Source organism: Butyrivibrio sp. AE2015, from assembly GCF_000420825.1.
Classification (GTDB): domain Bacteria; phylum Bacillota; class Clostridia; order Lachnospirales; family Lachnospiraceae; genus Butyrivibrio.
This window is the reverse complement of the sequence record NZ_ATVR01000031.1, coordinates 1-40698: the sequence shown is the minus strand read 5'-3', so window position 1 is coordinate 40698 and position 40698 is coordinate 1. Positions and strand designations below refer to the sequence as shown.

The 40698-nt window shown below is 40.5% G+C and carries 32 protein-coding genes and 1 tRNA gene; all 33 read left to right on the top strand.

Translation table 11 applies throughout. The annotated features are described in order from the left end of the window. Positions 1 to 596 precede the first annotated feature (596 nt). The 33 genes from G585_RS0113045 (at position 597) to G585_RS0112885 (ending at position 39610) form a co-directional block, all read left to right on the top strand. Positions 597 to 932, top strand: coding sequence for a PadR family transcriptional regulator (locus G585_RS0113045; RefSeq protein WP_022775564.1), 336 nt, complete (start codon positions 597 to 599; stop codon positions 930 to 932). A gap of 17 nt (positions 933 to 949) precedes the next feature. Then, positions 950 to 2068: a permease prefix domain 1-containing protein gene (locus tag G585_RS0113040; RefSeq protein WP_022775563.1), complete on the top strand. Its 1119-nt coding sequence runs from the start codon at positions 950 to 952 to the stop codon at positions 2066 to 2068. Positions 2069 to 2169: 101 nt separating this feature from the next. Next, on the top strand, positions 2170 to 3786 hold the full coding sequence (locus G585_RS0113035; protein ID WP_022775561.1) for a DUF5722 domain-containing protein: 1617 nt from the start codon (positions 2170 to 2172) through the stop codon (positions 3784 to 3786). 2 nt (positions 3787 to 3788) lie between these two features. Beyond that, complete coding sequence (locus tag G585_RS0113030; RefSeq protein WP_022775560.1) at positions 3789 to 5531, top strand: ArnT family glycosyltransferase; 1743 nt, start codon at positions 3789 to 3791, stop codon at positions 5529 to 5531. A gap of 151 nt (positions 5532 to 5682) precedes the next feature. Continuing rightward, complete coding sequence (locus tag G585_RS0113025; RefSeq protein ID WP_022775559.1) at positions 5683 to 6363, top strand: hypothetical protein; 681 nt, start codon at positions 5683 to 5685, stop codon at positions 6361 to 6363. 199 nt (positions 6364 to 6562) lie between these two features. Continuing rightward, positions 6563 to 7471, top strand: a complete 909-nt coding sequence (locus tag G585_RS0113020) for a polysaccharide deacetylase family protein (protein WP_051142997.1) — start codon at positions 6563 to 6565, stop codon at positions 7469 to 7471. 31 nt (positions 7472 to 7502) lie between these two features. Further along, a complete protein-coding gene (locus G585_RS0113015) occupies positions 7503 to 8459 on the top strand; it encodes a polymer-forming cytoskeletal protein (protein WP_022775556.1) in 957 nt (318 codons plus the stop codon). Between the two features lie 23 nt (positions 8460 to 8482). Beyond that, positions 8483 to 9178, top strand: a complete 696-nt coding sequence (gene pyrH, locus G585_RS0113010) for a UMP kinase (RefSeq protein ID WP_022775554.1) — start codon at positions 8483 to 8485, stop codon at positions 9176 to 9178. A 25-nt stretch (positions 9179 to 9203) separates the two neighbouring features. After that, positions 9204 to 9755 carry a ribosome recycling factor gene (gene frr / locus G585_RS0113005; protein WP_022775553.1) on the top strand — a complete coding sequence of 184 codons (552 nt, stop codon included), beginning with the start codon at positions 9204 to 9206 and terminating at the stop codon, positions 9753 to 9755. A 4-nt stretch (positions 9756 to 9759) separates the two neighbouring features. Continuing rightward, positions 9760 to 10476 (top strand): isoprenyl transferase, encoded by a 717-nt coding sequence (locus tag G585_RS0113000; protein WP_022775551.1) that lies wholly within the window; start codon positions 9760 to 9762, stop codon positions 10474 to 10476. Between the two features lie 22 nt (positions 10477 to 10498). Continuing rightward, the gene (locus tag G585_RS0112995; protein ID WP_022775550.1) at positions 10499 to 11320 is read left to right on the top strand and encodes a phosphatidate cytidylyltransferase; all 822 of its coding nucleotides are present in this window, start codon (positions 10499 to 10501) and stop codon (positions 11318 to 11320) included. Between the two features lie 97 nt (positions 11321 to 11417). Then, positions 11418 to 12569 carry a 1-deoxy-D-xylulose-5-phosphate reductoisomerase gene (locus G585_RS0112990; protein ID WP_022775548.1) on the top strand — a complete coding sequence of 384 codons (1152 nt, stop codon included), beginning with the start codon at positions 11418 to 11420 and terminating at the stop codon, positions 12567 to 12569. After that, positions 12566 to 13618, top strand: a complete 1053-nt coding sequence (rseP, locus tag G585_RS0112985; protein ID WP_022775547.1) for an RIP metalloprotease RseP — start codon at positions 12566 to 12568, stop codon at positions 13616 to 13618. The genes G585_RS0112990 and rseP overlap by 4 nt, the downstream gene beginning before the upstream one ends. 14 nt (positions 13619 to 13632) lie before the next feature. Next, entirely contained in the window at positions 13633 to 14688 is a 1056-nt protein-coding gene (gene ispG, locus G585_RS0112980; RefSeq protein ID WP_022775546.1) for a flavodoxin-dependent (E)-4-hydroxy-3-methylbut-2-enyl-diphosphate synthase, read from the top strand. A 34-nt stretch (positions 14689 to 14722) separates the two neighbouring features. Beyond that, the gene (locus G585_RS0112975) at positions 14723 to 19267 is read left to right on the top strand and encodes a PolC-type DNA polymerase III (RefSeq protein WP_022775544.1); all 4545 of its coding nucleotides are present in this window, start codon (positions 14723 to 14725) and stop codon (positions 19265 to 19267) included. Between the two features lie 82 nt (positions 19268 to 19349). Continuing rightward, positions 19350 to 20021 (top strand): phosphatase PAP2 family protein, encoded by a 672-nt coding sequence (locus G585_RS0112970; protein WP_022775543.1) that lies wholly within the window; start codon positions 19350 to 19352, stop codon positions 20019 to 20021. Positions 20022 to 20178: 157 nt separating this feature from the next. Then, the gene (locus tag G585_RS0112965; protein ID WP_026663988.1) at positions 20179 to 20889 is read left to right on the top strand and encodes an EAL domain-containing protein; all 711 of its coding nucleotides are present in this window, start codon (positions 20179 to 20181) and stop codon (positions 20887 to 20889) included. A 47-nt stretch (positions 20890 to 20936) separates the two neighbouring features. Next, positions 20937 to 21899 carry a D-2-hydroxyacid dehydrogenase gene (locus G585_RS0112960; RefSeq protein WP_022775540.1) on the top strand — a complete coding sequence of 321 codons (963 nt, stop codon included), beginning with the start codon at positions 20937 to 20939 and terminating at the stop codon, positions 21897 to 21899. Between the two features lie 130 nt (positions 21900 to 22029). Further along, positions 22030 to 22101, top strand: a tRNA-Glu gene (locus tag G585_RS0112955). A gap of 203 nt (positions 22102 to 22304) precedes the next feature. Beyond that, a complete protein-coding gene (gene rimP, locus G585_RS0112950; protein WP_022775539.1) occupies positions 22305 to 22766 on the top strand; it encodes a ribosome maturation factor RimP in 462 nt (153 codons plus the stop codon). A gap of 24 nt (positions 22767 to 22790) precedes the next feature. After that, positions 22791 to 23948, top strand: coding sequence for a transcription termination factor NusA (nusA, locus tag G585_RS0112945; RefSeq protein WP_022775537.1), 1158 nt, complete (start codon positions 22791 to 22793; stop codon positions 23946 to 23948). Position 23949: 1 nt separating this feature from the next. Further along, positions 23950 to 24219: an RNase P modulator RnpM gene (gene rnpM, locus G585_RS0112940; protein WP_022775536.1), complete on the top strand. Its 270-nt coding sequence runs from the start codon at positions 23950 to 23952 to the stop codon at positions 24217 to 24219. Further along, entirely contained in the window at positions 24209 to 24538 is a 330-nt protein-coding gene (locus G585_RS0112935) for a L7Ae/L30e/S12e/Gadd45 family ribosomal protein (protein WP_022775535.1), read from the top strand. The genes rnpM and G585_RS0112935 overlap by 11 nt, the downstream gene beginning before the upstream one ends. Beyond that, a complete protein-coding gene (gene infB, locus G585_RS0112930) occupies positions 24539 to 27469 on the top strand; it encodes a translation initiation factor IF-2 (protein ID WP_022775534.1) in 2931 nt (976 codons plus the stop codon). Then, entirely contained in the window at positions 27466 to 27888 is a 423-nt protein-coding gene (gene rbfA / locus G585_RS0112925; protein ID WP_022775532.1) for a 30S ribosome-binding factor RbfA, read from the top strand. The genes infB and rbfA overlap by 4 nt, the downstream gene beginning before the upstream one ends. Before the next feature lie 19 nt (positions 27889 to 27907). Beyond that, positions 27908 to 28852, top strand: a complete 945-nt coding sequence (locus tag G585_RS0112920; protein ID WP_022775531.1) for a DHH family phosphoesterase — start codon at positions 27908 to 27910, stop codon at positions 28850 to 28852. Positions 28853 to 28915: 63 nt separating this feature from the next. Continuing rightward, positions 28916 to 29872 (top strand): tRNA pseudouridine(55) synthase TruB, encoded by a 957-nt coding sequence (gene truB / locus G585_RS0112915; RefSeq protein ID WP_022775530.1) that lies wholly within the window; start codon positions 28916 to 28918, stop codon positions 29870 to 29872. A 23-nt stretch (positions 29873 to 29895) separates the two neighbouring features. Beyond that, positions 29896 to 30804 (top strand): bifunctional riboflavin kinase/FAD synthetase, encoded by a 909-nt coding sequence (locus G585_RS0112910; RefSeq protein WP_022775528.1) that lies wholly within the window; start codon positions 29896 to 29898, stop codon positions 30802 to 30804. Between the two features lie 43 nt (positions 30805 to 30847). Further along, the gene (locus tag G585_RS0112905; RefSeq protein WP_022775527.1) at positions 30848 to 31786 is read left to right on the top strand and encodes an AEC family transporter; all 939 of its coding nucleotides are present in this window, start codon (positions 30848 to 30850) and stop codon (positions 31784 to 31786) included. 195 nt (positions 31787 to 31981) lie between these two features. Continuing rightward, positions 31982 to 34558, top strand: coding sequence for an alpha-L-rhamnosidase (locus tag G585_RS0112900; protein WP_022775526.1), 2577 nt, complete (start codon positions 31982 to 31984; stop codon positions 34556 to 34558). An 18-nt stretch (positions 34559 to 34576) separates the two neighbouring features. After that, positions 34577 to 36064 carry an MFS transporter gene (locus G585_RS20080; protein ID WP_026663985.1) on the top strand — a complete coding sequence of 496 codons (1488 nt, stop codon included), beginning with the start codon at positions 34577 to 34579 and terminating at the stop codon, positions 36062 to 36064. Positions 36065 to 36075: 11 nt separating this feature from the next. Next, positions 36076 to 39168: a beta-glucosidase gene (locus G585_RS0112890; RefSeq protein ID WP_026663984.1), complete on the top strand. Its 3093-nt coding sequence runs from the start codon at positions 36076 to 36078 to the stop codon at positions 39166 to 39168. Positions 39169 to 39181: 13 nt separating this feature from the next. Next, complete coding sequence (locus G585_RS0112885; protein WP_022775524.1) at positions 39182 to 39610, top strand: hypothetical protein; 429 nt, start codon at positions 39182 to 39184, stop codon at positions 39608 to 39610. Positions 39611 to 40698: the final 1088 nt, after the last annotated feature.

The window sequence follows — 40698 nt, the reverse complement described above, 5'->3', positions numbered from 1 at the left end:
CATAAAATCCAGAAGTACCCATACCTTCGGATAGATCTCGGAGTATTCACAAAGACACAGTAAATATAAAATAATGCGCCCTGTTTTCTTTCATACTTATTCAGAACAGAAAACAGGGCTTTTATTTTATCTTAACTGTCTCTATTGCTCACACTAAATCGCTCTATCCAAAGGTATGGGCACTTATGGATTTATGGTTTACTACACATATAAAGACTACTATTTTTGCAAGAACAGCAGACGAACTGAAAGTGTAGGCATAGTGATGTGAACGATTTATTTTGAAATGATGATAAATGGATATAAATAAACCCACAAAAGACTTGTGTTCTGAATAAGTATGAAACAAGGCTTTTGTGGGTGTTTTATGTCCAATTTATCACATTGAAAAATATCAGAGTGAACATAGCTATACCTACACTTTCAGCTCGGCTGCGTCCATTTACAAGAAAGTATGACAAATGAGATAAAGGCTGTTGACATACTACGATAGACGTTGTATATTTACTATGACAGACATACTACGACAGACATAGCATGACTGACGTAGTACGACTATCGTATAGAATCTGAGTAAGGAGGGAGAGGTAGATGAAATGGTAGAAATCAGTAGTGATGTCATCAGAGGGTACAATGACACGATTATTCTTTTTACTCTGCTGGATGAACCTTCCTACGGATATGAGATATCAAAACGAATAAGGGCTCTTTCAAATGATAAATATATAATTAAAGAGACCACGTTGTACTCTGCTTTTACCAGAATGGAGAAAAACGGCTATATTGAATCCTATATTCAGAACGCTGAGAATGGTAAGAAGCGCACTTATTACAGAATCACAGAAAATGGAAAAAAGTATTATAAGGAAAAATGTGAGGAATGGAATCTCACAAAGGAAGTTGTAGAATTATTTGTTAAGAAAATAGATTAGTATATGGGGAGAAAAGTATGGACACAATAAAAAAATATCTTGAAAGTATGTTTGAGCATCTTCCAAAGACTCTTGAGGTCATGAGGGCCAAGGACGAACTTTATTCAATGATGGAAGATAAGTACAATGAGCTCATAAGCGAGGGCAAAAAGGAAAATGAGGCTATCGGCATTGTTATTTCCGAATTTGGAAATCTTGATGAACTTGCTGAGGGACTTGGCCTTAACAAGGTGCTTGACGATCTTGTTTCATCTGACAGGAGATATGTTTCCAGGCAGGAAGCAGACGATTATGTTGATGCTGCTGTATCCAGAAGATTTCTACTGTCACTGGGTATACTCCTCTGCATCCTGTCACCTGCAGGACCGATTCTTTTAGATTCGATAGCAACAGCTACTCATTTGAACCTTTTCACCGGAGTAGGAGTGGCATTTATGTTCCTTTGCGCGGCAATAGGCGTTGGATTCATTGTTTTTTCAAGTTATGTAACTAAAAGCTGGAGCTTTTTAAACAAACAGCCTTGTTATATCGACGATGATACTATTGATTATCTGAAAGGTGAAAAAGAGGAAAGTCAGACTGTAAAGGGAATGATACTGGCAGTGGGAATTATGCTCTGTATTGTGAGCGTGATACCGGTTATAGTTCTTGATGCTGCGCTCGACATACCGATCATTTCTGATGGAGTTGGACCATCTTTGATGTTCACTTTTGCCGCAGTAGGTGTATTTCTTATAGTTTTTTCAAGTGGCAGAAACAGGGCTTATAAAAAGCTTCTTTCACTGAATAAAAAAGTATTTGCTCAGGCGAGTATGCAGCAATTTGCTGATACATCTGATTACGATTCAGATAAGAGTGTAAAGATAGAAAGAGTTTCAGGGGAAGTTGTTGAAAGTGATAATAAGGGCAGATCATATAATTCTTATGATAAGCCTGAACAATCATCTGATTCCACTGAGAAAAAGGTGAAGAATTTCATTAGAGCTATGGTTAAAGACTACTGGAAATCAGTTCTTTGTATCTATATAATCTGGAGTTTCTTTACTTTCAGTTGGGGATCTTCATGGATCATCTGGCCACTTGCAGGAATTCTTAGAAGACCTATTGAGCAGTACTTTTTAGGAGACAGGAAATAAATTCAATATAAAAAGAAAAGAAATCATTTGCCATAAAGCCAGCTTTCACTTATGATATAAATGCGTTTGACGTAAAATCATAAACTAGTGTGGGGTTATTTATGGCAAAGAAATTCTTATCATCATTTCTTCAGACGCTTTTTGGTGCGGTTATCGCGCTGGGCGTCTTTTCTTTTACCAGTTTTCCTGTTAATGCACAGGGAGTTGGAGCTGTATCTATCGGCTCAGCTACCATAAACGGTGGCAATGTCAATATTAGTGTGTCTGCATCGGATCTGCCGGATTCTGATGATGGCAAATTCTATCTTTTCTCGGAAAAACCATATCAGACAACAGTGGCGGGAGCACCAATTGCTTCGGCAGCCATGGGTGGATCGGTGTCATTCCAGGTTCCTTTAAACAACAAAACGGTGGATTGCAGGCTGTATGACAAGTTTCAGGTTGCTGTACTGCAGGGCGGACAATACGTTGCTGTGGCAGGAGCTAAGTACATCACAAATCCTGAAGCTCTGGCGTCAGCATCACCGGCCAGAAAAAACAATGGCAAAAAAGGCCTTATTCTTGACGGAGCCAAGATAGGCAATGGAAATACGGAGAATTCACAGCTTGGTGTTCAGCAGGCTGCTTATAACATCAACCTGGAAGATGTCATTGGTGGAAATGGCCAGGTTGTATATGAATATAATGGAAAAACCTATAATTTTGATTCATCATATCTAAGTCAGTATGATCATTGCGTCAGAACCTGCACGCAGCAGGGGATGGGGGTTACGATCGTTTTGCTAAACCCAAGGGCAGCAGGTGAGGAATTCATGATCTCACCCTCTTCAAGAGGTGGAAGAGGTCTTTACTATATGATGAACACATCAGAGGATAAGGGCCTTGAATATCTTGAGGCTGTGGTCTCATATCTTGCTTACAGATACAATGGTCAGAATGGCTTTGGACAGGTTGATAACTGGGTTATTGGAAACGAAGTAAACGCCAAAAATGTGTGGAACTATTCCTCTGTAAACGACCTTATGTCTTATGCACAGCTTTATGCTGATGAACTGAGAGTATGCTACAACGCCATTAAGAGCAGAAATGCCAATGCATATGTCTGCATAAGTCTTGATCAGAACTGGACTCAGATCCACAATACAGGTTCCTATTATTCAGCAAGAGCGACTCTTGAAGCGATAAATGCCTGCATAACAGCTCAGGGTAATATCGACTGGGGGCTTGCTGAGCATCCATACAATTATCCAATGACCTGGACAACATTCTGGAGTCCTAAAAGCGAAGCAGCACAGGCAATGATAAGGCATGATATCAACACTCCGTATTTGTCGATGGAGAATATAGAGCAGCTTACTGATTATATGTGTCAGCCTGCAATGAGAAATACAAAAGGCGCGGTGAGACCAATTCTTTTGACAGAGGTCGGATACACTTCAACCCAGGGAGAAGAAGCTCAGGCAGCAGCAATTGTCTATGCTTATCAGAGAGTTGCGACTAATCAGTACATTAAACTTATTGCATTTAACAGGCAGACAGATTATCCTTTAGAGGTATCACAGGGATTGTCTGTAGGGCTTTCAAGGCAGGATGGTACGAGAAAACTGGCTTTTGAGTTCTATCAGCAGATGAATGGACCGAACGCCGGAACTTACATACAAAGAGCGGCTCAGATCATGGGAATATCTGATTGGAACGCTGCTATGAATGCGAGATAAAAATGAGAATAATTGACTATTACAATTATATAATGACAGCTGCATGCGTACTTTCCTGCGCAGCAGCTGTTGTTATTTCTAAAAAGAAAAACACAAACGAAGGCAGGGTGAGCGATCTTTCTGATAAGACAACGCATATTCTTTTGGCTGTCATAATGGGTATTGCCACATTTCTAAGGCTCTTTCTACTGGGAAACATTCCAAACGGACTTCAGCAGGATGAGGCTTCAATAGGATATGAGGCCTTTGCCCTTGCAAAATACGGCGTGGACAGAAATGGCTATGCATATCCTGTTCACCCTCTTGCCTTTGGAAGCGGTGGAAACAGTGAGCTTATGATCTATCTTAATATGATATCTGTAAAGCTCTTTGGAACCGGAATTGTGAAACTAAGACTTCTTCCGGCAATTTTAGGGATTGCGACAGTATTTGTTTTCTTTTTTGTGTTAAAAGAGATCTTTTCAGCTTCCACATTTGCCGGGAAAAAGAATACACTTTCAATTGTCGGAACAGCCTTTCTGGCAGTGTGTCCATGGCATGTGATCCTAAGCAGATGGAGCCTTGACAGTAACATAATGCCGTTTCTTCAGGTAATAGGACTGTACACCTTCCTTGTTGCTTTGAGGAAAAGAACTGCAAAAAGTTTTGCACTTAGTGCGGCTCTTTTGGCTATTGCCATGTACGGATATGGCGCGGGAACAATGATAATTCCTATGTTTATAGTGATCGCCTGTATCTACGCACTCATAAAAGGGATTCTTAACGTAAAAGAGCTTTTAATTTCCGGATTGGTGTTCATGATCATCTTCATGCCGCTGTTTTTGTTTTATGCAGTGAACTATCTGGGACTTCCGGAAATTGTAACTGATCATTTTTGCATAAATAAGCTCACGGCTACAAGAAGCGGAGAGGTCTTTCTTACACTTGATTCTTCGCTTCCGGGCAAGCTTCTTAATAACCTCAAAGTCCTTGGACTTGTTTTGACAGTTGGTAATGACGAAGATATGCTCTGCCATTTTTACCCGGGATATGCAACTTTGTTTGAGTTTACTTTCCCAGTTACTTTTATTGGACTTTTTGTTGTGTTTAGGGATTTTGTAAAAGGTCTGAAAAGAAAAGCACAGGAAGATGCGGAATATCTATGCAAGAACGCTGCTTTTGCAGCATTTCTCATTGCAAATGTGATCTTATCAATAGCGGTAGAAACAGACATAAGCAGAATGGTGACTTTGTTTATTCCGCTTATTTATGCCTTTATAAGAGGCTTTGATTTTATTATTTCAAACAGTAAGAAGCTTGCCATAGCTCTTTTGACAGTGATCATGCTTGCAGATATATCTTTTGTAAAAGATTATTTTACTGACTTTAACAGCAATGTGATCAGTATTTTCATGCCGACTTACGGAGATGCCATAGCAAGGGCTTATGAGATTGCAGGAGATGACAGGCAGATCTATTCCACCTACGAAGGGCTTTCCGCACCGTTTATTGTGGCTCTTTATTATACGGATTATGATCCGGTTGTGTTTAATGAAACGGTTGAATACTATGATGATGAGGCGATGTTTAGGACAGCAAAGAACTTTGGAAACTTTATTTTTGCCGATATTCCTGAGAATTTTGACGCGCCGGAGTACGTAAATACGGTGTTTGTGGTGGCCAGCTCTGAGGTATCACTTTTTGAAAATAAAGGCAATTATATTGTGGAAAATATGGGTGGATATTCTGTGGTCCACAAGGAGTGACATACTACATCTAGCCCGCATAGAATGGCGCTTTATAGATAATTTATAAAGGTTAAAAAAACATTAAAAATGCCTCTGGGTACTCGAAAAAAATCTGCTTTTACATGATAATTAATACTATCAAAAAATAATTTTGATGGAGGAAATGGTCATGAAAAAGCAGATTTTTTCTATTTTATCTACTGTGGGAATGTCTTTACTTATCCTGTTTGGTGTTAATAAGTGCGTATTTCCTTCAAACATTGTATATGCTGCCACGAGTTTAGAAAACGGCATTACAATTGAAGATGAATATATCATTCCGGATAAATTTGACTGGTGTACATATTATGTTCTGGTTGCAACCAACAACACCGGAAAAGATGTGGAGATAAATGCAGATTTTTCTGCGACAGATTCAAAGAAGAGTGTGGTTTCACTTGTTCATGACAGGGCAGATGCAGTAAAGGACGGACAGAAGTTTATACTTTACGGACAGTTTTTGAATGAGAACATTAAGGGCGGAGCAACTTTTTCATATGACCTTAATGTAGCAGAAACTGACAACTGCACATACAACATGGTGGATATAGACACTAGTGCGAAAGAAAAGTGCATAGAAGTCAGTGCAACCAATTATTCGGAAAAAGATATCCAGGGCGTAGGAGTCAGAACTCTTTTCACAAAGAATGGCAGAGCAGTTGCTTTTGATACTGTAAATATCGCCGATGTAGGATATACTTTCCACGGAGGAAGCACTAATTCACAGATGATAGGATTAAATGCATCTGATTATGACAACTATATAATCACATATATATCTGCCGGTTTTGACACTGAGCAGACTTTCTAACCTTTGATCTTAGAGCCTGGTCATTTTGATCAGGCTTTTCTTTATGCCTATTTAATGCCTAAAAACATCTTTTTGACTTTCGGATTCTATGCTATACTATACGTTGGTTATATATAATTACAGAAAGAGATTTTTGTTTGTAATGGGTTTAGACAAACCTAAAAAGGTATATAGTAAAAGAATACGGAATTTACGGCGAATGATACTTATCACTGTCGCTGCGGCATGTCTTGTTCCCACATGTATCTGCGTGATACTGGCGATCAGATATGACAGATTGAAGTCTGCATATGATCAGAATAATGCAGACCTTGAGTGGTACAGAGACAGGTTTGGCGATGAGATGTCTATTTTGGCCGGTGGGAGCGAAGAGGTTAATACCTCCGATAAAGTTGTAAGTGACAGTGAGCCTTTGACGGAAGAATTCGAGACGGATTATTCGGATATATATATAAGCGGAGCGCAGAATCCTGAAGATATCGAGGGGACACGCTATGTGTATCTTACATTTGATGATGGACCAAGCTCTTCTACGGATGAGATACTTGATATACTTGATCAGTACAATGTCAAGGCTACATTTTTTGTCTGTGGAAAGCCTGACACCAGATATACAGAGCTTTATAAGCGCATCGTTGAAGATGGTCATACTTTGGGAATGCATTCCTATAGTCATAAATACAGTCAGATCTACGCATCTCTTGATTCTTTTAAAGAGGATTTTGAGCAGCTTCGAGTCTTTTTGTATCAGACGACGGGCGTCTGGCCTGAGTTTTACAGGTTTCCTGGAGGGAGCTCTAACGGAGTCAGCAAGGTTGATATGAGTGAACTGACAGCTTACCTTGATGAGCAGAAAGTTACTTTTTTTGACTGGAATGTATCAGCCGGTGATGATAAGTCCGGAGCCACTAAGGACACTGTTTACGCCAACATAGTGAACAATATCCCTAAGTTTAAGCACTGCGTGGTTCTTATGCATGACGCAGCTGATAAAAAGCATACAGTTGAAGCTTTGCCTGAGATCATAGAAGCTGTACAGGCAATGGATGACACAGTGATAGTACCGATAACAGAGGATACGTTACCGGTTCAACATATCAAAAAATAATAATAGAAAAGTGCGAATGGAGGATATCAGGATGGGATTTTTTTCTGAGCTTAAGAGCGATCTTTCTCAGGCAGTGAACACACTGATGCCGGAAGATAAGCTTGATGAGACAGCGGGTCTTGATAATGAAAATGGGGCAGAGGAATCAGCCAAGAAGGGGGCTGACCGCGAGAAAGTAGATATCGGAAGTATGCTTGATCGTATTGATGATATCAAACTTGATGAGGCGGCTGAAAAAGAAGAGGTTAAAGAGGAAATCTCAGAGCCTGTTTTTGAAGAAGAGACTGTAGCAGAACCTGTTCAGGAAGAAACTGCAGAGGAAGAGCTTTCTGTAAGTGAGGAAGTGGAGGCTCTCGAAGAAAAGATCGAGGAGCAGACAGCAGCTGAAGTAAAGGAAGAGGCTCCTGTAAGTGCTCTTGAAATGGTAGCGGCAGCAAATGCAAATGAGTATATTGCAGAGACAACAGTTTCTGAAAATAATACAAACAATGGGGGGAATGAAATGATGGACTTTGAACAGCAGACACCAACAGATGAAACAGCAAGCATTACTGAGGGAATGGTCATAACAGGTGACTTGCAGACAACAGGATCTCTTGATCTTATCGGTAAGGTTACAGGTAATATCAAGTGCCTTGGCAAACTTAATGTTACAGGTGAGATCGTAGGTGATTCAGACGCAGCAGAGATTTATGCTGAGTCAGCAAGAATTACAGGTGAAGTTAAGAGTAAAGGCAGTGTAAAGGTTGGCCAGAGCACAGTTATCGTTGGTAACATCTTCGGATCAAGCGCTGTTATCGCAGGTGCTGTAAAGGGCGATATCGATGTACATGGTCCTGTAGTTTTGGATACAACAGCAATCGTTATGGGAAACATCAAGTCTCAGTCAGTACAGATCAACAACGGTGCAGTTATCGAAGGTATGTGCTCACAGGCTTATGCAGATGTTAATCCTTCAGAGTTCTTTGAGGGACTTAAAAACAGATAATCAAATATTAAAATGGAGAAATTATGAGAATACTATTAAAGCTCAGCGGTGAAGCACTTGCTGGGGACAAAAAGACCGGTTTTGATGAGGCTACAGTAAGAAAGGTAGCACTTCAGGTTAAGGAACTTGCTGATAAGGGAGTAGAAGTTGGTATCGTTATTGGTGGTGGCAATTTCTGGAGAGGCAGAAGCAGCGAAAGCATTGACAGAGTTAAGGCTGACCAGATTGGAATGCTTGCTACAATAATGAACTGCATCTATGTTTCTGAGATATTCAGAAGCGAAGGAATGATGACAAATATTCTTACACCTTTTGAGTGTGGTTCATTTACAAAGCTCTTTTCAAAAGACAGAGCAAACAAGTACTTCGCAAAAGGTATGGTTGTATTTTTTGCAGGAGGAACCGGACATCCATATTTCTCAACTGATACAGGCGTTGTACTGCGTGCTATCGAAGTTGAAGCGGATTATATCCTTCTTGCCAAGGCAATTGACGGTGTTTATGACAGCGATCCAGCCAAGAACCCTGATGCAAAGAGATATGATACAGTTACTATCGATGAGGTTATTGCCAAGAACCTTCAGGTTGTCGATATGACTGCTTCAATTCTTGCAAGAGACAACAAGGTTGCTATGAGAGTTTTTGCTCTCCAGGAAGAAAACAGCATTGTTAAGGCTGCTGATGGCAATTTCAACGGAACAACAGTTACTGTTGACTGATATCACATTTTAAGGAGATTAAGGTATGAATGAAAAGTTAAAAGAGTACAATGACAAAATGCAGAAGTCATTCGACTTTTTGAAAGAGGATCTTGCATCTATCCGTGCAGGAAGAGCTAACCCACATGTTCTTGATAAGATCAAGGTTGATTATTACGGAACACCTACACCTATCAATCAGGTAGGTAACATTTCAGTTCCTGAGGCAAGGATCATTCAGATCGCACCATGGGACAAGGCTCTTATTAAGGATATCGAGAAGGCACTTATGACATCAGATCTTGGAATTACTCCAAGCAATGATGGTGCTATTATCCGTCTTGTATTTCCTGAGCTTACTGAAGAGAGAAGAAAACAGCTTGCAAAGGATATCAAGAAAAAAGGTGAAGATGCCAAGGTCGCTGTACGTAACGTAAGACGTGACGGTAACGATGCTCTTAAGAAGCTTAAGGGCTCAGAAGTATCAGAAGATGAGATCAATGATCTTAACGATGAGCTTCAGAAGATCACTGATAAGTTTATCAAGGATATCGACGGAGCAGTTGAAGAAAAGAATAAAGAGATCATGACGGTATAAGGTTATGGAAGAAGAAAAGAAGATTCCCGCCCATGTGGCTATTATCCTCGATGGAAACGGAAGATGGGCCAAGGCAAAGGGAATGCCCAGAAATTATGGGCATATGCAGGGTGCAAAAGCTGTTGAAGATATTCTGGTCGTTGCCAGAGATATGGGTATAAAATACCTGACTGTATATGCGTTTTCAACAGAGAACTGGAGTCGTCCTGAAGCAGAGGTTTCAGCCCTCATGACGATCCTGCGTAATTACCTGAAGACAAGTATTAAAAAATCAATGAAGAATAATGTTCGCTGTCGTGTAATCGGTGAGCGACAGGCTCTTTCTGAGGATATACAGAAAGCGATTCAGGAACTTGAAGAGGCAACAGCAGGAAACACAGGTCTTACATTTACTATTGCCATTAACTATGGCAGCAGGGATGAGATTAGACGAGCTGTTAAGAAGATTGCTCAGAAAGTTAAGAATGGCGAAGTAGATCCTGAGGAAATTACAGAGGATATGATAGGAGCAAACCTTGATACCAATTTCCTCCCAGATCCTGATCTTATGATTAGAACCTGCAATGAGCAGAGAATATCCAATTTCCTGCTTTGGCAGTGCGCTTACACAGAGTTTTATTACACTCCTGTGGCTTGGCCTGATTTTGATAAAAAGCAGCTTGAACTTGCTGTTGAATCATATGGCATGCGCAATCGTAAGTTTGGTGGACTCAAAAACTGATCAATATAGGCTGGTGTAAAAATTGAAAACAAGGGTTTTAAGTGGTGTTGTTATTGGATTAGTACTTGCCGGAGTGCTCATTCCCGGTGGAATCATTCTGGCGGCGGTACTGTTTGCGGTTTCTCTTATCAGCTATTTTGAGCTTACGAGGGCAACCGGAGTACATCAGGAAGATGGCAAATTTAGTATTTTGGAGATCTGTGGATATATTGCGATAGTAGTTCATTATATCCAGATGCTTTTAATAGGAACCCATAAATACTACATTTTTTCAATCATGTTTGCCTTCTTTTTACTTATGGTCTGCTATGTTGTGAACTTTCCAAAGTTCAAGTCAATGCAGGCTATGGCGGCTTTCTTTTGCTTTGTGTACGCTCCGGTGAACATGTCTTTTGTATATTTGCTGAGACTTCGCCCATATGGAAAGTATCTGGCGTGGATTCCTTTTATCGCCTGGGTGTGTGACACCTGTGCGTACTTTGCAGGAAGAGCATTTGGCAAACATAAGATGGCACCGATTCTTTCTCCCAAGAAGACCATTGAGGGAGCTATAGGAGGGATACTGGGATCAGTTGCAGTAGGAGCTGTTTTCGGATACCTCTTATACAGAAATGAAGTTCACAATGTGAATGTGATCTATATGCTTATGCTGATCACATTTATTGGAAGCATAATTGCTCAGCTTGGCGATTTGCTTGCTTCCGGAATAAAAAGAGATCATGATATTAAAGATTATGGCAATCTGATCCCTGGACATGGCGGAATAATGGATCGTTTTGACAGTGTGATTTTTGTGATACCATGTATTTATTTTTTGGCAGTAGTTATGATTTCACATTTTTAATCAATATTCGTATAATAAGCGCTGTATTAGTGAAATATTCTAATACGGCGTATATATTTTTATAAATGTAAATTGCTTCGTTATTTGAGGAGAAAAAATGAGAAAGATAGTTTTACTTGGAAGTACAGGTTCCATTGGAACACAGACTTTGGATGTTGTAAGAAATAACAGCAAAGAACTGGAAGTAGTCGGTCTTGCTGCAAACACCAGAGTCGAGATGGTGGAAAAACAGGTCAGAGAGTTTAAACCCAAATATGTTTGCATGTTTGATGAAAACGCTGCAAAAGATCTGAAGCAGAGACTTTCTGACATTGACATAGAAGTATACAGCGGTATGGAAGGATTACTTGAAATCGTATCCGTACCTGAGGCTGACACAGTTCTTACTGCTGTAGTAGGAATGATTGGAATAAGACCAACTATCAAAGCTATAGAGAGTGGAAAAGATATTGCGCTTGCCAACAAAGAGACTCTTGTTTGCGCAGGACATATCATAATGCCGCTTGCTGCAAAGATGGGAGTAAATATTCTTCCTGTAGATAGTGAGCATAGCGCTATTTTCCAGTCACTTAACGGAGAACCCAAGGACAAGGTTGAGAAAATTCTTTTGACTGCCAGCGGCGGTCCTTTCAGAGGAAAGAAAAAGGCCGAACTTGAGAATATGACTGCCGCAGATGCCCTTAAGCATCCTAACTGGGATATGGGACCTAAGGTAACTATTGACTCTTCATCACTTGTCAATAAGGGACTTGAAGTAATGGAGGCCAGATGGCTTTTTGATGTGAGTCTTGATAATATACAGGTGCTTGTTCATCCACAGAGTATTGTTCACAGTGCTGTTCAGTACGTAGATGGAGCTGTTATTGCTCAGCTTGGTGTGCCTGATATGAAGCTTCCTATTCAGTATGCACTTTTCTACCCGGACAGAAGACCGATGGCTGAAAAGAGACTTGATCTGTTTGAACTTGGAAGCCTAACTTTTGAAAAACCTGACATAGAAACATTCAGGGGGCTTAAGCTTGCTTTTGATGCTGCTTATGCAGGCGGAAGTATGCCAACAGTATTCAATGCTGCCAATGAAATGGCAGTTCGCAGATTCTTAAAAGGTGATATACGATACCTTGAGATATATGACATGATCGAAGAGGCAATGGAGCATCATAAAAGGGTTGATAATCCTGATGTTGATGCGATTCTTTTGGCAGAAAAAGAGACCTATGAGTTTCTTGGAGGAAAATATAACATATGATAATCAGCATTATTATATTCTTTATAATCTTCGGAGTACTTGTTACATCTCATGAATTTGGCCATTTTATAATAGCCAAGGCAGGTGGAATCAGAGTTAATGAGTTTTTTGTTGGAATGGGACCTACTCTGTGGAAAAAGCAAAAGGGTGAGACTCTTTACAGCATAAAGCTATTACCTATTGGTGGCGCCTGTGTATTTGATGGGATGGATCCCGTTGCAGAAGAAAATGAGACCTATGATGAGCATTCTTTTTTAAATGCACCGGTTTGGCGCAGAATAGCAACTCTTTTTGCCGGACCTTTTGCGAACTTTATCATAGCTTATTTACTCGCAGTGATTCTTGTAAGCTTTTCTGCCTGGAATTTCCCTGTTATAAATCAGCTGACTGAGGATTCTGCTGCAGCTGAGGCCGGACTATTGGCTGGAGATAAGATCATAAGTGTCGATGGTGAAAAGGTATATATGGCAGGAGAAGTTACACTGATCTCTCAGTTTGCCGAAGGCTCTCCTATGGATATTGTTTATGAGAGAGATGGCGTAAGACATGAGACTACTCTTGTTCCTAAGTACAGTGAAGAAGCCGGCAGATACTATATGGGCGTTTACCTTGGAGAATATGGAGAGATAAAAGGTGCTGCAGCTTTGAAATATGCCTGGTATGAGGTGCGCTATTATTTCAAGACCACATACAGGAGCCTTGCTCTTTTGATAAAGGGCAGACTTTCGGCAGACGATGTGTCAGGACCTGTTGGAATGGTAAAGATAGTTGATGATGCCTATGAGGAGGTTAGGCCTTTTGGTATTTCAGCGGTGATCCTTACCATGATGTCATTGACAGTTCTTTTGTCCGTCAATCTGGGAGTTATGAACCTTTTGCCACTTCCTGCTCTTGATGGTGGAAGACTTGTGTTCCAGTTTATTGAGGTTATCTTTGGAAAACCCGTCCCTCCTGAAAAAGAAGGTTTTGTGCACATGATCGGTATGGTTGCACTTTTAGGACTTATGGTATTCGTACTTTTCAATGATATAACAAAGTTTACAAGGTAAAGAGAGGAAAATCTATGGCATATAGAGATAATACAAAGGTTGTACATATAGGAGACAGAGTGATCGGTGGTGGAAACCCAATCCTTATTCAGTCCATGACTAATACAAGGACTGAGGATGTAGGGGGAACGGTTGCTCAGATAAAAAGACTTGAAGAAGCAGGCTGCGATATTATCAGATGCACAGTTCCTAATATTGAGGCAGCTAAGGCTCTTGGAGAGATAAAGAAGCAGATACACATACCACTTGTTGCAGATATACATTTTGATTATAAGATGGCTATAGCTGCTATGGAAAATGGTGCTGACAAGATCAGAATAAATCCCGGAAATATTGGATCAAAGGACAGGATTGCAGCAGTAGTATCCTGTGCAAAAGAGAGAAATATTCCTATTCGTGTAGGCGTTAACAGCGGATCTCTTGAGAAGAATCTTGTTGAGAAGTACCATGGTGTAACTGCTGAAGGACTTGTTGAAAGTGCTATTGATAAGGTTGGTATCATCGAAGATCTTGGCTACGATAACATGGTAGTCAGCATCAAGTCATCTAACGTTATGCTCTGCGTAAAGGCACATGAACTTCTTGCAAAACAGTGCAAGTATCCTCTGCATGTAGGCATTACAGAGGCTGGAACTGTTTATGGTGGTAATATCAAGTCTTCTGTAGGACTTGGAATTATCTTAAATGAAGGCATTGGAGATACTATCAGGGTTTCTCTTTCAGGCGATCCTGTAGAAGAGATAAAGACAGCTAAAATGATCCTCAGAACTCTTGATATCAGAAAGGGCGGAATTGAAGTTGTATCCTGCCCAACCTGTGGAAGAACAAGGATTGATCTTATTGGTCTTGCTAATCAGGTAGAGACAATGGTCCAGAAGTATCCTCTTAACATCAAGGTTGCAGTTATGGGATGTGCAGTAAACGGCCCCGGAGAAGCAAAAGAGGCTGATATAGGAATTGCAGGCGGAGACGGAGAAGGCCTTCTTATCAAGCGAGGCGAGATCATCAAAAAAGTGCCTGAAGACCAGTTGCTTGCAGTTTTAAAAGATGAATTAGACAGGTGGAAGTGAGAATCTGGCGAGGTAGTTTTATTTAGGAGTTTTAATGGGGAAGAAGTTTTTCGAGGTTTTTCCTGGCCTTAAGCTTGATGACCGCACTCAGGAGATTATGGAACAGACTGAGGTTGTTAAGGTCTCAACTACGAGAAAACAGGATTTTATCAGAATATATATATCCAGTAATGCCCTTATTGACAAGGCAGATATTTACAAGACTGAAACTGGTATAAAAAAGCAGTTATTTAACGGACAGGATCTGACTATCAAAATCTATGAGAAGTTCAGCCTGTCTGCTCAGTATACACCACAGAATCTTTTTGATATCTACAGAGAGAGCATAGAGATGGAGTTAAAAGACTATGACCATATGGAGTATAGTCTTTTTCGTGCTGCCAATTTTGAATACCCGGATGACGGAAATGTGGTTATCCAGCTTGAAAACAGTGTAGTTGGCAAGAAAAAAGCTCCGGATCTTATAAGGGTTTTATCCAAGATCGTAAATGAGAGATGCGGTCTTTCTGTGGCTATTTCTCCTGAATTTGTAGATACAGAGAAGGAGACAAAAGAGCCTGATTATACTGATGAATCAGTTAAAATGGCCAAGAAGCTTGAGGACTTTGAACAGAAGTCTGAAGAAAAGAAAAAGCAGGCTGCTGAGAAGAAGGCAGAAAAGGCTGCTGAAGAAAAAGCCCAGAAAAATGAGGAACCTCAAAAGAGTGCAGCAGAAGGGACAAAGGCTGGATTTTCAAAAGGCAAGTGGACTCCAAAGAGAGACTTTGGCGGAAGCTACAAACGAAGTGATAATCCTGATGTTGTATTTGGACGAGACTTTGATGATGAAACAATGAAGCTTTCTGAGCTAATAGGAGAGCTTGGCGAAGTTACAGTTCACGGTAAAGTAACAGCTTATGATCAGAGAGATATCAGAAATGAAAAGAGTATCATGATCTTTGACATAACTGATTTTACAGACTCTATCACTGTAAAGATGTTTGTAAAGACAGAGGATGTTCCTGATATCACAAAGGATATTAAACCCGGAGCTTTCCTTAAGATCAAAGGTATCGCTGCTGTTGATAAGTTCGATCATGAGCTGTCTCTACAGTCTATTGTGGGAGTAAAAAAGATTCCTGATTTTACTACGAAGAGAGTAGACAGGGCAGAAGTAAAAAGAGTAGAACTTCATTGCCATACCAAGATGAGTGATATGGATGGCGTTTCTGAAGTTAAGGATATAGTTAAACAAGCCTATAAATGGGGAATGCCAGGTATTGCCATAACAGACCACGGCGTTGTTCAGGCTCTTACAGATGCAAACCATGTCTGGGAAGACCTCTTTAACGATGAGAAAAAGAGGAGAAAAGAAGCCGGTGAGCCACCTATCGAGAGACAGGATTTCTTTAAACTGATCCTGGGAGTAGAGGCATATCTTGTTGATGACCTTAAAGAAATTGTTGTAAATGACAAGGGACAGCCACTTCGAGATACAACCTTTGTTGTATTCGATATTGAGACCACAGGTTTTTCTCCTATAAAAAATAAGATCATTGAAATTGGTGCCGTAAAGGTAAGAAATGGGGAGATAATTGAGAGATTCTCTGAATTCATAAATCCTCAGGTGCCAATTCCTTACAGAATTGAGAAGCTTACAAGTATAACTGATGAAATGGTAATGGATGCTCCCACAAGGGAAGTAATCATTCCTAAGTTTGTGGAGTTTTGCAAGGATGCAGTCCTAGTAGGACATAACGTTGGATTTGATATAAGCTTTATAAATCAGAACTGCCTTGAACTTGGCATTCCTGCTGATTATACAACTGTTGATACTTTATGGTTGTCAAGATATTTCTTCCCGCTTCAGGCTAAGCATACACTTGATGCCGTTGCCAAAACTTTGGGAGTTGTGCTTGAGCATCACCACAGAGCTGTTGATGATGCTGAGTGTACTGCGCTTATTTTTAACAAGTTCCTTCCAATGCTTGAGGAACAAAAGGCAGCAACTCTTACCGATGTAAATGTTCTTGGAAAGCCAACCAAGGAAATGATAAGACATCTTCGTCCCAATCACTGTATTATCCTTGCCAAGAATACATTGGGAAGAGTTAACCTTTATACCCTTGTAAGTGAGTCCCATATTGACTACTTTAGAAGATTTCCTCTTATTCCAAAGAGCGAGCTTTTAAAACACAGAGAGGGACTTATCATAGGAAGTGCATGCTGTGCCGGAGAGCTTTACGGTGCAGTAGTAGAGGGGAGACCTCCGGAAGAAATAGCAAGAATTGTGGATTTCTATGATTATCTTGAGATCCAGCCTGTGGGTAACAACCATTTCATGGTGGATTCAGAGCGATATGAAGACATCAACAGTGATGACGACATAAGAGAGATCAACAAAGAAATAGTTAAGCTCGGCGAGCAGTTCAACAAACCTGTTGTTGCTACCTGCGACGCTCATTTCTTAAATCCTGAGGATGAGATATACAGAACGATCATCATGGCCGGAAAGGGTATGAATGATGAAGAGCCTGCACCTCTTTTCCTAAGGACTACTGACGAGATGATGGAGGAATTTGACTATCTCGGTGGCGATAAGGCAAAAGAAATTGTTATAGATAATACCAGGAAAATCCTTGATATGTGCGAGAGCATATCACCGGTAAGACCTGATAAGTGTGCCCCTGTCATTGAAAACAGTGATGAGATCCTTACTAAGATCTGTTACGACAAGGCTCATGAAATCTATGGAGAAAACCTTCCTGAAATAGTTCAGGAGCGACTTGAGAGAGAGCTTAACTCAATTATAAAGAATGGTTTCGCGGTTATGTATATCATCGCCCAGAAGCTTGTTTGGAAGTCAAATGAAGATGGATACCTGGTTGGCTCTCGAGGATCTGTAGGTTCCTCCTTTGTCGCATTTACATCAGGTATCACGGAAGTTAATTCACTTAGCCCGCACTATGTGTGCCCTAAGTGTAAATACAGTGACTTTGATTCCGAGGAAGTACTTAAGTATGGTGGTAATTCGGGCTGCGATATGCCTGATAAGAGATGCCCTAAGTGCGGAGCTATGATGAACAAGGATGGATTCGATATTCCTTTCGAGACGTTCCTTGGATTTAAGGGTGATAAGGAGCCTGATATTGACCTTAACTTCTCTGGTGAGTATCAGTCTAAGGCTCATAAGTATACTGAAGTTATTTTTGGTTACGGACAGACTTTCAGAGCGGGAACAATAGCTTCCCTTGCGGATAAGACGGCTTATGGTTTTGTAAAAAAATATTACGACGGAATCGGAGCCAGCAAGAGAAAATGTGAGATCAACAGAATTGTTCAGGGTTGTACCGGTATAAGACGAGGAACAGGTCAGCATCCGGGCGGAATCATAGTTTTGCCTGTGGGTGAGGATATTAACTCTTTCTGTCCTGTGCAGCATCCGGCTAATGATATGACAACTGCGACCATTACGACTCATTATGATTATCACTCCATTGACCACAACCTGTTAAAGCTTGATATTCTCGGACACGATGATCCTACCATGATCAGATTCCTGCAGGATTGTACGGGGCTTGACCCAAAGACTGTGCCACTTGATGACAAAAATGTTATGAGCCTTTTCATGAACACTACGGCTCTTAATATCACTCCTGATCAGATTGGTGGAACAAAGCTTGGATGCCTTGGACTTCCTGAGTTTGGTACAGACTTTGCCATGCAGATGGTTATCGATGCAGGACCATCATCATTGTCCCACCTTATAAGAATTTCAGGTCTGTCACACGGTACTGACGTTTGGCTTGGTAATGCGCAGACTCTTATTCAGGAAGGTAAGGCAACTATTGATACCTGTATCTGTTGTCGAGATGATATTATGATCTACCTGATCCAGAAGGGACTTGATAAGTCAGAATCCTTCAAGATCATGGAAGCTGTTCGTAAAGGAAAGGTTGCCAAGGGAAAAGAAAGCAACTGGGCTGACTGGAAGAAGGATATGACAGACCACGGTGTTCCTGACTGGTATATCTGGTCCTGCGAAAAGATTAAATACATGTTCCCTAAGGCCCATGCCGCAGCTTACGTTATGATGGCCTGGAGAATCGCATATTTCAAAGTATATGTTCCACAGGCTTTCTATGCTGCCTGGTTTAGTATCAGAGCAAAGGCATTTAACTACGAGCATATGTGCCAGGGTGAAAATCACTTAAGAGCTATCATGCGTGAGTACAACAATAAGAAGGATGAACTCACAAATGCACAGCAGGCTGAGTATGGCGATATGAGGCTTGTAGAGGAAATGTACGAGCGTGGGATCGAATTCCTTCCTATAGATATTTTTAAGGTTAAGTCCAGGGACTTCCAAGTTATCGGAGATAAGATAATGCCTGCACTTACAAGTATCGATGGTATGGGTGAAAAAGCTGCCGATCAGATAGTTGAAGCTGCAAAAGATGGCCCATTCTTATCTAAGGATGACTTTAAGGCCAGGACCAAGTGCCCACAGACTGTACTTGAAAAGATGGCTGATATGGGACTTTTGGGCGATATACCTGATTCCAATCAGATCAGTATTTTTGATCTTATGAAGGGATAATTACAAAACTGTAATTTAAGAGTCATTTCACTGTAATATAAACAGGATATTATAGTAGAAAATGACGAGGAGGAGAAAAATAATGGAAACAAATGACAATATGGTAAAGAAGGGCAATATGTTTGCCAGGATCATGTTTGGCGCTTTTCTTGTTCTGATCTTTTTGGTGAAAAGAGTTGATGTAGCAGCTATAGGTCCTGAGGATACTTCTATAGGTCTTTCTCATATCAACGGCTTTATCCATGAGTTTTTTGGAATCAACATGGTATGGTATAAGCTTACAGAACTTTTTGGAGTTCTTGCGATTTTAGTTGTTGCAGCTTTTGCTTGCCTTGGAATGATCCAGCTCATCAAGGAAAAGAGCATAGCTAAGGTTGACAGAGAAATTCTCTGCCTTGGCGGGCTCTATGCTGTTGTTCTTGTCACATATGCTTTTTTTGAAAAAGTCATTGTGAACTACAGACCTATAATTGAAGAAGGTGCTGAACATGTTGAGGCTTCTTTTCCATCTTCACATACAATGCTTATCGTTACAATATTTGGAACTTTGATGTATGTCCTTCCTAAATATCTGAAAAACGAGAAGATTGTAAAAGTATGTAAGATTGTATGCCTTTTGATCATCGCACTTACTGTAATTGGAAGGCTTGTCTGTGGTGTTCACTGGTTTACTGATATTCTCGGTGGGTGTCTTATAAGTCTGTGTTATATCAGTTTGTTTGCAGAAATGCTTGGCAAAATAACTGAACAATAAGTGATTTTAAGAACTTCTCACTAGGGGTAATTGCCCTGAAATGGGAAGTTTTTTCATTGAAATAAATTGTGCTTGAATTAATTTAAAAAAACTGATATATTTCTAATGTTTTGTTTATTTTGAGTGAAAAGGGTTTTATTTTTAGAAAAGGGTTTTAATGAATAACAAGGAAGTTACGGTTGAGTATCTGCTGGATAATCCACAAGAGATTAAATTTGCGTATCAACCAATTTTTAGGATTTCGGATAATTCGATCTATGGTTATGAGGCACTGATGCGACCACAGCCTTTCACACCTGTTGAGTTTATCAAGGCTGTAGCAGGTATGGACAGGCTCTTTCAGATAGAGGAAATAACAAACTATTATGGAACAAAGCATTTCATGGAGGCGGGGCTTGAAGGTAAGCTTTTCATGAATTCTTTTCCGTCAGTGTGCATGAGGATAGAACAGACCAAACAGGTTGCAGCACTTGGTGGTGAAAAAATGATGAATCGTCTGGTGTATGAAATGCTTGAATATACCAAGCTCGAAAAATATGCCTGGGAAATGAAGAAAGTTGCCTTTAATATAGAAGGTGCTACTCCATTAGTGGCAATTGACGATTTTGGTACCGGAACTAACATAGATAAAGAGTGTCTTGATTTTTACAGACCTGATCTTGTTAAGATCGATAGGAAATTTGTATCCGGTGTGGATAAGGATTTTAACAAGCAGCATATTGTAAAAGAAATAATTGAGGAACTAAGAGCGAGAGATATTATTATTCTTGCAGAAGGAATTGAGACTCAGGGAGAACTTAATTTCTTTAAGAGTATGAAAATTGACCTTGCTCAAGGGTACTTTTTAGGTGAACCTAAGATTTATTGATCTTAGGTTCTTTTATCAATAATCATAAATTGAGGAGAAGAGCAGATATGAAAATTGTTGTAGCAGATACAGACAGCGTGGGATCAGATATGGATTATACACTCTTTGATGAACTTGGAGAGTGTACCTATTACGATGATAAGATAACAGATGACAATGCGGCAGAAAGACTTGCAGATGCCAAGGTGCTTATGATCAATAAAAGTGCAATATCAGACAAGATTCTTGATGCGGCTCCGGATCTTGAACTTATCTGTGAATTTGCTACAGGATTTGATAATGCCAATATTGAAGCCTGCAACAGGCATGGTGTAAAGGTAGCTAACGTGGTTGGCTATTCAACTATGTCAGTAGCACAGCATACTTTTTCACTTCTTTTTTATCTGATGGAGAACTCAAGACACTATGATGAGTTCGTTAAGAGCGGAAAATATGCTAACCAGTCTCATTTTTGCTGCCTTGACATCCCTTTTAATGAACTTGATGGAAAAACCTATGGAATAGTAGGAATGGGAAACATCGGCAGAAAGGTTGCTGAGATAGCAACTGCCTTTGGAGCAAGGGTTATTTTTTATTCTGCTTCCGGAAAGAGCACATGTACAGATTATGAGAGAGTTGAGTTTGATGAACTCTTATCCCGTTCAGACGTTATATCATTGCATTGCCCGCTTACAGACAGAACCAGAAATCTTTTCGATAAAAATGCTTTTGATAAGATGAAGAAAAACGCTATCCTCATAAATGTAGCCAGAGGTGCAGTGGTAAGTGAGCAGGATCTTTATGATGCTCTTACAGAGGGTAAGATTGCTGCAGCAGGTCTTGATGTATTAAGTCCTGAACCCATGGCAAAAGATTCTCCACTTCTTAAGATACAGGACAGCGGAAAACTATTTGTGACTCCTCACATGGCATGGGCAAGTACTGAGGCAAGAAAGAGATGCCTTGAAGAGGTGAAGGAGAACGTAGTAGCCTGGCAAAAGGGCCAGAAGAGAAACATAGTTAACCCTTAAAGTAAATAGTTAACAAATCATCGGTATAACGATTTTTAAATTTTTTTTAAAAAAGTGCTTGCATTTTTATTTGCAATAAGATATTATAAACAAGTCGCCGCGATACGGCGGCGACAAAACAAACTGATAAGCCTCGTTGGTCAAGCGGTTAAGACGCTGCCCTCTCACGGCAGAATCAGCGGTTCGATTCCGCTACGAGGTACTGACTGTTAATAACAGCCCAACCCGAATCCCAGATTGCTTTGCAACCTGGGAATTTTTGTGCATATCCTTGACGAAATGCCGCTTTTGTGATATGGTCAACATGGTAATTGTTAAGTGGGCTTGAAGAAAGCCCACTTTCTTTATGTAATAATGCGCATGGTAACCATCGGGTTGTACCATGGCATGCAAAGAGGAAAATGAATGAAGAAAAACGAGATCGAAGCAAAAGTAGAAGAAATGCTTGTACCTATTGCTAAGGCAAATGAAGTCAGCATCTACGATGTAGAGTATGTTAAGGAAGCCGGTGAATGGTACCTTAGAGCTTATATCGACAGAGAGGGCGGCGTTGACATCAATAAATGCGTTGATGTAAGTCATGCACTTTCAGATGCTCTTGATGCAGATGACTTTATTGAGGATGCTTATACTTTGGAGGTTTCAAGTCCGGGACTTGGCAGACAGCTCAAAAAGGACAGACACTTTGAGAACAGCCTTGGACAGGATGTTGAACTCAAACTTTTTAAAGCACGTGATGGTGTAAAAGAGTTTGCCGGTACACTTAAAGGTTATGACAGCGACAGTGTTACCGTGACAATAAATGATAAAGATGAGATTTTTTCCAGAAAAGAGATATCAGTGATTAAGCTTGCACTGGATTTTTAATCCAGGCGGAAAAAGGAGATTACGATGAGTAAAGAATTAATGGATGCCCTTGACCTTTTAGAAAAGGAGAAGAACATCAGCAAAGATTCTCTGTTCGATGCAATTGAGAATTCACTTATCACAGCCTGCAAGAACAACTTTGGCAAGGCTGAAAATATCAGAGTAGAGGTAGACAGAAACAATTGCGACTTCAAATGCTATGCCGATAAAGAAGTAGTCGAGCTTGCAGACGATGTTATGGATCCACAGATTGAGATCTGCCTTGATGATGCAAAGAAGATAACAAAAAAGGCAAAGATTGGTGATATAGTTGCAGTTCCTCTTAATTCTAAGGAGTTCGGCCGTATCGCTACTCAGAACGCCAAGAACGTTATCCTTCAGAAGATCCGTGAGGAAGAGCGCGGCGCTATCTACAATGAGTACTTTGAGAAAGAACATGACATTGTAACAGGTGTTGTTCAGAGATTCATTGGAAGAAATGTAAGCATCAATCTTGGTCGTGCAGATGCAATTCTTAACGAGAACGAACAGGTTAAGGGTGAAGTATACAGACCAACATCACGTATCAGAGTATACGTACTTGAAGTTAAGAACGGATCAAAGGGACCAAGAATTCTTGTATCAAGAACTCACCCTGATCTTGTAAAGAGACTTTTTGAGCAGGAAGTTGCTGAGATCCAGGACGGAACTGTAGAGATCAAGTCAATAGCAAGAGAAGCAGGAAGCCGTACAAAGATCGCAGTTTATTCTAATAACCCTAACGTAGATGCTGTTGGTGCATGCGTAGGTGTAAATGGTGCAAGAGTTAACCTTATCGTAGATGAGCTTAACGGTGAAAAGATTGATGTCATCAACTGGGATGAGAATCCTGGAAATCTTATCCAGAATGCTCTTTCACCAGCTAAGATCGTGGCAGTATTCGCTGATCCTGATGAGAAGAGTGCAAAGGTAGTTGTTCCTGATTACCAGCTCTCACTTGCAATTGGTAAGGAAGGTCAGAATGCAAGACTTGCTGCAAGACTTACAGGATACAAGATCGATATCAAGAGCGAGACACAGGCTAAGGATGCTCCTGGATTCCGTATGGAAGATTATCTTGATGATGAAGATTATGATGAGTACGAAGAAGGCGAGTATGAGGAAGGCGAAGTAGAAGCTTCCGATTCTGAAGTAGAGGAATAATATGCAGAAAAAGATTCCGATGAGAAAGTGCGTTGGATGCATGGAGATGAAGGAAAAGAAGGAGATGATCAGAGTCATCAAGTCTCCTGAAGGTGAAGTAAAGATTGATTTCACCGGAAAGGCTAATGGCAGAGGTGCTTATCTGTGCAGATCAGAGGAATGTCTGAAAAAAGCATTTAAGAATAAGGGCCTTGAGAGATCTCTTAAATCACCTGTTCCTGAAGACGAGCTTCAAAAGCTTAAAAAGGAGTTAAGCGAGATTGGATTCTAAAGAAAAGTTACTTGGTACGCTGGGGCTGTGTCAGAGAGCCGGTAAGCTAAAGAGCGGTGAATTTGCTGTTTTGGAAGCAATCCGGAAAAAGACAGCTGTCATGGTTATTGTAAGCAATGATGCCTCAGACAATACCAAAAAAGAATTTAGTGATAAATGTAGTTATTATAAAGTTCCGATATATTTCTATGGAAACATGGATGAGTTGGGACATGCAATAGGTAAGGACGTTCGAACGAGTTTGGCTATTACTGATGCGGGATTTGCCAAGACGCTCATAAAGAACTTACTTTCAGAAAAAAGTACGGAGGAAATGTGAATGGCAAAGATTAAAATATCCGAACTTGCAAATGAGCTTGGATGCGACGCAAAGGAGCTGATAAGTGTTTTGCAGGAGAAAGGCATAGAGGCAAAACGTTCGAACAGTTCAATAGAAGAGGCTGATGCGGAGGTAGCCAGAAATCACTTCAAGGGTTCATCTAAAAAAGCAGATGAGGCCAAGACAGAAGAGAAAAAGGCACCTGTTAAAACAGAAGCTCCAAAGGCTGAGGCGCCTAAGGCAGATGCTGATGCGCCAAAGAAAAAGAAGAAGATCATCATGGTTACAAATGCAGGCAACTCAAAAATGGGTGGCTATCACAATAACCAGGGTGGAAACAATAACGGTGCTCAGAATAACAATAACAACAATAATCAGCGCCGTGATAACAGAGGCGGTTATGGCAATAACCAGAATAATGGTAATAACAGAAGAGGCACTTTTGCACAGTCTCAGAACGTATACCATCCAATTAAGCCATTAACTGCTCCTTCACAGCTTGAGAGCTATAACACTCCTGTAAATAAGAGCGTTGCTCCAAAGCCAGCTCCTAAAAAGGAAGTTGCACCTGAAGTTCAGGAGAATAAAGTTGTTAAAGAGCAGCCTGTTCAGCAGGCAGCACCTGTTCGCAGTGAAGCTCCTAAGAGAGAAAATGCTGCACCTGTTCAGAACGAGAGACCTAGAGATAACAGGGATAACAGAGACAATAATAGAGACAACAACAGAGATAATAACAGAGACAACAGAAATAATTCCGGAAGAAACGAGAGAGGCGACAGAAACGGCTTCCAGAATAGAAATAATGGACAGAATGGCGGATTCCGCAGAGATAACAATCAGGGCGGATTCGGTCAGCGCGGTGGCCGTGATGGTCAGATGAACGGTGGACAGCCTGGTGGCAAGTTCGGCGGAAGAAATGATCGTAACGACAGAAATGACAGAAACGATAGAAATAACAAGTTCGATAAGAACCAGAGAGGCTCATTTGCTGATGCAGCTCCTGTAAAGGACGGCGGAAGCCACAGAGACGAAGAAAGACGCCGTATTGGTCAGGAAAAAGATAAGAGAAATAAGAAGGATCTTGCTTATGAGCAGGAAGAGATGATGCCAAGAAGCAAGAGAGTTGGCAGATTCATCAAGCCTGAAGTTAAGAAGGTAGAGGAACCTGAAGAGCAGATCAAGGTTATTTCTATTCCTGAGAAGGTTTCTATCAAGGATCTTGCTGAGAAGATGAAGATGCAGCCTTCAGTTATCATCAAGAAGCTCTTTATGGCTGGACAGGTTTCTACTGTAAATACAGAGCTTACTTATGAAGAGGCTGAGAATATAGCGATTGAGTACGATATCATCTGCGAGAAAGAAGTTCCTGTAGACGTTATTGAAGAACTTCTTAAAGAGGATGAGGATGCACCTGAGACACTTAAGAAGAGACCACCTGTTGTCTGCGTAATGGGTCACGTTGACCACGGTAAAACATCACTTCTTGATGCAATCCGTAAGACAAGCGTTACTGACAGAGAGGCCGGCGGTATTACTCAGAGAATCGGTGCTTATACAGTATCTGTAAATGATCAGAAGATAACATTCCTTGATACACCTGGTCATGAAGCGTTCACAGCAATGCGTATGCGCGGTGCTAATTCTACAGATATCGCAGTACTTGTAGTAGCTGCTGATGACGGTGTAATGCCTCAGACAGTAGAAGCTATCAACCATGCTAAGGCAGCTGAAGTTGAAATCATCGTAGCTGTCAACAAGATTGATAAGCCAAATGCAAATATTGATAAAGTTAAACAGGAAATGACAGAGTATGGTCTTATCTCTACAGACTGGGGCGGAACAACAGAGTTTGTTCCTGTATCAGCTAAATCTGGTGAAGGTATTGAAGACCTTCTTGAAACAATCATCCTTACAGCTGATATCTTAGAGCTTAAGGCTAATCCTGACAGAATGGCCAGAGGACTTGTTCTTGAGGCAAGACTTGATAAGGGACGCGGTCCTGTTGCAAACGTTCTTGTTCAGAAGGGAACACTTCATGTTGGTGACTTCATTTCTGCAGGCGCAAGCTCAGGTAAGGTTCGTGCCATGGTTGATGATAAGGGCAACAAGCTTAAAGAAGCTCGTCCTTCACAGCCTGTTGAGATCCTTGGTCTTTCTGATGTTCCTAACGCAGGTGAAGTATTCCTTGGACATGAGACTGACAAACAGGCTAAGCAGTATGCAAATACATACCTTCAGCAGCACAAGAAAGACCTTATTGAAGAGACAAAGGCTAAGATGTCTCTTGATGATCTTTACTCTAAGATTGAGGAAGGAAGACTTCAGGAACTTGATATTATCATCAAGGCTGACGTTCAGGGTAGCGTAGAAGCCCTTAAACAGAGTCTTCTTAAGCTCTCTAATGATGAAGTTGTTGTTAAGGTTATCCATGGTGGTGTTGGTGCCATCAATGAGTCAGATGTAACACTTGCTGCTGCATCTAACGCTATCATCATCGGATTTGACGTTCGTCCTGATGCTACAGCAAAGAGCATGGCTGAGCATGAAGGTGTTGAGATCAAGCTTTACAAGGTTATCTATCAGGCAATCGAAGAGATTGAATATGCTATGAAGGGAATGCTTGCTCCTATCTATGAAGAAAGAGTTACAGGACATGCAGAAGTTCGTCAGATATTCAAGGCTTCCAAGATTGGTAATATCGCAGGTAGCTTCGTAAAAGATGGTATCATTAAGAAAGACTGCAAAGTTCGTATTTCAAGAGACGGCGAGCAGATCTTTGAAGGCGACCTTGCTTCACTTAAGAGATTCAAAGATGATGTAAAGGAAGTTAAGGAAGGCTTCGAGTGTGGTCTTGTATTTGATGGCTTCGACCAGATGCATGAAGGTGATATGGTAGAGGCTTATGAGATGGTAGAGGTACCTCGTCAATGAGAAAAAACAGTAATAAGAATAAAAGAATAAATGGCGAAGTAATGAAAGTTATTTCAGAGGCCATTCGTTATAGTAAAGATCCAAGGATCAGTCCATTTGTCTCCGTTATGGAAGTTGAAGTTGCTCCAGACCTTAAAACATGTAAGGTCTGGGTAACTGTAATGGGTGATGAAGAGGACAGACTTCGTACTCAGGAGGGACTTAAGAGCGCTTCAGGTTATATCCGCAGTACTTTGGCAAAAGAGCTCAATATGAGATATACTCCTGAACTCAGATTCATCATGGATGACTCAATTGAGTATGCTATCAATATGTCCAGGAAGATTGATGAAGTTACAGCAAAGGACAATGAAGCAAGAGCAGCCCGCGGAGAAGAGATAGAAGATTCTTTTGAGGACGAAGAAGATAACGAAGATTGATAGGAAAGAGTAGGTAGATATGAAGATAGATGAATTAATGCAAGGCGTAAAGACAGTAGGTATTAGTGGTCACATAAGACCAGATGGGGACTGTGTTGGATCATGCATGGGAATGTATCTTTATCTATCCAAGAATTATCCTGATATAAGGGTGGATGTTTTTCTTGAGAGTATTCCACCTGAACTTGAATTCATAAAAGATTCAGATAAGGCTAATAAAGATTACACAACAGATGTTGACAGTTACGATTTGTTCATTGCCCTTGATTGTGGCAAGGATCGTCTTGGAAATGCAGAAGCCTTTTTTGATGCAGCTAAAAATACTGTAAATATTGATCATCATATCAGTAATCCCGGAACAGGCAATGTGAATTATATAGTTCCTACAGCAAGTAGTGCCTGTGAGCTGGTTTATACTGTGATCGATACTGATAAGATGGATGAAGATATTGCAAAATCTCTTTATACCGGAATGGTGACAGATACAGGTGTATTTAAGTATTCCTGCACTTCTCCTAAAACTATGGAGATCGCCGCAAAACTTATCGGATATGGATTTGATTTTGGAAGTCTTATAGACCATGTATTCTATGAAAAGACATATCTTCAGAATCAGATTCTTGGTAGAGCGCTTCTTGAGAGTATTCTCCTGATGAATGGCAAGTGCATTGTGTCAGTTGTTTCAAGACAGACAATGGATTTTTACGGCGCTACCAGCAATGACATGGATGGAATCGTTAACCAGATGCTACTTACAATAGGCGTTGGTTGCTCAATATTTATGTATGAAGAGGAGCCAATGACTTACAGAGTAAGCCTTCGCAGCGATGGAAGTGTGGATGTTTCAAAGGTTGCCAAGATATTTGGTGGCGGCGGACATATGAGAGCTGCAGGTTGCACTGTCAACGGAACACAGCATGATGTTATAAATAACATTACAAAATATATTCAGCAACAGTTATAATAATATAGCCACAAGATATGAGATGTCTTGTGGCTTGTTTTGACTAAGAATGAGAATAAGAACATGAACAAATATAATGGTTTGATAAATATATATAAGGAGCCCGGCTTTACATCCAATGACGTGGTGGCTAAACTAAGAGGGATTCTTAAGCAAAAAAAGATTGGACATACAGGAACTCTTGATCCTGATGCAGTGGGTGTCCTGGTTGTATGTCTTGGAACAGGTACAAAACTTGTAGAGATGCTTACAGACCATGATAAAGAGTATATTGCGGTCTGCAGACTTGGAGTTACAACTGATACGCAGGATATGTCAGGAAACATCCTTGGAGAGCAGCCTGTAAATGTGACAAAGGCTGAACTTCATGAGGCTGTTCAGGCCTTTGTTGGCGATTATGATCAGATTCCTCCAATGTATTCCGCTATAAAGCAGGATGGCAAAAAACTCTATGAGCTTGCAAGAGAGGGAATTGAAGTTGAGAGAAAACCAAGAAAGATCCATATTGGAGCAATAACAGTTCTTGATGATTCTCATCTTGAAAGTGATCATATTTTTACCATTGAGGTTAAGTGCTCAAAGGGAACGTACATCAGAACTCTTTGCCATGATATTGGACAAAGGCTTGGTTGCGGAGCAGCTATGCAGCACCTTACAAGAACAAGAGTCGGAGCATTTAATCTGGAAACAGCTATAACACTGTCTCAGGTGGAGGAGATGCGCGATAATGGTACATTATCAGAGGCAATTCAGTCTCCTGAGTATATCTTTAGGGATTTGGATAAGATTCATGTAAAAGACAGCGCAAGAGTCCTTCTTGAAAATGGAAACAGCTTCAGAAAAGACAATATTTTAAATGAAGATCCAAACGGAGTTAATGATAAAGAATTCGAAAAAGAGATGTTTACAGATGGAAACATGATAAGGGTTTATGCGGAAGACGAAACATTTTTTGGAATCTATAAATATGATGAGAGAACAAGAATGTTCAAAGTCGATAAATTCTTTTTTGAGAAATAATGATTTAATTGGTGGTGATTTGATTGGAAATAATAACCAGACTAGATGAACTGAATATAAATAACAAGACTGCCATAGCAATGGGAAAATTCGACGGTATCCATTTAGGACACAAAAAGCTTTTGGGGAAGATTCTTGAGCAGAAGCAGGATGGTCTTAAGGCCTGTGTGTTTACATTTGAACCTTCACCTGAGGAGTTCTTTGTTGGACACACAGTCAGACAGCTTTTTACCAGAAATGAAAAAAGGCGTGCCTTTGAAAAGCTTGGGGTTGATATCCTGGTTGAATTTCCTCTTACAGAGGCTACAGCAGCCACGGATCCTGAGGATTTTGTAAGAGATATTCTCTGCGGTGATCTGAAAGCTGTGTATATCGCTGCGGGTAGCGATGTTTCTTTTGGTGATAAAGGAAGAGGAGACCAGCACCTGCTTAGAAACTTAAGCAAGGAACTTGGATTTGAGCTTGATCTAATCGAGAAGGTCATGCTTGATGGAACAGAAGTTAGCTCTACCAGAGTCAGAAATGAAGTCGCAGACGGCAATATGGCTGAAGTAAAAAGACTTCTCGGCACAGAGTACAGCATAAGCGGAATTGTGGAACATGGAAGACATATTGGCCATACAATTGGAGTTCCTACAGTCAATATCCTTCCTCCAAACAATAAGCTCCTTCCTCCATTTGGAGTATATTCAAGTATTGTGGTCATAGATGATAAGGAATATGCGGGCATGACCAATATTGGCAGGAAGCCGACAATTTCTGAAAAAGAAGCAGTTGGCGTTGAGACTTATATATATGACTTTGATGAGGATGTATATGGTAAAGGTCTTACAGTAAGATTAAAAGAGTTCTTAAGACCTGAAATGAAGTTTGACAGTATTGAGGACCTTAAAAAACAGATCGAAAGTGATCTGAAAAGAGCTGCGAATTAAGGCAAAAAACGGGGAATTTGGTATAGGCTAAGAGGAGAAGAGTATGGAGAATCTGCAAATTGCGACCAGTGCTGTAATACCTTTTATGGTGTACATTTTTCTGGGGATGATTGCCAAAAAAAGTGGCGCTGTAAAAGAGAGTTTTTTAAAGGAATTAAACGGAGTTGTATTTAAAGTTTTTTTCCCGTTCATCATGTTTAACAACCTGTACGATGTGGACTTTGGCAGGCTGAGCAATGCGGGATATGTGGCATTTGCATTTGTGGCTACGCTGATAGTTATATTTGCCTGCTTTTTCATTGTTCCGCTTTTTGTAAAAGAAAACCCAAGGCGCGGAGTTGTGATGCAGGCGATCTTCAGAAGTAATTCTGTTCTTTTTGCCATTCCGCTTACTGAAAGCGTATTCGGAAGAGAGGGAGCAGTAATGGCCAGCATCATGGTCGCATTTATTGTTCCTTTGTACAATATAGCTTCGGTGGCTATCCTTGAGTATTTCAGAGGAGGCAAGGTCTCTTTCCTGGTACTTTTGAAAAATATACTTAAAAACCCGCTTATTATAGGAGCTATTGCAGGTGTTGCATTTAATATGCTTCCTTTGACCATGCCATCAAGCCTTGTAAAGCCTATAGCTGAGCTAAACAGCATGGCAACACCGCTGTCGCTCTTTGTTCTCGGAGGAAGCCTTCATGCAGCAAACATGAAAAGAGATGTACTTCCACTTTGCACAGGAATATCCTTAAAGCTTGTTATCATTCCAAGTATCATGGTGACTGCTATGTCCATAGCCGGAATAAGTGGAGCAGAGCTATTTGTTGTATTTTGTATGTTTGCAACTCCTGTTGCTGCAGCCTCTTATCCAATGGCTCAGAGCATGGGCGGAGATGCGGATCTTGCCGGAGAATATGTCCTTGTTTCAACTCTTTTGTCAATTGTGACAATATTCTTCTGGATACTTATACTAAAGAGCTTTGGATTAATGTAAAAAACAAATTTCAAAAAACAAAAATATTATCGGATTGGTGAAAATATACAATTATTATCCGTGGTATATTGTGCATAAACACCAACGCAAAAACCAAATATGTAATAAAAGGAGCAAAACATGACAAAACAGTTTTGCTCCTTTTTTTTGTGAGATTATAAGGTAACAAGATTAGGTTTGGAAAAGAGGCTAAGTATGTTTGAGATAGCGCGACTTACAGTTGAAGGTCTTGAAAAAAACATTGTTACTGATGAGCATAATCCTCACATTTCTTACAAAGTAGTATCAGACGGACAGAATGTGCATATTGCAAACTGTCATATTGTAGTGAGAGATGAAGCAGGCAAAACGATGTGGGAAACAGATACTACAGAGCAGATAGAAATATCATATGAAGGAGAAAAGCTGAAACCTTCTTCTGAATATACTGTGGATGTGGCAGTAAAGTCAGACACCGGGGAAGAAGCTTTTTCATCAATAAGATTCACAACAGGACTTATGACAGACAAGTGGCCGGGAAAATTCATTACTGATGGAAGCTATTCTTTTACGGAAAAGAAAGTATCTCCTGAGCCTATGACTTTCAGGAAAAAGATAAGGGCAGCAGGAAATGTTGTAAAGGCCTATGTGTATGCTACAGCCATGGGAATGTATGAGATGTATTTCGATGGAGAAAAAGTTGGCAACAGATATTTTGCTCCTGGATTTACATCCTATAAAAAGAGACTGCAGTATCAAACCTATGATGTAACTGAGTTTTTTAATCAGGGAAAAGAAATAAATGTAGATTTCACTGTATCGGGTGGCTGGGCAGTTGGCTCCTTTATTTACAGCAGAAACAATAGATTTGCAGCAGACAGACAAGCCCTTTCAGCAATGTTTTATTTTGTCTATGACAACGGAGAGGCAGATCTGTTTGGAACGGATTCCTCATGGCTTGTAACAAGGCAGGGTAAGGTTAAAATGGCTGATCTCTATGATGGAGAAACCTTCGATAGCACGGTAAAGCTTGATGAAAGTGCTTGGAGAAATGCCGAAGAAGAAAAGCTAAAATACAATCCGCAAATAATGGCAGAGTGTGGAGCACCTGTTACAGAGCATGAAGTATTTTTACCCTTATCTGAAGATAAAAAAGGTGAAGAGATAATATATGACTTTGGTCAGAACTTTGCAGGAATTGTGCGATTCACAGTAAAGAATGCAAAGAAAGGCCAGATCATTGAGATAAGACACGCAGAGATCCTTAATCCTGACGGGACACTTAATACCAGCTTTTTAAGAAGTGCAAAAGCAACAGTTACATATATTTGTAGTGATGGAGAGCAGACATTTAGCCCGTCATTTACATACATGGGATTCAGGTATGCAGCAGTTAAAGGAGTAAAAAGAGAAGACTTTGAGATCAAGGCAATAGCTCTTTACTCAGATATGGCTGACAGAGGAAGTTTTGAATGCTCGGATGAGATGATAAATAAACTCCAGTCAAATATACGATGGTCAACAAAATCAAACTTTGTAGACATTCCAACAGATTGTCCGCAGAGAGATGAGAGAATGGGTTGGACAGGAGACATAGCTGTCTTTGGTACAACAGCTTGTTTTAACTTCGATACAGGAAGATTTTTGAAGAAATGGCTTGGAGATGTAAGAAGCGAGCAGCTTCCTACAGGAGGTCTGCCAAACACAGTTCCTGCAAATGGTTTTGGATTCCCTGTTACCATGCCAACTATGGCAATTGATTGGTGGGGAGATGCATGTGTCCTTGTTCCATGGGCTTTATACATGTCAGATGGCGACATAAGTGTGCTTAAAGACAACTATGACATGATGAAAAAGTACGTTGGTGCATGCAGAAGATGGGCAGCAAGCTTTAGCCTTGGTAAAAACAGATTTATCTGGCATACGCCTTCTATTTTCCATTTTGGAGACTGGGTTGCACCTGATGCACCTAAGATGCCACAGTGGCAGAAAAGAAGCAAATGGACAGCCACGGCAAGTCTTTATAACACGAGCAGTATTCTCTCAAAGATAGCTGAGATTTTGGGCTATGAAGAGGATGCAAAAGAGTATAGAAAATTATCCGAAAATGTGGCAGATGCCTATGAGTGTATTTTCACTGATGGCAACGGCAGGCTTAAGGAAGAATTTCAGACTGCATATGTACTTCCTATACAGTTTGGAATGTTTAAGAAAGAAAACCGGAAAAAAGCAGTTGATAACCTGGTTAAGCTTATCGAAAAGAATAATTATTGCATAGGGACAGGATTTCCGGGAACTCCATATATTCTTTTTGCTCTTGCGGATAACGGAAGAGCAGATGTGGCCTATAAGATGCTCCTTAATACAAAATGTCCAAGCTGGTTATACGAAGTAAGGACAGGAGCTACAACAATCTGGGAGAGATGGGACGGACTTGATGAAAATGGACAGTGCCCTATAGGAGATGATGGCACTGGAAATATGATCTCTTACAATCACTATGCTTCAGGAGCTGTTGGTGATTTCCTATACAAGAGAGTTGCAGGAATTGAACCTTTGGACGCCGGCTATAAAAAATTCAGGATTAAGCCTGTTCTTGGAGGAAATCTTACTTACGCCAAGGCAAAAATAGATACTTCTTATGGAGTGGCAAGCTCCGAATGGCGTATAGAGGATTCGGTATTTTCCATTGATATTGAAGTTCCTGTTGGATGCCAGTGTATTTTGGAACTTCCAGACGGAAAGACTTTAGAATACGGCAGTGGGCGTTATAGTGCAACTGCAAAGCTATAAGCAAATGCGGAGGATAAAATGTTAAAAGAAATTGTTGAATCACCGGTATTAAAAACGAAAATAAAAAGCCCGGAAGTAAAACTTAATGAAAAAGCACTTGGATATCTGATCGGACCATTCTGTGCCCTGATATCAAATGCGATTTTCGGTTCATATCTAAACAGGTATTATTCCGATGTCATAGGGTGGACAGACACAGCCAGGTTTGGAACTTTTTCGGGACTTCTTCCAATTTTGTCAGTGATTTTTGTGATCATAGGAAACCTCTTTGTTGGAAGAGTTATGGATAACACCAGAACCAATCAGGGAAAGGCAAGGCCACTTCTTATTTTGTCAATGCCACTTATAGTGGTTGCCATTATAACTCTTTTCATGGTTCCCAAGGATAGCTCTCCTGTAGTTCAGATGATCTGGATAGCGGTATCTTACAATCTCTACTACGCAATGGCTTATCCATTTTATTACACAGCTCACAGCGCGTTGGTTTCTCTTTCAACCAGAAACAGTGATGACAGAGGGCAGCTTGCAACATTCTCAAATGCGGCAGGTGTAGCAGCAGTTGGTGTAGGCGCCAGCATACTGGTTCCTATACTTTTACAGAACTTCTTGTTTGTTCCAAAGGCTGATGGCGGAATTGATGCTGCGGCAAGTTATAACAACTGGAAAGTAGTTATGCTGGTTCTTTGTGTTTCTACTTTGATAGGCATCATTATTGAGTATTTCTTTACAAGAGAAAGAATCACAGAAGAGACTTATGGACTTGAGGAAGAAAATAAAAAGATTCCTCTTTCTAAACAGATCGAAGTATGCGTTAAAGAAAAATACTGGTGGATAATAATTCTTTATTTCCTTCTTTTCCAGTTTGGAGGACTTGTTAAAAACGGATCCATGAATTATTACTGCACCTGGGTTTTCGAAGGAATAGATGGTGGAACAGCCATGGGACTTCTTGGAGCCATAGGCGGAATTCCTACAGGAGTTGGAATGCTCCTTGCATGGCCAATTGCCAATAAGCTTGGCAAACAAAAAGCCGTAACACTTGGACTTTTGATCTCGGTTATCGGAGGCCTTGTAAGCTTTATAAATGTTCATAATTTCATCATCGTAACTATCGGTGTCATTTTAAAAGGTGTTGGTTCAATACCGGCAATGTATGTGACACTGGCTCTTTTGGCAGATGTACTTGATCATCTTGAAGCAAAAAACGGATTCAGATCTGACGGATTTACCATGGCTGTTTATGGGGCAATCATGGTAGGAATGACAGGACTTGGAAATGGTATTATCAATGTATTTTTGACAGCAGCTGGATATGATGCAACTTTATCAGTCCAGAATGCTTCTGTTCAGAACATGCTTGTTCTTTGTTACCTTGGTATCGAGCTTATCTGCTACGCAGTAATAGTAGTTCTTATGAGCTTTTTGAAGGTAGAAAGTCATATAGAAGAAGATCACAGGTTAATACGCGAGCGTCAGGAAAAAGAAGGCGCAGCGTTAAACAAATAAGGGAGGTCAATATGAGTAAAGGCAAAAAAATATCGCTCTATAGGGGAATGTCAGCCACTGGAGCAGCACTTCTGGCACTTACTGTATCAGCTACATCTGTTGTAAATGATCACAGAACTGATATAGATAAGTTCCTTGGTACATCAAGTACCAAAATCGTAACAGATGGAGATGTGGATACATCAAATATGTACACATATACATCAGATTATGGTAGTACAACTGAACTTGTTCAGGCTATTGCAGATGTTGGGGAGAGGATGAGTGAAGAAGGAAGTGTCCTTTTGAAAAACAATGGAGCTCTTCCACTTTCATCAGATGAAACTCAGAAAGTAAGTCTTTTAGGATTTTCAAGCTATTATCCTGTACAAGGCGGCGATATGGGCTCATCCCTCACACCAAATGTTGGCACAGATGCTGACACAGTTGATTTTGTTGGAGCTTTAAAAGCTAAGGGATTTGTCGTAAATACACAGCTTCAGGATATGTATGAGAAGCTCAAAGAGACATTTAAGACAGAAGTTGAGACCTGGGGCGGTACATCAACATATTATACTATGACAGCACCGGCAATCGGAGCACAGTTTACAAGCAAAGAGCCTTCACAGGAAGCTTTAAATGGCACAGATTCAACTTGGAAGGATTCTCTTGCAGAAAATAATGTAATGATTGTTACAATTGCCAGAAGTGGCAGTGAGAACAAGAACTACACACCTGGTCAGGATGGTGTTGATTCTTCTCAGAAACTTGGTCAGACTGATCCATTAGGACTTTCAGATGATGAGAGAGATCTGATCCAGGCTGCTATTGATGCAAAGAATGCAAATGGCGGTAAGGTAATAGTTCTTTTAAATAACTCAAGTGCAATGGAGGTGCAGGAGCTTCAGGATAATGAGGGTGTAGATGCAATCCTTCAGATTGGTCTTCCTGGCGGATATGGATTTTATGGAATCGCAGATATCTTAAGTGGTGAGGTTAACCCTTCTGGACATCTTACAGATACATATGCAGTAGTAGCTGCAAATTCACCTGCTGCACAGAACTATGGTGATCTCAGATGGACAAATGCTGATGATACTCTTTATATCAACGATGCACTTGTTGAGGCAGAGGGTATCTACACAGGTTACAAGTACTATGAGACGCGTTACGCTGATGTGGTTCTTGGTCAGGGCAATGCTAATGATACAGTTGGCAGCAGCACAGGCAGTGCATGGAACTACGATGACGAAGTAACATATACATTTGGTTATGGACTTTCATATACAACATTTGAGCAGACAATCGACAGCATTGATGTTGATACTGCTGCCAGAAAAGTAACTGCTCAGGTTACTGTAACAAATACAGGTGACACAGCCGGAAAAGATGCAGTTCAGCTTTATGTATCACTTCCTTATACTCAGTATGATATTGAGCACGGAATTGAAAAATCAGCTATTCAGCTCCTTGATTTTGGAAAGACTGAAGTTTTAGAGCCTGGCGCATCTGAGACAGTAACTATCGAAGCAGATATGGACTACATGACCAGCTGGGACAGCACAGCTTCAAACGCAACAGGAACAACAGGATGCTATATCCTTGATGAAGGTGATTATTACTTCACTGTTGGCAATGGTGCTCACGAAGCGCTTAACAATGTGCTTGCAGCCCAGGGAAAAACAGTTGCTGACGGAATGACAGCAGAGGGCAATGGAGAAAACGTAAAGGTTTGGACTTTGTCAGACTTTGACGGATCAACATTTGCAACAACAAAAAACGGAACAGCTGTAGAAAATCAGCTTTCTGATATGGATCTTAACAACTGGCTTCCTGACACAGTAACCTACCTTACAAGAAATGACTGGGCAGGTACCTGGCCAAAGACTTACGAAGGGCTTACAGCAACAGATGAGATGCTGGCAATCCTTGACAATGATACTTATGAGATCACAGCAAACGGCGATCCATCATCAGTAGTATTTGGCGCTGATAACGGACTTAAGCTTGCTGATCTTAAGGGAGTTACAGATGTAAACGACGAGAGATGGGATCTTTTAATTGATCAGATCACTCTTTCAGAAGCAATGATCAGAACAGGTTTTGGTGGAACAAGTACAAAGACTATTGATTCTATTTCTTCTCCTGAAGTAATTCAGAATGATGGTGCAAACGGAATTTACTCATATCCACTTAGCCAGTATGCTAACACAGATACATCTTCAGATGATCCTTGTGCTATTGATGCAAATGATAAGAATGCAGGCTACAAGGCAGGTGTTATGGCAAATGCAACAGTTATTGCCCAGACATTTAACAAGAACCTTGCTTCTGAGTATGGCTCAGTAATGGGTAACTACTCACTTTGGTCAAACCTTACAATTTGGTGGGGAATATCAAACAACATCCATAGAGTTCCTTACAATGCTCGTAACCATGAGTATTATTCTGAGGATCCTGTACTTTCATCCTTCACTGGACTTGCTGAAGCAACTGCAGCTCAGAAATATGGTGTGATCGTAGCTACAAAGCACCTTGCATTCAATGATACAGAAGTAAACAGAACCGGTGTTTCAGTATTTATGACAGAGCAGAAGGCTCGCGAGCAGGAACTTAGAGCAACTCAGGCTCCTATCGAGACAGGAAAAGTTCTCGGTGTAATGACAGCCTTCAACCGTGTAGGTATAACACCAGCTAATGCTCATGCAGGTCTTTTACAGAATATTCTCCATAAGGAATGGGGATTCTATGGACTTATGTCAGAAGACTTTATCATGGATCCTACTTATGTAGTGTTAAAAGAGGCTGTTCAGAATGGTGTAACAATGTCATGTAATACCGGTGACAACACAATGGATGCAGTATCTTCTACATATTCTTACTGGACACTTGATAATGTTTCCAAGGATGCAACTCTTATGCAGGCCCTGAAGGATTGCATGAAGATGCAGAACTATGCTATTGCTAATTCAAATGCTATGGATGGACTTGTTTCTAATTCCAGACTTGAAAGCGTAAGAACATGGTATGACAACCTTCTTACAATACTTTCAATAGTATTTGGACTTGTAGTAGTATGTGGAATCGGTTTGTATGCAAATACAGCCCGCAAAAAAGAGGACTGACAGGAGGCAGAGTATGAATAATAAATTTGGCGCAGGAATGGTAACAAGCTGCATAACATTGATCCTTGCGATCGTTGGTTTTATAGCTTATATAATAAATGCTAACACAGCATATTTTTCAAATCTTGGGAAGAATCCTATAGTCATCGCATCACTTGTGATCGCGATTGTAGCTTTGGTAGGATGGATGACACTTGGAAAAGTGTCTCCTTCCTGGACAGATGTACTTCCTGTTATTGCACCGGCTTGTCTTTTCGTTGGAGGAGTTACACTTCTCAACACCAGAATAAACGGAATGGCCGCTATCATGACATTCACTAACAACGCCCAGAACATGTCAGATATGTCTAGTGCAGTTGTAGCAATAGCAGCGATCATCGTAGCAGCTATAGTAGGAATTATAAGTGCATTCTTTGATGTAAAAAAAGTAGCTGAGAATTGATGAAAACACTCTATAATGGGTAGGGCTCTTGATAGAGCCGCCCTTTATAGAGTGTTTTTTTATTATAAGTTTTAGAGGGAATCATTGCTTTGAAAGTTTAGTTCGAGGTTCACTTGTATCCTATACAGATTGTCACTTTGTATAAGCGTAAGTAATTGGCTGTGTCCGCCACCCTTGACTGAACCTGATGGAAACGCCGTCTCCCACTCGCCGACGGTGAGGATGATGGGAACAGTAGATTCTATCTCACCGTCGGATCCAGCATTGTAGCGTTTCCATCAGCTCTGTCAAGGACAAGCACCTTCGGTGTGGCTGGCTTTTATGCCTCGGGATCCAATTCCGAGAACAGTAGGGGTGGCTACTTTCAAGGATGTGTAGGGCTATATGCTCATTTTACTGTGATAATTGATTTATTGTAACATACGAGGATACGCCTGCATGGATACATGCTATTACTTAGAAACATGACCTAAATAGCTTTTTTCACCTGTCTAGGTCATGATTTTTGTCATGATATTGCCTTGTTATTACAGAATTCATGACCTATTCTGTATTATTCTTTTACTTAGGTCATGTTTCTGGTCATGATAGGTTATCAAAGTGGATTTCGATAGAAATTCAGGTCTTATCCTATATCTCAGAAAATCGCTGTTATAAAAAACATTCCGTCCGTATAACGATCCATATAATAGAAAAAAACGTTTTGGGCATATAGCAACTTTTTGCGAGGCCAGCCACCCTTCACGAGCACTCAAATGGGCATATAGGCCGATTTCAAAACTCGAGCCACCTGTTAAAAGGTGGCTGCGGACGGATAATTACCGTATATGCCCAATTGCCTACGTAAACTACTACCTATAGAGTGGACACATATCAATTCACTTTAGACCCACTTTCATGTGGTAATACCCATTTAAAATACAGCCCAAAATCTGTTTTATACATTTTTTTGAAGGCAATACCGTGTTTTCGGACAATTGTGTTATTGTTAATGACCACATCTGGATGTTATCCTTTCATTATTAGGAGCATAACTATTATGAGTTCAAGACATCACTATACTGAAGCTGAAAAAGCAGAATTACTTA

Bases quoted from the DNA above. Each gene is read 5' to 3' on its own strand.
- G585_RS0113045 (WP_022775564.1), top strand. From the start codon at position 597: ATGGTAGAAATCAGTAGTGATGTCATCAGAGGGTACAATGACACGATT.
- G585_RS0113040 (WP_022775563.1), top strand. From the start codon at position 950: ATGGACACAATAAAAAAATATCTTGAAAGTATGTTTGAGCATCTTCCA.
- G585_RS0113035 (WP_022775561.1), top strand. From the start codon at position 2,170: ATGGCAAAGAAATTCTTATCATCATTTCTTCAGACGCTTTTTGGTGCG.
- G585_RS0113030 (WP_022775560.1), top strand. From the start codon at position 3,789: ATGAGAATAATTGACTATTACAATTATATAATGACAGCTGCATGCGTA.
- G585_RS0113025 (WP_022775559.1), top strand. From the start codon at position 5,683: ATGAAAAAGCAGATTTTTTCTATTTTATCTACTGTGGGAATGTCTTTA.
- G585_RS0113020 (WP_051142997.1), top strand. From the start codon at position 6,563: ATGATACTTATCACTGTCGCTGCGGCATGTCTTGTTCCCACATGTATC.
- G585_RS0113015 (WP_022775556.1), top strand. From the start codon at position 7,503: ATGGGATTTTTTTCTGAGCTTAAGAGCGATCTTTCTCAGGCAGTGAAC.
- pyrH (WP_022775554.1), top strand. From the start codon at position 8,483: ATGAGAATACTATTAAAGCTCAGCGGTGAAGCACTTGCTGGGGACAAA.
- frr (WP_022775553.1), top strand. From the start codon at position 9,204: ATGAATGAAAAGTTAAAAGAGTACAATGACAAAATGCAGAAGTCATTC.
- G585_RS0113000 (WP_022775551.1), top strand. From the start codon at position 9,760: ATGGAAGAAGAAAAGAAGATTCCCGCCCATGTGGCTATTATCCTCGAT.
- G585_RS0112990 (WP_022775548.1), top strand. From the start codon at position 11,418: ATGAGAAAGATAGTTTTACTTGGAAGTACAGGTTCCATTGGAACACAG.
- rseP (WP_022775547.1), top strand. From the start codon at position 12,566: ATGATAATCAGCATTATTATATTCTTTATAATCTTCGGAGTACTTGTT.
- ispG (WP_022775546.1), top strand. From the start codon at position 13,633: ATGGCATATAGAGATAATACAAAGGTTGTACATATAGGAGACAGAGTG.
- G585_RS0112975 (WP_022775544.1), top strand. From the start codon at position 14,723: ATGGGGAAGAAGTTTTTCGAGGTTTTTCCTGGCCTTAAGCTTGATGAC.
- G585_RS0112970 (WP_022775543.1), top strand. From the start codon at position 19,350: ATGGAAACAAATGACAATATGGTAAAGAAGGGCAATATGTTTGCCAGG.
- G585_RS0112965 (WP_026663988.1), top strand. From the start codon at position 20,179: ATGAATAACAAGGAAGTTACGGTTGAGTATCTGCTGGATAATCCACAA.
- G585_RS0112960 (WP_022775540.1), top strand. From the start codon at position 20,937: ATGAAAATTGTTGTAGCAGATACAGACAGCGTGGGATCAGATATGGAT.
- rimP (WP_022775539.1), top strand. From the start codon at position 22,305: ATGAAGAAAAACGAGATCGAAGCAAAAGTAGAAGAAATGCTTGTACCT.
- nusA (WP_022775537.1), top strand. From the start codon at position 22,791: ATGAGTAAAGAATTAATGGATGCCCTTGACCTTTTAGAAAAGGAGAAG.
- rnpM (WP_022775536.1), top strand. From the start codon at position 23,950: ATGCAGAAAAAGATTCCGATGAGAAAGTGCGTTGGATGCATGGAGATG.
- infB (WP_022775534.1), top strand. From the start codon at position 24,539: ATGGCAAAGATTAAAATATCCGAACTTGCAAATGAGCTTGGATGCGAC.
- rbfA (WP_022775532.1), top strand. From the start codon at position 27,466: ATGAGAAAAAACAGTAATAAGAATAAAAGAATAAATGGCGAAGTAATG.
- G585_RS0112920 (WP_022775531.1), top strand. From the start codon at position 27,908: ATGAAGATAGATGAATTAATGCAAGGCGTAAAGACAGTAGGTATTAGT.
- truB (WP_022775530.1), top strand. From the start codon at position 28,916: ATGAACAAATATAATGGTTTGATAAATATATATAAGGAGCCCGGCTTT.
- G585_RS0112905 (WP_022775527.1), top strand. From the start codon at position 30,848: ATGGAGAATCTGCAAATTGCGACCAGTGCTGTAATACCTTTTATGGTG.
- G585_RS0112900 (WP_022775526.1), top strand. From the start codon at position 31,982: ATGTTTGAGATAGCGCGACTTACAGTTGAAGGTCTTGAAAAAAACATT.
- G585_RS20080 (WP_026663985.1), top strand. From the start codon at position 34,577: ATGTTAAAAGAAATTGTTGAATCACCGGTATTAAAAACGAAAATAAAA.
- G585_RS0112890 (WP_026663984.1), top strand. From the start codon at position 36,076: ATGAGTAAAGGCAAAAAAATATCGCTCTATAGGGGAATGTCAGCCACT.
- G585_RS0112885 (WP_022775524.1), top strand. From the start codon at position 39,182: ATGAATAATAAATTTGGCGCAGGAATGGTAACAAGCTGCATAACATTG.